47 protein-coding genes and 5 pseudogenes (1 of these 52 running past the window's edge) are annotated in these 57,671 nt (G+C 58.3%); 23 read left to right on the top strand and 29 right to left on the bottom strand.

The genetic code is table 11. The annotated features are described in order from the left end of the window. From A3AS_RS0119980 to A3AS_RS50075, 5 genes and pseudogenes are all read right to left on the bottom strand, one after another. Nucleotides 1-145: the beginning of a hypothetical protein gene (locus tag A3AS_RS0119980; RefSeq protein ID WP_018319338.1), read on the bottom strand. It extends 1,223 nt beyond the left edge of the window; only the first 145 of its 1,368 coding nucleotides appear in the window; the start codon lies at nucleotides 143-145; its stop codon lies off the left edge, out of view. Continuing rightward, nucleotides 142-6,093 (bottom strand): AAA domain-containing protein, encoded by a 5,952-nt coding sequence (locus A3AS_RS0119975; protein ID WP_245283228.1) that lies wholly within the window; start codon nucleotides 6,091-6,093, stop codon nucleotides 142-144. Before A3AS_RS0119975 ends, A3AS_RS0119980 begins: the two co-directional genes overlap by 4 nt. 331 nt (nucleotides 6,094-6,424) lie before the next feature. After that, nucleotides 6,425-7,069 carry a 4Fe-4S single cluster domain-containing protein gene (locus tag A3AS_RS0119970; RefSeq protein WP_245283236.1) on the bottom strand — a complete coding sequence of 215 codons (645 nt, stop codon included), beginning with the start codon at nucleotides 7,067-7,069 and terminating at the stop codon, nucleotides 6,425-6,427. A gap of 2 nt (nucleotides 7,070-7,071) precedes the next feature. Next, entirely contained in the window at nucleotides 7,072-8,901 is a 1,830-nt protein-coding gene (locus A3AS_RS0119965) for an AAA family ATPase (RefSeq protein ID WP_026202163.1), read from the bottom strand. A gap of 508 nt (nucleotides 8,902-9,409) precedes the next feature. After that, a pseudogene (locus A3AS_RS50075) lies at nucleotides 9,410-9,597 on the bottom strand (hypothetical protein); the annotation flags it as partial. An 83-nt stretch (nucleotides 9,598-9,680) separates the two neighbouring features. Between A3AS_RS50075 and A3AS_RS49095 the strand changes: the two are divergent. After that, nucleotides 9,681-9,940: pseudogene (locus A3AS_RS49095) on the top strand (hypothetical protein); the annotation flags it as partial. Between the two features lie 211 nt (nucleotides 9,941-10,151). Here A3AS_RS49095 and A3AS_RS45270 read toward each other — a convergent pair. Next, nucleotides 10,152-10,313, bottom strand: a pseudogene (locus tag A3AS_RS45270) (LrgB family protein); the annotation flags it as partial. Between the two features lie 719 nt (nucleotides 10,314-11,032). On the opposite strand from A3AS_RS45270, the gene A3AS_RS0119950 reads away from it, so the two are divergent. Then, a complete protein-coding gene (locus A3AS_RS0119950; protein WP_157644323.1) occupies nucleotides 11,033-11,314 on the top strand; it encodes a hypothetical protein in 282 nt (93 codons plus the stop codon). 314 nt (nucleotides 11,315-11,628) lie between these two features. Here A3AS_RS0119950 and A3AS_RS0119940 read toward each other — a convergent pair whose 3' ends face one another. Both A3AS_RS0119940 and A3AS_RS49090 read right to left on the bottom strand, forming a co-directional pair. Further along, nucleotides 11,629-12,165 (bottom strand): MarR family winged helix-turn-helix transcriptional regulator, encoded by a 537-nt coding sequence (locus tag A3AS_RS0119940; RefSeq protein ID WP_018319331.1) that lies wholly within the window; start codon nucleotides 12,163-12,165, stop codon nucleotides 11,629-11,631. Between the two features lie 249 nt (nucleotides 12,166-12,414). After that, nucleotides 12,415-12,622, bottom strand: a pseudogene (locus tag A3AS_RS49090) (cold-shock protein). A 447-nt stretch (nucleotides 12,623-13,069) separates the two neighbouring features. On the opposite strand from A3AS_RS49090, the gene A3AS_RS0119935 reads away from it, so the two are divergent. From A3AS_RS0119935 to A3AS_RS0119910, 3 genes are all read left to right on the top strand, one after another. Next, a complete protein-coding gene (locus A3AS_RS0119935) occupies nucleotides 13,070-13,291 on the top strand; it encodes a hypothetical protein (protein ID WP_018319329.1) in 222 nt (73 codons plus the stop codon). A 140-nt stretch (nucleotides 13,292-13,431) separates the two neighbouring features. Continuing rightward, nucleotides 13,432-13,992, top strand: a complete 561-nt coding sequence (locus A3AS_RS0119930) for a hypothetical protein (protein ID WP_018319328.1) — start codon at nucleotides 13,432-13,434, stop codon at nucleotides 13,990-13,992. A 1,750-nt stretch (nucleotides 13,993-15,742) separates the two neighbouring features. Further along, nucleotides 15,743-17,068 (top strand): DUF3422 family protein, encoded by a 1,326-nt coding sequence (locus A3AS_RS0119910; RefSeq protein WP_018319324.1) that lies wholly within the window; start codon nucleotides 15,743-15,745, stop codon nucleotides 17,066-17,068. A gap of 137 nt (nucleotides 17,069-17,205) precedes the next feature. On the opposite strand, the gene A3AS_RS0119905 is transcribed toward A3AS_RS0119910, so the two are convergent. The 5 genes from A3AS_RS0119905 to A3AS_RS0119880 all read right to left on the bottom strand — a co-directional run bounded on the left by A3AS_RS0119905 (nucleotide 17,206) and on the right by A3AS_RS0119880 (nucleotide 19,950). Continuing rightward, nucleotides 17,206-17,532, bottom strand: coding sequence for a DUF736 domain-containing protein (locus tag A3AS_RS0119905; RefSeq protein WP_018319323.1), 327 nt, complete (start codon nucleotides 17,530-17,532; stop codon nucleotides 17,206-17,208). 362 nt (nucleotides 17,533-17,894) lie between these two features. After that, nucleotides 17,895-18,008: an IS66 family insertion sequence element accessory protein TnpB gene (gene tnpB / locus A3AS_RS47420; protein ID WP_157644322.1), complete on the bottom strand. Its 114-nt coding sequence runs from the start codon at nucleotides 18,006-18,008 to the stop codon at nucleotides 17,895-17,897. A gap of 942 nt (nucleotides 18,009-18,950) precedes the next feature. Next, nucleotides 18,951-19,256, bottom strand: a complete 306-nt coding sequence (locus A3AS_RS0119890; RefSeq protein WP_157644321.1) for a hypothetical protein — start codon at nucleotides 19,254-19,256, stop codon at nucleotides 18,951-18,953. Further along, nucleotides 19,243-19,452: a hypothetical protein gene (locus A3AS_RS0119885; RefSeq protein WP_018319320.1), complete on the bottom strand. Its 210-nt coding sequence runs from the start codon at nucleotides 19,450-19,452 to the stop codon at nucleotides 19,243-19,245. Before A3AS_RS0119885 ends, A3AS_RS0119890 begins: the two co-directional genes overlap by 14 nt. Before the next feature lie 213 nt (nucleotides 19,453-19,665). Then, the gene (locus A3AS_RS0119880; RefSeq protein WP_018319319.1) at nucleotides 19,666-19,950 is read right to left on the bottom strand and encodes a hypothetical protein; all 285 of its coding nucleotides are present in this window, start codon (nucleotides 19,948-19,950) and stop codon (nucleotides 19,666-19,668) included. Between the two features lie 972 nt (nucleotides 19,951-20,922). Between A3AS_RS0119880 and A3AS_RS47415 the strand changes: the two genes are divergently transcribed. The 5 genes from A3AS_RS47415 (at nucleotide 20,923) to A3AS_RS0119845 (ending at nucleotide 24,437) form a co-directional block, all read left to right on the top strand. Next, nucleotides 20,923-21,078, top strand: a complete 156-nt coding sequence (locus A3AS_RS47415) for a hypothetical protein (protein ID WP_018319317.1) — start codon at nucleotides 20,923-20,925, stop codon at nucleotides 21,076-21,078. A gap of 14 nt (nucleotides 21,079-21,092) precedes the next feature. Then, the gene (locus tag A3AS_RS0119865; protein ID WP_018319316.1) at nucleotides 21,093-21,533 is read left to right on the top strand and encodes a hypothetical protein; all 441 of its coding nucleotides are present in this window, start codon (nucleotides 21,093-21,095) and stop codon (nucleotides 21,531-21,533) included. An 895-nt stretch (nucleotides 21,534-22,428) separates the two neighbouring features. Continuing rightward, a complete protein-coding gene (locus A3AS_RS0119855; RefSeq protein WP_018319315.1) occupies nucleotides 22,429-23,343 on the top strand; it encodes a DNA-processing protein DprA in 915 nt (304 codons plus the stop codon). After that, complete coding sequence (locus A3AS_RS45260) at nucleotides 23,318-23,962, top strand: hypothetical protein (RefSeq protein ID WP_018319314.1); 645 nt, start codon at nucleotides 23,318-23,320, stop codon at nucleotides 23,960-23,962. The genes A3AS_RS0119855 and A3AS_RS45260 overlap by 26 nt, the downstream gene beginning before the upstream one ends. A 145-nt stretch (nucleotides 23,963-24,107) precedes the next feature. Beyond that, entirely contained in the window at nucleotides 24,108-24,437 is a 330-nt protein-coding gene (locus A3AS_RS0119845) for a hypothetical protein (RefSeq protein WP_157644320.1), read from the top strand. 687 nt (nucleotides 24,438-25,124) lie between these two features. Here the strand turns inward: A3AS_RS0119845 and A3AS_RS47410 are convergent. Beyond that, on the bottom strand, nucleotides 25,125-25,343 hold the full coding sequence (locus A3AS_RS47410) for a hypothetical protein (protein WP_157644319.1): 219 nt from the start codon (nucleotides 25,341-25,343) through the stop codon (nucleotides 25,125-25,127). A gap of 1,565 nt (nucleotides 25,344-26,908) precedes the next feature. Here A3AS_RS47410 and A3AS_RS0119835 point away from each other — a divergent pair. Then, entirely contained in the window at nucleotides 26,909-28,528 is a 1,620-nt protein-coding gene (locus A3AS_RS0119835) for an ATP-dependent Clp protease adaptor ClpS (protein ID WP_157644318.1), read from the top strand. Between the two features lie 360 nt (nucleotides 28,529-28,888). Here the strand turns inward: A3AS_RS0119835 and A3AS_RS49085 are convergent, their stop codons facing one another. Both A3AS_RS49085 and A3AS_RS50070 read right to left on the bottom strand, forming a co-directional pair. Then, nucleotides 28,889-29,134, bottom strand: coding sequence for a hypothetical protein (locus tag A3AS_RS49085; RefSeq protein WP_084674862.1), 246 nt, complete (start codon nucleotides 29,132-29,134; stop codon nucleotides 28,889-28,891). Nucleotides 29,135-29,222: 88 nt separating this feature from the next. After that, entirely contained in the window at nucleotides 29,223-29,327 is a 105-nt protein-coding gene (locus tag A3AS_RS50070; protein WP_157644317.1) for a hypothetical protein, read from the bottom strand. Nucleotides 29,328-29,478: 151 nt separating this feature from the next. Between A3AS_RS50070 and A3AS_RS50065 the strand changes: the two genes are divergently transcribed. Continuing rightward, complete coding sequence (locus A3AS_RS50065) at nucleotides 29,479-30,048, top strand: hypothetical protein (protein WP_157644316.1); 570 nt, start codon at nucleotides 29,479-29,481, stop codon at nucleotides 30,046-30,048. 17 nt (nucleotides 30,049-30,065) lie between these two features. On the opposite strand, the gene A3AS_RS47400 is transcribed toward A3AS_RS50065, so the two are convergent. The 4 genes from A3AS_RS47400 to A3AS_RS0119800 form a co-directional block, all read right to left on the bottom strand. Beyond that, nucleotides 30,066-30,227, bottom strand: a complete 162-nt coding sequence (locus A3AS_RS47400; RefSeq protein ID WP_157644315.1) for a hypothetical protein — start codon at nucleotides 30,225-30,227, stop codon at nucleotides 30,066-30,068. Between the two features lie 179 nt (nucleotides 30,228-30,406). Continuing rightward, nucleotides 30,407-32,689 (bottom strand): di-heme-cytochrome C peroxidase, encoded by a 2,283-nt coding sequence (locus A3AS_RS48385; protein WP_245283226.1) that lies wholly within the window; start codon nucleotides 32,687-32,689, stop codon nucleotides 30,407-30,409. A gap of 46 nt (nucleotides 32,690-32,735) precedes the next feature. Beyond that, nucleotides 32,736-34,109 carry a hypothetical protein gene (locus A3AS_RS0119805; RefSeq protein ID WP_245283225.1) on the bottom strand — a complete coding sequence of 458 codons (1,374 nt, stop codon included), beginning with the start codon at nucleotides 34,107-34,109 and terminating at the stop codon, nucleotides 32,736-32,738. Between the two features lie 105 nt (nucleotides 34,110-34,214). Next, nucleotides 34,215-37,436: a hypothetical protein gene (locus A3AS_RS0119800; protein ID WP_157644314.1), complete on the bottom strand. Its 3,222-nt coding sequence runs from the start codon at nucleotides 37,434-37,436 to the stop codon at nucleotides 34,215-34,217. Between the two features lie 1,012 nt (nucleotides 37,437-38,448). Between A3AS_RS0119800 and A3AS_RS0119795 the strand changes: the two genes are divergently transcribed. Continuing rightward, nucleotides 38,449-41,172 (top strand): hypothetical protein, encoded by a 2,724-nt coding sequence (locus A3AS_RS0119795; protein ID WP_018319304.1) that lies wholly within the window; start codon nucleotides 38,449-38,451, stop codon nucleotides 41,170-41,172. Nucleotides 41,173-41,923: 751 nt separating this feature from the next. On the opposite strand, the gene A3AS_RS0119785 is transcribed toward A3AS_RS0119795, so the two are convergent. The 6 genes from A3AS_RS0119785 to A3AS_RS0119760 form a co-directional block, all read right to left on the bottom strand. After that, entirely contained in the window at nucleotides 41,924-43,354 is a 1,431-nt protein-coding gene (locus A3AS_RS0119785; RefSeq protein ID WP_157644313.1) for a phosphotransferase, read from the bottom strand. Nucleotides 43,355-43,397: 43 nt separating this feature from the next. Then, nucleotides 43,398-43,655 carry a multiubiquitin domain-containing protein gene (locus A3AS_RS0119780; RefSeq protein WP_018319301.1) on the bottom strand — a complete coding sequence of 86 codons (258 nt, stop codon included), beginning with the start codon at nucleotides 43,653-43,655 and terminating at the stop codon, nucleotides 43,398-43,400. Then, nucleotides 43,656-44,093, bottom strand: coding sequence for a DUF6527 family protein (locus tag A3AS_RS50060; RefSeq protein WP_371260690.1), 438 nt, complete (start codon nucleotides 44,091-44,093; stop codon nucleotides 43,656-43,658). Nucleotides 44,094-44,202: 109 nt separating this feature from the next. Beyond that, a complete protein-coding gene (locus tag A3AS_RS0119770) occupies nucleotides 44,203-45,495 on the bottom strand; it encodes a ThiF family adenylyltransferase (RefSeq protein WP_018319299.1) in 1,293 nt (430 codons plus the stop codon). Beyond that, nucleotides 45,492-45,887 carry an E2/UBC family protein gene (locus A3AS_RS0119765; RefSeq protein WP_018319298.1) on the bottom strand — a complete coding sequence of 132 codons (396 nt, stop codon included), beginning with the start codon at nucleotides 45,885-45,887 and terminating at the stop codon, nucleotides 45,492-45,494. The genes A3AS_RS0119770 and A3AS_RS0119765 overlap by 4 nt, the downstream gene beginning before the upstream one ends. Then, a complete protein-coding gene (locus tag A3AS_RS0119760; protein ID WP_018319297.1) occupies nucleotides 45,887-46,408 on the bottom strand; it encodes a hypothetical protein in 522 nt (173 codons plus the stop codon). Before A3AS_RS0119760 ends, A3AS_RS0119765 begins: the two co-directional genes overlap by 1 nt. A gap of 197 nt (nucleotides 46,409-46,605) precedes the next feature. On the opposite strand from A3AS_RS0119760, the gene A3AS_RS0119755 reads away from it, so the two are divergent. From A3AS_RS0119755 to A3AS_RS0119735, 4 genes are all read left to right on the top strand, one after another. Then, on the top strand, nucleotides 46,606-46,899 hold the full coding sequence (locus A3AS_RS0119755; protein WP_157644312.1) for a hypothetical protein: 294 nt from the start codon (nucleotides 46,606-46,608) through the stop codon (nucleotides 46,897-46,899). A gap of 30 nt (nucleotides 46,900-46,929) precedes the next feature. Then, entirely contained in the window at nucleotides 46,930-48,009 is a 1,080-nt protein-coding gene (locus A3AS_RS0119750; RefSeq protein WP_018319295.1) for a HigA family addiction module antitoxin, read from the top strand. Nucleotides 48,010-48,443: 434 nt separating this feature from the next. Next, the gene (locus A3AS_RS0119745; RefSeq protein WP_018319294.1) at nucleotides 48,444-48,647 is read left to right on the top strand and encodes a hypothetical protein; all 204 of its coding nucleotides are present in this window, start codon (nucleotides 48,444-48,446) and stop codon (nucleotides 48,645-48,647) included. A gap of 1,728 nt (nucleotides 48,648-50,375) precedes the next feature. After that, the gene (locus A3AS_RS0119735; protein ID WP_245283224.1) at nucleotides 50,376-51,248 is read left to right on the top strand and encodes a TauD/TfdA family dioxygenase; all 873 of its coding nucleotides are present in this window, start codon (nucleotides 50,376-50,378) and stop codon (nucleotides 51,246-51,248) included. Nucleotides 51,249-51,799: 551 nt separating this feature from the next. Here A3AS_RS0119735 and A3AS_RS50055 read toward each other — a convergent pair. Continuing rightward, entirely contained in the window at nucleotides 51,800-52,006 is a 207-nt protein-coding gene (locus tag A3AS_RS50055) for a transposase (RefSeq protein ID WP_157644311.1), read from the bottom strand. A gap of 56 nt (nucleotides 52,007-52,062) precedes the next feature. On the opposite strand from A3AS_RS50055, the gene A3AS_RS47385 reads away from it, so the two are divergent. The 3 genes and pseudogenes from A3AS_RS47385 (at nucleotide 52,063) to A3AS_RS0119710 (ending at nucleotide 54,127) form a co-directional block, all read left to right on the top strand. Next, nucleotides 52,063-52,215 (top strand): hypothetical protein, encoded by a 153-nt coding sequence (locus A3AS_RS47385; RefSeq protein WP_018319291.1) that lies wholly within the window; start codon nucleotides 52,063-52,065, stop codon nucleotides 52,213-52,215. Nucleotides 52,216-52,746: 531 nt separating this feature from the next. Beyond that, nucleotides 52,747-53,331 carry a hypothetical protein gene (locus tag A3AS_RS43600; protein WP_245283223.1) on the top strand — a complete coding sequence of 195 codons (585 nt, stop codon included), beginning with the start codon at nucleotides 52,747-52,749 and terminating at the stop codon, nucleotides 53,329-53,331. Then, nucleotides 53,267-54,127, top strand: a pseudogene (locus A3AS_RS0119710) (MaoC/PaaZ C-terminal domain-containing protein). Before A3AS_RS43600 ends, A3AS_RS0119710 begins: the two are co-directional and overlap by 65 nt. Before the next feature lie 521 nt (nucleotides 54,128-54,648). Here the strand turns inward: A3AS_RS0119710 and A3AS_RS0119705 are convergent. Beyond that, a complete protein-coding gene (locus tag A3AS_RS0119705) occupies nucleotides 54,649-54,930 on the bottom strand; it encodes a helix-turn-helix domain-containing protein (RefSeq protein WP_018319288.1) in 282 nt (93 codons plus the stop codon). Between the two features lie 612 nt (nucleotides 54,931-55,542). On the opposite strand from A3AS_RS0119705, the gene A3AS_RS0119700 reads away from it, so the two are divergent. The 3 genes from A3AS_RS0119700 to A3AS_RS43595 all read left to right on the top strand — a co-directional run bounded on the left by A3AS_RS0119700 (nucleotide 55,543) and on the right by A3AS_RS43595 (nucleotide 56,761). Then, nucleotides 55,543-55,815 (top strand): DNA -binding domain-containing protein, encoded by a 273-nt coding sequence (locus tag A3AS_RS0119700; RefSeq protein WP_018319287.1) that lies wholly within the window; start codon nucleotides 55,543-55,545, stop codon nucleotides 55,813-55,815. A gap of 165 nt (nucleotides 55,816-55,980) precedes the next feature. Next, a complete protein-coding gene (locus A3AS_RS47380; protein ID WP_157644310.1) occupies nucleotides 55,981-56,175 on the top strand; it encodes a transcriptional regulator domain-containing protein in 195 nt (64 codons plus the stop codon). Between the two features lie 46 nt (nucleotides 56,176-56,221). Continuing rightward, entirely contained in the window at nucleotides 56,222-56,761 is a 540-nt protein-coding gene (locus A3AS_RS43595) for a DUF2285 domain-containing protein (RefSeq protein WP_018319286.1), read from the top strand. A 246-nt stretch (nucleotides 56,762-57,007) separates the two neighbouring features. Here A3AS_RS43595 and A3AS_RS0119690 read toward each other — a convergent pair. Next, nucleotides 57,008-57,671: IS630 family transposase (locus A3AS_RS0119690; RefSeq protein WP_018319285.1), on the bottom strand; the 664-nt coding region annotated here is incomplete at its 5' end.

Here is a 57,671-nt window from a genome sequence, read left to right as displayed (position 1 = left end):
CGATGTCCTTCTGCTCAATGGTCCCGTTGCGTTTGCCGGCGGAGGTCCAGCTTTCGATCGCGGCGTCAAGCCGCGCCAGGTTGCGGTGGCAGATGGCGATGATCTCGGCTCGGGTAACGATCCTGAAGGCTTTGGGTCCGCTCATTGCAATCCTCCCCCACGAAGCGCGTGCTCGACAGCGTTCTTGAGCCGGAGGCGTTCGGCGTCTCCAGCATGAGTCCAAGCATACGACGAAACTCTATGGACATAAGGAACGGCTCTTCCCAGCACATTGGGACGCCAGATCTCGCGAGCCCGCGCTCTTTGTAGTAAATGATGTCGCGGCGCATCGCATTCCACGCCTATGGCGTAGAGGCCGGTCCGGGGATCGGTCACGGCAAAATCAAGGCTGAATGCGCCGCCATCGCGAGCCCGACTGGGCTTATAGCCATTCGCTTCCAGAAAGGCTTCGACGGACTTGGTGAAGCCGTCGTCCTCATGATGTCCAGCTTCGTGGTGGGGACGTGGTTCGGTTACCATCCGGTCCAGGAGCGTCTTTCCGGAGTCTGCAAGACCATCGGATACCGTCCTGGCATATTCGAGGTAGCCTTGCAAATAGTCGCGCGGCACCCTGGGACCACTCCGCCTCGTCAACAGGTCCGATATCTCCGATATCGGCATGGATGTGACGATGACCACCTTTTCTCTCGCACGTGTTACCGCGACATTCAGGCGGCGCTCGCCGCCGGCGTGGCCTAGCGCGCCGAAGCTCTTGCGGAAAACGCTGTGTTCGTTGCGGCCGAATGTCGTGGAGAAGACGATGATGTCACGTTCATCGCCTTGCACGTTCTCCACATTCTTGACGAAAAAGCCCATGTCCTCGCCATGTTCGATACGTTCGCGCTCGCGCATCAATGCCTCTCGGAACGCTGCATCGTTTTCGGCGCGATCTTCCAAAGCATCTTCTATGGCGTCGGCCTGCTTGCGGTTGAATGTGACGACACCGACTGACGGTGGCGATGAATCCTCCCAAAGCTGCGATAGGTATTGTACGACATCGCTGGCTTCCTTTTGGTTCGTCTGGGCCTTGTAAGTGCCGTCCGAGCGCACGACTTCGATCGGCTTGAGCCTGCGGATTGTCTCTACGGGATGGCGAACGGGCACGCTAAGGCCGTTGGCGTAGAACGATGCGTTCGAGAATGATATCAGCTCTCGATATTTCGAACGATAGTGCACCTGCAGAGTACGGGTCCGAAGCACGGAGCGGGCGAGTTGGAGGAGGTCGGGACAATCCTTGATCTCTCTGCGATTCCACGTCTCCGCGAAGGCTTCGCGTTCCTCCTCGCTGGCTCCTTCTTCTGGTTCTTCACCGTCGAATATTGCCGCTTCGTCGTTCTCGACCTTGCTGGCGAAGAAGGAGGTCGGCGGCATCTGCTTTTCGTCGCCGCTGACGACGACGAGCCTGCTGCGGAACAGGGAGGGCAGCGCATACTCAACGGGCATCTGCGAAGCCTCGTCAAAGATGACGGTATCGAAGAGTCCCGCGCGAGGTTGCAGCACGCGGCTTGCGACATCTGGCGTCATCAGCCAGACCGGCCGGAGTGCGAAAAGACCGAGCGGAGCGGCGCGATCGATGAATTCGCGCAATCTTAGCGCTCTTGGGCCACGCAGCCTGGTGATCGCGTCCCACTCGCTGGTCGGACGCACTTTTGCTGCATCGATACCTTGGACGAGAAGATCCCGGTTGTACTGCCGGATCTGTGCGTCGGCTTCCGCGAGCGATTTTACCTTCGCATCTAGCTCGTCGGCGTCGAACAAGACGTCAGAATTCGCACCCTCCATATCGGCCTTCCACGCCAAACGGGCCTCGCGGCCTATAGTGGCGCGAATGCAGGCGTCGAGGTCTTCGGAAGCCAGTTCCGAAAGTTCGGACTCCCTGGACCTGAGTGTTGCGAAGATGGCGCGCTCCTTGTCGTCCAGGCGCGAAGAGCGAAGTCGATATTCCTGGTAGCTGCTCAGCATCGGCAGAGCCTGCGCGATCTGGTCAATGGCGCTCGCATTGGAGCGACCATTCTCGATCGCCGAGCGTCTCGATCCGAGCCACAGTTCGTCGAAATAGGTCCTCAGCCGGTCCAATGCGGCGCGGCTCTCCTCCCGCGTGTCATGCCTTCTGAGCGCGAGTTCAGCCCGCTCAAAGAACCTGCCGAGCTCCGCGGTCGTTCCGGCCGAGAGCGCTCTCTCGAGCTCAAGCCGTTCCGGGCACCGATCGATGAGCGAATTGTGGCCTGCCAGACCATTGAGGAACGAGCCGAGGCGCTCGGCGAAATCGGCTAGCTGACCGGGCGACAGATCCAGATTGGGGGCACGGCCGAACAGGATCGTGAAATATTGCTCGAGTTCGTGCCTTGGCCGGCGTATGGCCAATTCGAGCTCGACCGCATAGTACAACGAGCTGATGGCGTCGTTATCTTGCGGGAGCTGCAATGACGCAAGGAGCTGGCGTACACGGCGCGTTCGCAGCCAATGGAGCGGGTTGAGCCATTGTAGGGCGCTTGCCGGCAAGCGAACTTGGCCCGCGAGTTCCCCGGCAGAGCAGAGCTCTTCCTCATTGAAGGCGATGAGCTTGGAGCAAAAGTTCGGTTTGTAGGACGGGCCGTTGAGCGATGAGAAGATTTCTTTAATCGCTGATAGGCCCTCAAGAATGCGCGCAGCTTCCGATGTGCCATCCTCGACGTTCCGAAACAGCGGCCGCAATCGAGCGAGATTTGCGCAGACCGAATCGCTGATCGAGCGGAGCTCATCCGCTTCGACGCGCCAGGACCGAAATTCCGCCGCATCCGATATCTTCAGACAATTCGCCGTCTCAGCGTCGGTCTGCTCCCGCCGTGCGTCGGCTTGCAAAAATGCCTGTAGGTGCAAGGTCAGCGCGGCCGCGGTTCCTCGATCGGGATTGAACGGCTTGAGGGCGGACAGAGGATTGTCTTCAAATTTCGACGGAAGCCAGAATTTCGCAAGCGGGCCGCAATTCTCCTCGATCCTCGCCACGTCCGCGGGATGTAGATCTGCCACCAAAGGGCGGAGTTCAGGGGCGTCAATAGGTTTCGGGCTGCCTTCTTCGATCTCGAGCAGTTCGCCGAGCAGCGTTCGATAGGACAATCCGGTTCGATCATCCACGGAATGAAGTGCAACCTGGCGACGGTCCAGCTCTGTCTCGAGCGTCTCGATGCGAGCGGCGAGGCGATCGCGCTCTCGCTTCCAGGCCGGAGACCCTCCGGGAGACAGGTTGTGCAAAGCCTGGACCTGCGAACGGATTGCGCCGACGATCGGCTCACGGTCGCGGTGGGCATCGGTGATCATGACGAAGCGATCCGTCAGGCGTTCCTTATCCAAGCGCTTGCGGACCACCTCGAGAGCGGCTTGCTTCTGGCAGATCACGAGGAGCGATTTTCCCGTGCCGATGGCGTCCGCGACCATGTTGACGATGGTCTGGCTCTTGCCGGTTCCGGGAGGTCCTTCGATGACCAGTCCCGGCGCCTGACGTGCTTCGAGGACGGCCGCCTCCTGCGAGGGATCACTATCCGCAGTAAAGTACCGGTCGGCCTCTTTCAGCGGTGGGGATGCCGAAGGCGCCGCCTGCTGTTCGTTCAGGCGCAGCGCGGCCTCGAGTGCGGTGGCCGTCGGCGGCAAGCCGCGGAGGGTCTCGAGATCCTTCATCACCGCCTGGCCCATGAAGGCCAGATGGAACAGCACGGCTGCTGGCACCAGCTGCCGTTCTTGCGCGCCGACTTCGACGTCCTTTCCGGGAAGAGCAGTCAATTCGTTGCCGATAGGCTTGGCCAATCGGCTGAAGGCGTCCATCACCGCCTGGACGGACAAGCTTGCATGCGTCAGGAGCTCGTTGGCCGCTTCCTGCCAACGTCTCGCCTCGGGAATGCCGACCATTCCTTCGAGAGCGGGATTGACGAGAACATGCTCGATCTCGGTATCGGGATTTCTCTCGCGCCCATAACCTAAAGTGACATGACCGCGGTTTCCGACCTCCGGATTGACGCGCACCGGCCACAGCAGGACGGGCGCAATCCGCGGTCTCGCGTTCGGTCGATGATCGCGCATGATCAGGAAAGGAAATCCCATGAACAGGCCATCGATGCCGGTATCGCGCCTGTAGAGCAATGCATGGGAGTGCAAGGAGCGCAACCTTCGCTCAAGCCCGTCGTCATCGGCGAAAGCCGCCGGATCGACATTCACGGTCCGGTTCGTACGACCAAGAAGTTGGTCGAGAATCTCAGCTGCCGGCACTCTGGACGTATCGAGTTCGGTGAGATCGATTCTGGCCGATTTGCCGATCAGCATGCGCGTCAGCGGCCCGCGCAACACGCCGCCTGAAATCCGCTTGGCGAAGAACTCCAAGATCGTCGACACATAGCCTTGCTTCGGGAGCGCTCTCCACGTCTCGGCGGGCACACATAGAAGGGCGAGCGCGCGCCCTAAGGGCATCCGTCTGTCCAGGCGAAACTGGTCCGCCCACTCGTCGACTTCCTTGATGCCGCATCTGGCGAAGTTTTGAATGCGCTCGTCAATCGCCTGGTAGATCTCGCGACGTGGGCGGCTGAGAAGCGCTGTCGTCTCCTCTGCCGAAAAGTTGCCGAGCCCGGCCGTCGATGCTTCCTTTTCTGCTTCTTCGATGACCTCGGCGACCGAGCGGAACTGGTTCGAGGTCGCGCTGAGCAGGATGACGAGGTCTTCTTCTGCCGAAATGCGGCGCTCAGTGAGCGCTGCTACACCGGCATGGTCGGTATCGGGGAAAAGCTTTCGCCGTTCTTCCCAGAGCGCGGCCAGGCGGGCCATAGAGGTCGACAGCAGGTGAACGCGCAGAGCATCCTCATCGACGGCGATTTCGAGTTGGTCCAGCCGCTTACGAACCGTGTCCGAGCGGACCTTCAGGCGCCAGAGCCAATCGTCCGGATCAATCTTCCGCAGCAGGTCGGGTGCAGGACCTGTGATCAGACTATAACCGTCGCTCGGGTGGTCGAGCAGCCAACCCGGTGTGACGATATTGCCTCTGACGATCAGAGGCATCGACGGATTGAGGGTTTTAAGGGAGATGGAGAGCTTCAAATCCTCCTGAAGGTCCTCAGTCCGCAGAATTTGCCGAAGACCTGCCGCGACAGCCGCTTCGAAGCCGGCCTCCGAAGTCCAGCTTGCAACTGCGCCTCTGAGGACAAGCGCCTTGGCTTGGTCCCAGTTCGCAGCTTCCGCCGCTGCCAATGCGAACATGTTTGCAGATCGATATTGTTTGCCGCCCAGCGAAATCGAGCTTCGGCCCTCTGTGTCGCCCGCTGTATCGGCCGCTGGCGCTGATACGCTTTCTCCGCGTAGCCACGCCTGAACTTCCTTCCACTGCCAGCGCTGACGCCTATCACGCGCCAACAGGCCGCGCAGCAACGTGTTGATCCGCTCATCCAGACTTTCGGGGAGGTGTACGCCGTTGGTGAGAATGTGGATCAGAAAGGCCTGCTCATTGATGCCTGCGAAGCACGCGCCTTGGGTGATCTTCTCCAACAAGATCATCCCCATGCTCCACCAGTCGGAAGCCGGGGCGACGCCGCCAGCGATCGCCTCGGGCGCCATATAGCGAGTGGTTTCAAGCGGAGACACGATATCGAGGTCGAATTCGGAGAGCCGTGCCGAGCCGAAGCCCCCGATGACGAGGTCAAGTGGCTCTTTTGACCGCACGAAGACCACGGAAGGGCGCAGATCCCTGTGTCGCAATCCGGCTTCGGTGAGAGCGTGAACGGCCTTGGCGAGCTCGCCGACCAACGTCGCAAGAGACGCCGGATCGGCTGGATCGACGGCAAAATCCGCCAGAGTGCCGCCCTTGAATTCCTCCGCGACCTCGTAGGCGCGGTCTTGCCAGCGACCGGTTGCGAAGAATTCCGGGACGTGATCTCGAGGGAGCTTTAAGAGCACATCGTAGATCGCTTGGTCCGGTTCCGAGCCTATAGCGTAAAGCGTGAGTATTCCTCGCTGTCCGTCTGAGGCGCGCGTGGCGACGAAGCGCTCGCGAACTGTGCTGGACGAGGCGATCCGATCCTGCAGATGCCAACCGTCCACGATCGTTTCGTGGCCGGGCGCTGGCGCGGGCTGTGGCGTCGGAATGGGCTCCGTCGGTGAGGGCGCCTCGTCCCCTTCGATGATCGGCTCGCCGCATAAGCTGCAGATCAGGTCGCCAGGAGAGCCCTGATGACCGTTTCGGCAGGTCGGGGCGCTCGGAGGAGGAATTACAGCTGGATTTGGCCTTGGCCTCGTCGATCCGGCCGGCGTTATATCGACCGCCGACAGGTCCCAGCCGCAGGTTTGGCCGTTCAACGTGCGTTCGCAAAAGATCTCGCTGACGGGGCGTTCGGTATTGCAGTTGGGGCAAAGTCTGATCATCAGCAAAATTCTAAATAGAGGGGAAACGTGTATCTTCCGAAATTCCCAGCGTCGACCCGCCGACTTCGAGCATATTTCGAAGGCGCCGGAAGTCGCCGCGAGCCGGAATGCCCGCAAGCCAGACGTCGCCATTATCGTCGAACATGACGTCGAAGGTGCGGTCTCTTTCGTCGATCGGCCGGTCGAAACTCGCGAACCGAGCGCGACCCAGGGGCGTCATGAGGTGCAGCTCCTGATTGTCGCTGCCACGAAGCGCGAGGGTTTGCTTTTCATCGATATCGAACGGCCCGGAAACGACCGCGTCGATCAGAGATGGCGATGTGGCTAGCGCTTCGCAGACCGCGGTCCACGGGTGGCCGGTAAAGACCAGGATGTCCGCCTTCGTTCGAGCTCTAAGCCGCGCCAGAAGATCGAACAAAGCCTCGCGTTGATCGAAGGGCTCGCCACCCGAAATCGTGATCCCGTCGGCGGTCGAAAGCCATGGCGAGACTGCCTCGACGACGTCCTCTACGGTCGCCGTTCCTCGTCCGTGCGCCCAGGTGTCCATGGAGATGCATCCCGGGCAGCGGATCGAACAGCCTTGAAACCAGATCCCGATCCTTCGGCCAGGCCCCAACGTTGTGACCGGGAAATGGATGCGCGACAGATTGACCATCCTCATGGGGACTGCTCGCTCACGAGATCGATCGTGGTCGATGGTCCAGGTCGAATCTGTTCAATCCTGTATCTGTGTCCGGCTTCCGCTCCGCGATCGAAGAGACTGCGCGACAGCGGGTTGATGAGGTGAGATTCAACCTGATTGCGGATGCCGCGGCCGCCATTTGAAAGATCAGAAAGGCACAGGCCGCGAAGGACCTCGCGGGCAGCTCCGATCAAAGTCACGCCATAGCCGAGCGAGCTGACGTCCCTGAGCAGGTTGTCGACCATCTGATCGAATATCTCGTTTGCAACCTCGGGCCGGATGAAATCGAAGACGATGACGTTCTCTCCGATCCGGTTCAATATCTCGGGCCGGTTCAGGACCTGTTTGAAGTGCTTTTCGATCTCGCTTCGGACCTTTCTCCGCACGGCTTCGAAGGTCTCTTCGGGTGTGACGTTGGCGATTCTCTCACCAGATGGCCCGGGTACGTAGATGCCTAAATTCGAGGTGAAAACAATGAAGGCTTCGGAGAAATAGACACGATCCCCTCGTCCCGAGGTGAGGACGCCGTCGTCAAGGACCTGCAGGAACTTGTCGAGAATCCTCGGATGCGCCTTCTCGATCTCATCGAACAGGACGACGCTGAACGGCTTTTCACGGATCGCGTTCGTGAGCTCGCCTCCGACGTCATACCCGATATAGCCGGGCGGTGCCCCGATCAGCCGCTGGTCCGAATGCTCGGCACTGAACTCCGACATGTCGAAGCGGATATACGCAGATTCATCGCCAAAAAGCAGGCTGGTGATAGTCTTGGCGAGTTCCGTCTTGCCGACGCCGGTCGGCCCGGCAAGAAAGACGACACCCCTTGGCCGGCCGCCGCGCGGCGATTGTCCGATCCCCGTCACAGCGCGCTTGACGATATCGAGCATATGCGTGACTGCGTGGGACTGTCCCTTGACGCGGCGTCTGACGAATTCTTCACCCGAAGTGATCTTGTCGCGACTGATCTTGCGCCAGGGATCCTCAGTCACGCCCACCTTGAAGCGCCGCACGGCATCCCCAATCCGATCGAACTGCACGCCTTCGCTGCGCGCGAGCTGCGCAACCGCGCTGACGTCGAGCAACAGAAGGCCTTCAGTCTCGTCCACGAATCCTTGAGTACACTTTTCGAGCTCAGATTGGTTCGCGTTCTGCGCGCCCGGCAGACTTCGGACAAGGGAGCGGATCATGCTCCTTCTCGCAAGATGATCCGGTCGCCCGATGGGCACGTGTCTGATCTTCGGGTTTCCGATCAGGAACCAATCGGGCAGGTCACCCTCCTTGTCGACGATCCAGACGACCGTATTGAAGAAGGGCAGCCGCTTATCGCCCGCCGGACGCGGCCGCGCCGCATGAGACAGGATCAGCGCGCGGGCGAAAAGCTGGTGCTCTGCAGGTGATAAGGCATCGTTTCGCGCGATCAGTCTTGAGGCAAAGTCGACGATGAGGGCGGAGGGCTGGCCTTCAGCAATGACGTGCCGTTCGAGCGTCATCGACAACAGATCGATCCCGCCCGCCGCTGTGCCAGCAGTCGGCGCTAGACCCAGTTGAGCGAGGTAGCTTCCGTCGGCCGGCTCCACGTCCCGAAATCCGTTCAGAAGATCGAACCATGCGATCCGCCCATAACCAGCTGCCTTTAAAACGTCCGGCAGAACCCTCGATAACGGCGCTGCGGTCAACTCGCCCGGACTGACCTCGTGGATCTGAAGGTCCCGCGTATTGCCGGAGAGCACGAATTGGCTGCGCAGAGGCAAAAAGCGTAGCAAATCGCGGAGCCATCTGGCTCTTTCCACCGAACTGTCGTGCACCGAGAAGCCCCCTTGTACGCGTATCGCGCAACTATAAGCTATCCTACTCGCCGATTTCGAGAGTATTTCACATGAATCCATAGGGAAATGGGATAAGGCGACGAAGGACGAGAAGGGCGGTTCTATCGAGGTCGGAGGGGGCATCCAGCGCATCAGGGACATCATCAATGTTAGCGATCTGCTCGGCCAAACGGTTCAGATCCTGTGCGACGGCAACCGCTATCTCGGGGAGATCGTCTTTCGGCCAGGCGGCGAGTTTTTGAAGGCAATTCGCACCCGTTAAAAGAGAAGCCCACCTTCGGCGCCGTGAGCGATCGGAAGGCAGCTCGAACTCGGGCGTTTAGGATCTTTTGGGCTTCTTCACGCATTTAAGGACACGGTCGTGAAGCGACGCATCCGATGAATAACACAGCTTGCCCAAAAGCCTGGATCTACGGCCGCTGGCGAGGGAGACACACGGACGTGACGAGCGCGCCGCGCGTTCAGAAGCAGGTCGCCTTCGTGTAAGCTCCGCCCAACCGTCGGCCGCCAAGGTTTCGCTGACGAGCTTGGCTTCGCGGCTTTGCGAGATCAAGCTTTGCATTGAAATCCTTGTCAGTACGACCAAACCGAAGCGCAGGTATTCTAGGAAGTCGCTTTTGCCGGAGCTCGCCCGCCGATGATGGCATTGAAGCCGTCGTTGAAGCCGATTGTCACGGCTGTTCGAACATAAGCGGCACACTCGCGTGTGGTGACAAAGGCCATGAGGTCATGGCTTTGCGGCGCGCGGTTATCCGGGCACACTGGCACTCCATCCTCCTATGATCGCCGACGAGCTGCGCCGGCAAGCCGACGTGTTCGCCGATCTTACGGAGCTCCGAGCTAGGATTAGTCGCAATCCGTCGGAACGCCCCCCGCGCCTCGTGAGCGCGAGTCACGCTATCGCCCGCTGCAGGTACCAGAGCGTGACACCATCGCAGGACTAAGGGAAACGATAGCGTGCTCGAGGACTGAGCTGCGAAGCGAAAACCCCTGGTGTGTGATCCAGACGCTAGTATGACTGGGTCGCCGGCGCACGTGCTCATTCCTGCGAGCTGTGCTCTGGAGACGAGTGCAACGAATAAGCCGGGCATTTGCGCCGGGCTGATCGCTAATATAGTTCGGTTCTCAGCAACGGACGAATTAGACAGGAGTCAGTCACGTCCAGTCGGTTCGTGATTCTGACATTGCATGCTTGCCCACGACCTTCAAGTGAAACGTCATGGGCAGACTTAACCCATCAATGCAGTGACAGCGAGCGGAGCAAGAAACGATGTCACGAGCGAATTCAGGCTCATGCCGAGGCCTGAAAACACGCCGGCGATCTCGTCAACCTGGAAGGCTCGGGCCGTGCCGATGCCGTGGGCAGCGATACCTGCAGCGAAGCCGCGCGCAGGCGCTTGCCGGCTTCGATCCACTCGTTGGCATATTTGTGACCCGACAGAGTGATGTTCACAACGACGGCTTCGTGCCTGCCGATCTCGCCTACCGGCCTGATGCCGGCGCCACGGCTGTTGTAGGTTCGCGTGTAGATCGACAAGGTGAATGGACTGTACGCAGCTCCCTCGTCTGGAACGCTCTTCCGGATCGGCAACCTGCGTCCGGCTCTGGGGGGCTGTTCAGATCAGTTGGATTTCCCAAGTTGCCTTCCTTCAAGCAGCTCTCGAAGACGATCGATGCGAGCGATCCGGAAGGCATGGGGCGGCTTTATCATCAACGTTGGGCTCCTTGCGCGAAGTTCGACGATGAAGACGATGCGAGCGCACGACGAGGTTTTGTCAGCGGGATTGACGCCCATTGTACCCATAGATCGACTGCGAGACCTCGCGATAGGCCTAACGCGCTCGGTCAACTGCCCCGGGGACAAAAGAGGCGACGCACGCAACGCTAACCCCAGATGGTTGCTTCGCACTAGCTGCTGCCGCCGCGGAAATCAACTGCGAACCGCCATCGCCGGCGCGCATGCGGAGATCCATCTAAAAAGGCGATCAAGCGTGGAATTTGTGCGTGAGTGCACGGCTGGCCGCATTAATCGATACTGAAATGCCGCTACGGTCGGACCAACGCTCTAAAATCCGATGTGACGCGGAGTTCCTTCGACAAGGAGATCGAAATGTCAACTGACGGCAGTCTCGTGCTGAATAGGGGCGAAGAGGCCTCCCTACTTGAGTATCTGGCAAACTGCCACATGACTATTGCAACGCGCGAAGATGTGAACCCGCAGGGCAACAGATGGGAGGAGAAGGTCATTTGGACAGGCGGGGATGCCTTCAGGATCGAAGTGCGTTCGGATAACTGCGAGGTTTATTTCGACGATGAACTGACTCTGCAAGAACTATTGGAGTACATGCGCAAGACCGCGGCCCCGCCGTTCGTGTGGAAGATCTTGCTTTGACCTATCTTGCCACTGCCAGTCGATACGGCTCTTCAGTATTTTCTTGCCCGAAGGATGTTTATCGAGGCCTCATCGGATCTGTTCAAGGCAATTTCCCGTATCAACATCGAAATGACCTACAGCCGAGCGCTGTTCTTGATCCGCTGCTTGCTGCTCGCGTCTTGCTTTTGAGCACCTGAAGGTAGTCTCGGTCAGCATTGATGCCGCACGCGAGGATGCCGATTGCGCCTGATGAAGACGCTGCCCAGCATTAATGCGCGACGGCCCCCGTAAAAAACAACCGTCAGCCATCGAAAGCGCTTTCCTTCTCTCGACTAAACTCGGGCCCTACCTCGGAGCGTCGCCGCTCCAAGATCAACTGCAGCTTTTAAGCGAGCTCTCTCCAGCCGTTTTCTGAGCGCTGCAAGCCGGCTGGGCAGTGTCGTCATTTTCTCAACGCCAAGCTCACCAAATACAAAATGATCGAGTTCCTCCTGCTGTGTAGCGACGTTCGCGAGACGCTTACAAGCCTTGTCCGTTAGCGACATCTGGACAACCCGAGCATCCGTGACACAGGGTCTGCGACGCATTAATCCGGCTTTCTCGAGCGCCTTCGAATGTGTCGTGATGAATGACGGGTCGACTTTCATCAATTTTGCGACCGCGCTGACCGGCACACCGCTGTCCCTGTCTAAGTCCGTCACGGCCATCAAGATCGCCAATTGTGGCCCGGTAATGCCGAGTGCCTTGGCCCGGACTTGAAGAAAATCGTCCAGACAGACGTTGAGCGCTCTTACCTCCAACGTTAAGCGCCGCAGGAGTTCCTGTATCTCAGCAGAGCCATTTCCAACTTTGATTGCTTGCTTGGGCAATTGCGGCGCCACCGAATATCAGGACCTCTATCCTTGAAGCTTGAGCGCGCTGACAAGGTTCAAGAGCGGGGAAATTCTGTTGGGCCGACCTGCTTAAGCATTCTCCCACTTACAAGTTTACACCATCGAGGCAATGAAATCCGTCAAAAGTCTCGCGATTATTGCTGGATTTCTGCAGGACCGACGTGCTGCAGGCGCGGTTGGCCGCAAATGAAGCGCGCGGAAAGCCGCGAATCGCCGAAGTTGAGCTCATTCCATCCGCAGGTTTTCTGCCGAGACGTTGTCCTGAGCTGCCCATCCTAATGTCGAAACTGATCCTTGCTCCCTTAGCAAGAGCGGAGTAGCCGGCTTTCTCGACTGCTCTTATGTGTATGAAAACGTCGGCTCCGCCATCATCAGGTTTGACAAAGCCATAGCCCTTCGTTGCGTTGAACCACTTTACAATACCAGTTGGCACTGAACTATCTCCGTTCATAACGACCGCGATCTATCTATTCTGCGAGGGATCAAGAACTTTATTGAAGCGTCTGAAGCATCGCTCGAGCTTAAGTGGGTGTATGGACTTTCTATTGTTGCCGAGGGCAGCGCGCGGCTCCTCGGCAAGCTGCCCAGAGAGCGTCGATACCCTACGCCATTCTAGTCCGCTTGTTGGTGGAGGCGCAGATTTGATTGCAATGTGCGATCAGCCGCGCCTCTTGGTGGAGCTGCTCTCGGACTTGCTTTGAAGATGCCACGTCTCCTGTGATCGGTGATATGAATTGATGTGAGGCGAGATGCTTTGTGCTGTTCGGCAAGAAAAGACCCCTTCGACTATTCCCGCGCCTCTCGCCATGTCATTTTCCGGCTTCGAGAGCGAGGAAGCAGCACGCGCATTTTGCTCGGTGAGCTTTGCGGCTCGTACGTAATGTTCGGCACGACGGTGCCGGAAACCTTGATCAATCGAGCCATGCATCGGCAAGATGAGTCTTCGCGCATTCAGGAAACGACTGGCGGTGTGTGGCAAACGCTATGGAGCGTCCGCCTTTCGCTGCTCGCCGTCATCTTGCTGATCGGGTCGGTGCAGATCGCCAGCTATGCCTGGAACCGGTCTGCCCAACATGGCCAACACGGTCTTCAAGGAGCATAAGGCCACTGTTGACCATGAACAGCACGTAGGCTGCGGAGCTGCTCTACGCCAATGCCGAAGAGCTCCCCGCGGTAATCAATATCAGCGTTGCTCGTGCCGTACCCAGAAAGCTGGCTATTCGACGCCGCAGAGCGTGACGAATGTTTCTGACAATGGCATGCTTGTCAGCGGGCGACTTCGAGGGGGCTGCATTGATGTGGTGGGTCAGCGATCGAGCATGGAACGCGGCGATAGGTTATTTTGCAGCTGTTGTGTTCTCTGGCGTCGTAGGTTTTGCGCTCGGCGCTACCTTCTCGACGGGGTGCCCTCTCGACCCCCAAAGCGCGCCATTCGGCTGCGCGCAATTTCTCCTCTCCAGGTATCAGACAATGATTGCTGCCGCCATCGCAGCCATTGCCGTGTTTCCGGTCTTGCGACAGGTGCGTTTGCAAGGAATGCAGACGGATATTCTGAAGAGCGATGCACTCCGCAATCGCATCTCCACGCTGGGCAGAATGCGAGATGATCTTGCAGGTCAGATCGGGACCGTGCGACAGCAGTTACAGTACTACCCAGACCACATCAATAGCTTGAGCTTTTGGGCGCACGAAGCGGCTGGACAAGTTGATCGCTTCCTAGATTTCGTTTCTAACCAAAGGACGCTACGCCTTGATGGGAGGCACGTGTTGCAGCGGCAAGGGCTGATCTCATCGACAAGCTGAACTCGATCTCACGTGATCTTTGGGTAATGAACTGGGATGTGTATCTGAATGGTGAAGACGAGCCCAGCGAAGAGCAGGCAGCGAAGCTGCAGGCGGAGGCAACAGCCGCAGAGGCCGACTTGGAAAGCATAATCGGAGCGACGCTCCGAAGCGTCGTTGCGCTAGACGCAGCGATCTTCGAGGACATCAGCCATGCTCGAACGAAGCTACATTCTCTCAGCGAGAGCCTCGTTGCTTACGATGCGTAGACCACCGCGGATAATTGGCAAAAAAATGTGAAGCCCTGATTGGAATGCGTTTGCAGCGCTCGTTCCTCCGTGCCCCCTATGGGCGCTGGAGTTCGTGCAGCCCGTGCTTTGTGAACGCATCAAGCAATCTCCGGGGTACTGATGAACTGGATGAACGCTCTACCGAGAGCGGTAGACTTCTGGCTCTTAATTGAACCGCCGGCCATCATGAGGCGCAGCCGTCCTTCGGGCAGATCAATCCATCGAAGAGGCCCTTTCGTGCACTCCATCCGAACAGAGCTGACATCAAGGACAACGCGGCGATGCCAAGACCCGCCGAGAAGCCGGCCCAACGTATTCAGTGGTGATTGGCTCTTCGTGCTGCCAGCGCAGATTTCCGCTTCCGGGATCACTGCCTCGGCCCTATGCCCCGCTCACAATTGGCGCCGGCCGTGATCCGCCGCTATTTGGTCGATCGCTCACAACGATCGCCACGTATCTGCCTCCCTGCGACAACCGGTCGAGCCGCAACGCTTGCGCTGCTCTGAGTGACACTTCAAAGGCGAGGAGAGCGCTCCAGCTGCGTGATCCAGTCAACCTCACGCGACGTGACGTTATCAGCCCATCGCCGAGCCTTGCCCGGGGGTCCGGGCGCGGTCACTCGCATGGCTCTGCATCGACAAATCCAACCAGAGCGTGGCCGCTCAAACAATGGCAGCGGCCGGGCGAGCGATCACCTTGCCGAAAACAGCCCTTTCCCTGTGGTCTGTGCCACGTGCGCATACTGTCAGAATACAAGCGTGCTCATGTCTGAAACCCGCCTGCGACGGTCTTCGAAAGCCACATTGCGTAAAAAAGAGGCGAGAGTGCCCCTTCTATAGTGCTGGCCCAAATCCTGCACCGGCTCTTGGGCAGGAAGTTTGGCGCCGGCAACAAGATGGGAGTCGAGTTTGGGCCTCGATCCGTCAATCGACAATGCGCTTGCCGCACCGGAGGTCGTTTATCTGTACCACGCTGGGAGAACGGAAGACGTTCCTGCTTGCCACGGCCTGGCGCGGCATCGGCCGTCCCACCGGAAAACTGCTTTCAGAAGAGGGCCGGCGTATCTTCCCTTGCACGCGGCACCCCTTCGGTGGCGGGCGATGTCGGTGGGATTCGGAGACAAACAACCATGTCCACGTAAATCTAGGCATTCGTCGAACGGTGCCGCGCACCACCGCCAAGGTCGCGGAACGGCTTGCTGGCGCACCGCTACACCTATTGAGTCACAATGCCGGCATTTCGCCATAGACACCGGACCATACGTTGATGGCGTCATTCGAAAGCTGGATGAGGCGGCTCCATCTCAAACTGCCTGGCCTGACCTTCCTCGCGCAAGACCTCTTTCCCGAGTTCAAGGCGGTAGTGATCGTCGACATGACTCGATCAGAAACCTAGCCGCGCGCAACCGTTTCCCTGCACCGCCATTGCCTCCCGCGTCAAGGCTGACGGTCCCTGCTCACCCTGAAGCGAGGCGTCAATACATGATCGATGAACTGGATCTGCGAACCTTCACGCCACATCCGCAACGCGACGCTGTGCTCGGCGAAGTGCACGCGCGCCCCTTCACGCGCCTTGTATCGCCCTTCAGCGTGATCCACTTCGCTTTTCTTGCACAGGGCGAGGCGGCCACAACCGATCGCTGCCGTTTTATCGATTTTTGCCTCGATCGAAATCTTACGCCGCCTAAGCAATCGGCGAAACTTCATCAGATTGTCATCGGGCCCGCTACGCTACGCTGGGAGCAGCATTCGGAATTTACAACATTCACCTGGATCTGGACTAACGGAAATTGTTCTGCCGCAGACCGTTTTGACAAAGTCGATGACACCGTCCGATCGCTGATCCGCGCGTTACGTCAGACCGGACAGTTGCTGGTCGCGATCAGGCTAGAAGTGGAGCGGGACGCCTCGCCGACCAGGCGGGCCGAACAGATTTTTGACAAGAACAGCCTGGCCATGGTTGCCACAAAGAGCGGCGCAGCCGTTGCCGCTTCAGACTTCCGCGTAGACGAAAAAGGCTTCACGAAAATCCTCGTCTGCGACCTCGGGTTGACGTCGCACGATCTCGGAGCGTTGGTGCAACGGCTCCTGGAAATCGAGACCTACCGTCCATTGGCGCTGCTTGGCCTGTCGGCGGCCCTTGAGCTTGCACCATCTGTTGATCGCATCGACCGCCGTCTTGTTGAGGCGCTCGAGAAAATGCAAAGCGGTGAGGGGCTGCAGTTCAACAACCGTCTGCTTGCCGAGCTGACGGCTCTGGCCGCATCCTTCGAAAGAGGCGCGACCGGCAGTCTGTTTCGATTCGGCGCCAGCAGGGCCTATAACGAGCTGGTCCAATCGCGACTATCCATCATTGAAGGCAACGATGTCTCGGGCTATCCCACCTGGTCGTCGTTTCTGGCACGCCGCATGGCGCCGGCGATGCGAACCTGCGCAACTGTGGAGGATCGCCAGGCGACTCTGTCGGTCAAGCTCGCGCGCGCCGCCGATCTGTTGCGAACCCGGGTCGACGTCGAAATCGAACGACAGAATCGTGACCTGTTGCAGGCTATCAACGAGCGCGCGAGACAGCAACTTCGGCTGCAGTGCACGGTCGAAGGATTGTCGGTCGGGGCGATAGGATATTATGTGGTCAGCCTGTTTAGCTATCTTGCCAAGGGCGCGCATGATGTCGGACTGCGAGTAGAGCCCTCCTTCCTGACCGCAGCCTTCGTGCCGATCGCGGTCGGCGTGATCTGGCTGGTGAGTTACAATGTCCGAAAGCGACACCTCAAGCACGACGACGCGCGCTCGGTTACTTGCGACTAAAGCTCCTTGAGGGAACCGGTGCGTCCGTCCTGCGCAGCTCGCATGGTTGGGGTGCGACGCTGCCGCAAGATCGCGGCCGGCTCCTGCGCAAGGTAATGGCCCGCCCGGACCAGCCGGGCGAGGCATTGTGGATCGGGTCAGTCGCCTTTGCGACGGCTGGGACGGGACCAGATCAGGCTGAAGCCCTCACCTTCCTCGTCGGCGAAGAGGTTGGCGAAGATCGGAGCGGTGAAGCTCGGATGGTCGAGCTTCAGACCCAGATAATCGCGGTCCTCGTTGGAGCGCTTGGACCAGACGGGCCCGATCTCCACACGGCCGACATAGACCCGGTGGCTCGGTGCGTTGTCGCCGGAGCGGTTGGTTTCGGGGACAATCCGGACGTTCCTGGCCTGGAGCGAGAGGGTGACGATTTCGTCGGTGAGCTTGTTGCTGCCGGTCTTCTTGTAGGTGCCGATGGTCGCCATGGTAGTTCGCTCTACTTGAAAACCAGAGTCTGCAAGCCGGTGTTGTTTAGGTTGGATGAGCGGCTATCAACACGCGGTACAAGTTATGATGAGCAAGCGTCTAAAGTCTCGGCGCGAAGGCGCGACCAAACCGATGCCGCTGCAATTCCTTGATGATCTGACGCAGTCGCTCTCCCACCACTCGGCAAGCAGCATCGCTTTGCGCGTCTCGGGATCGTCAGGCAGGGCGTCGCTAAATTCAGAGTATATTCGCGGCCATCTGGCGACGCGGCCGAAGCGCCTGATTCACTTCGCCGCAGTGCCGCCAACAACTATCCCGCTTGCGTTGGCGCCGGCGTCTCTCGTCCCTCGCGGAGACGCTGTCAGTCGAGACCTTCGAGCAATGCCGACAATAGCGCCGCCGACAGGCGCATCACGCCATCCTCGATCTTCGGCCAGCGGAAGATCCCATCCTCGAGCCGCTTGATAACAGACACGGGCCCGTTCCGTCCCAGAACACTTGATCCGATCCGCCCGCTTGGCCTGAAAACATCTGTGGACGCCCCGCGAGATGCAAGCGGTTTTTGAGAGAGTTCGGCACGTGGTCGGATGCTGCCATCTGTCCGGCCTCTGATGCAGCGATGGAGCTGCGGGCCCGTATGGGAGTTCGCGGACCGGAACCAAATCATAAATGCGTGCTCCAGGCACAATGAGTTCATCTGGTTCTTCCGGCCCCGTCTCGCCGACTGTTGCGCCATACCCTCCTTCGACCGACTACACCTCTGAGGACCTGGGCAGCGATCAAATGGACGCCAGGCAGACGTGGTGCGTTGTGAAAGCCGCCCAGGTCTTCGAGGTGGCGTGAGATGCGGTCGAGAGACTTCGAATCGATCACATCGAACTTCCGGCTCCTGGCATTCGGCATCAGGCGCTGAGAGCTTGAAATCGCTGCTCACTAAGCGTAGCCCGCGACAAGCTCATTGAGAGCAACAATACCGGGCTCGCAAAGGCTCGCATCATATCGAGAGTTTCCGAGATCGGGCGATGAATGTGCTGGCCTGCGGCTATTGCATGGATGCCGGTGCGCGCATTGCAGTGAGCCGCGAAATTCAAGTCGATCTTCGTGTCGTTTGACACGGTGACTCGCCGGCTGGCGGACTTTGGTTCGCCGCCCCGTATCGCATTGGTGCTTTCCGGCGAAACGATACGCAATTAGGACGGAAAACGGCACGCTTTCTATGCAATCCTTCACGTCGATCCCTCCGGGATCAAGCGGCTGCGAGGTCCGGCTGGGTTAGCCTCCGTTGCCGGGCCTCGCTTCCGGCCGCGGGCACCATCAAGATCGCAGGCGAAGCCTGCGCAGAAGCCTCGCCGACCAGGGCACGTGAAGAGCTCTTCGCATTGCAGCCAGTCCGCGAGCTTCGATCTGCAGCCGCCGTTTACGCTTTCCTGAGCTCTGTTGGCGTATCCAATAGCCACTGCATAGCAACGAAGCCGGCCGGGATCCAGAGCATACCGATGGCAGTGGCCGCGGTCGCGACTACTGCCAAGATTTTCCAATGCAGGCCGTCGCCGAGCAGGGTGAAGATAAGCGGTGCTGCCAGGATCAAAACCGCGACAATCACGGCAATCCCGACCATGACGTACAAATGCATAATGAAACTGGATGCTCTGCAAGAGTTCCCTAAGCTCATCGGCGATTTCTGTCCGCCGGTCGGCAAGTCTGGCAAGTCAATCGGTGACACGGAATTTCTTCGCATTCTCCGCGGCAACAGCCAAGGCACGAGAGAGTTTGAGCGCCTGATCCGCCGAGACCTGAAAGTGAACGCCTACAACGCTCGCAATAACCGCGGTGATCTCGTCGTCGGCCTGCTCAACTATGATCGCTGCCGACTCGTTGAGTTCGATCTCATCGATCCGGGCCGAAAACATCTCGTTCATTCGCCATTGCTGCGCTCTCTTGCTGTGATCACCGATGAAAGCCCACCATGTAGCGGATTGCGATGAATGTTCCGACGATCACGGCGGCCGTGATCGCGATTGAAAACGCTACTCGCGCCAAGAACTGGCCAGGGCTAAGTCCGTCCCATGAACTCATTTTCTTGCTTTGCGTTGCAACTCGGGTTTTGCACCTTAGCCCTGGAAGTCCTTCAGTCAGATGCACGCGTTGATCCAGTCCCAGACCTTTTGGGACAACCAGCCTTGATGCTGACCATTCACCAGTTTCGTGACCATCAGCCTGTCGTTGTTATCCATGTATCGCCGGATGTCAGAATCCAGCGTTTCGGCTGTGGAGGCGGACTGGATGAACCATACCGAGTCGAGACCCTCATCTTTAATATGTGGGCAGCGCGACATGTGATCGACGAGATTCTGTCGCGCCTCCGCATAGTTCGGCTTGTATTTGTTTAGATCCCAAGTGACCAAATAGACGCCCATTACTGATTTCCTTAAAGTAAAAGGGTAGAGCGCCCTACCACAGGTGCGCCGCGAGTCGCCGGCGGAATCCAAACTACACACGCCTAAAATCATCGCGCGTGTTGATGCACGCGCCGGAATTGAGCGGCATTGAGGTTTTCGGCTAGCAGCGCGTTCCGGCAGCGTCGTCGCCACACGGTTGGTTCAGCGCAAATCAGTACCAAGCCATCGTGGCCTGGCCGCTCAAAGCCAGAATGGCTCGGTAATCCTACTAGCAGGATCCCAGTTTGACCGGGAGTCGTACAGGCGGGTGGGCGCCGCACGCAATGATCTGATGTGCAATTGGTTGCGCCTGCGGTGGCCCCTTACAGCAGGGTAAGAAGGGGCTCACCGCAGTGCGACCGTCGCCTTTGAAGCCGTGATCGAGGTCTACCGCGAACCCAGTCACGCTCGCCTGGGAATCCAAGTCTTCGAGCCAGTCCGCATTTCATTCAGAGGTCGAGCGGCTGCGGAAACCGAATAGATTTTTTAATTGCGGAATACAAGCGTGTCGGTCTGCCGAAGTCGGGCAGCGTCATGTTCGTCAACAAGTGCACGCGCATTTCCGAGACCCTCGGCAGGCTTGGCCGCGGCAAAATTGGGTCGCGGAACTACGCTCTGCGGCCAAAAGCGGTGATCAACTTTTGGTAGATCGTCCATTGCATTGATTCTGTAGGCCGCTATGCGATGTTCCCAAGGAAAAACACAGTGGCGCGGGGGCGACATTCTGCGGGGCAATCAGCGATTTATCCTTTTTTGATCTTGCGATGGCGCCTCATCCTTCAAACGAGCAAAGCTCACAGTGCTAAAGTCGATACCGCCAGGGCGGATGCCGGCGAAGCCTTGTTCGTGAAGTCTGCAGAGGTAACACTTCGTCAGGCTCTGCCGGACGTCTCCGACACTCTGAGCGACGAACTGATCTCGAAGATCAAAGACTTCGTTGGATAGAAAACCATGTGGCAGATCCTCGTCCCTTTGCAGTATCTGATGATAGCTCACCCCGAGAAGTGGAAGTTCGACTTCGGCTTATCGATTGTTCTCGCGGCGATCTTCGCTCTGCCTCTCGTCTCATCCGAATTCGTGAAGGATGCTCTGGGCCCGCTGGGCTGAGCAACTTCCTTGGCGTGTTAACAGGGTTTTTCATCGCTGCACTTGCCGCGGTCGCGACTTTCGGCAAGCAGGAGATGGATGACCCTATGCCCGGGGAACCACCTGTTCGGCTCGAGCACAAGGTCAACACGGAAACGTATTTCGAGAACCTGAGCCGCCGGCGCTTTCTGTCGTTCCTTTTCGGCTACATGGCCTTCCTAACGCTCGCGCTCTACATCGTTGGCTACGTTTTCTCGTTACCGACAAATATTGGTTGGCTGAGGCCGCGCCGAATTGGCGGCCGACCATCTTCCGGCTTTTCTGGTGCGCTTACGTGGTTCGCCTTGGCGAACCTGCTATCGAACACCCTTCTCGGTCTTTTCTACCTGACGGATCGGATTCATCGGCTTAATCGCGTCGCCCGATGGGGCGTTCTGACGATAGCTCCGAGGGCTGAATGGGGCGGTGCCGACTAGGGAACGGATGCGACTTCCTTCATGAGCCGCGCGAAGCTGTCTTCGAGATAGTGGCCGTACTGAGCGCAAAGATGCCGCGGCATCGCCACTCCACCGATCCGGCCACCGCAATCGCGAAGACTCTCGAATACGAAGGGAAATCGCGACGAAATTTGCCGTCGCAGTTCGTCGTGGGCCTCCAGCACGTTTGATTTCACTACTGCGTCCGGAGAACTCAGTGATGGCCTCGCGGAGCTCGCTTATGCGGACAATCGCGTGACGTGGATGCTGTCGTGACTGCTTATCGCAGACTGTGAACAACGTGTGCCATGCGGATTTTCCGCATGGGACGGTGGCGATTTTCCCGTATGTTGATTGTCAACGTCCGCAAGAGGAAGGGGGCGCGGTCCCCCGCAAAGCGCACCGCCCCAACCGACCCTCTACGGATCGTTCGCTTTGGAAGCCGCCGCACCCTAACGGGTCGGGGGCGACCATAGGCAGAGCCGCGCGGACCGCTGCCTAGCCAACACTCGTCGACCGGGGCGCTGCGAGCGAACGGCGCCAACTCATCAACACCTTTTCCCTTCTGGTGGAGGGCAGCTGTTTTTAGTGGCGGCTGGCCGATCGGGTGCCCATGGAGGCCGCGATTCGTACGCCGCTATCGCGTGGGGGCTGAGGCGGCCGACCGATAGAGTCCCGGCCGGGCCCGATGAACGGGCGCGCCAAGTGCAATCAAGAAAATATTAACCGTTTAACCCGATGTTTTGTAACGATATATCGCCATGTTCTTGATTTGTTCTTATAACGTGATACGCTCTCCTGACGCTTTGGCCCCCGAAAAGCGTTGGCTCTTCAAAGTAGGGGACTTCGATTCTGCGGATTCGACGCCGCGGCAGAGCCTAGCTAGGGTTGGACGATGAACCTTCTCGCACGAATGAATGATGGGCCGGCCGTACGGTCAATCTCGCCGCGCAGGGAGTTGGGTGCGTACGAAGCGCTGTGGCTCGAGAAGGGGGCTACGTTCAAAACGATCGCAGATAAATTCGCGTCAGATCCGACTGCCGTGCCCTCCGACTTCGTCTCAGGGATGGTGGCCGACGCTCGCGCATCCGAAGTTTTAGCCGCGCTCAAGAGGGCAGGCGTGTCTAGGTTCGGCACTCGGCTGAATCTCACCGGCAACTATCCTGCGAAGCTCCGAGATGCGAGGCATCCGGTCGAGATGCTCTATTTTCAAGGCGCTTGGGAGCTCGTTGAGACCCGATGTGTTGCCGTTGTGGGCAGCCGCAATCCAAGTGAAGACGGGAAGTTGCGTGCGGGAAAGTTGTCACGTGCGTTGGTTGAGCGCGGCTTCACCGTCGTCTCGGGACTCGCGACCGGTATCGACACAGCAGCTCATACGGCCGCGCTTGAGGCGAAGGGCCATACGGTCGCTGTGATCGGCACACCGATCGGGACCTATTACCCGAAGGAAAATCAGGCGCTCCAGCGCAGGATCGCGGAGGACAATCTGCTTATTTCTCAGGTGCCAGTTCTCCGGTACGCCAGCCAGCACGTCCCCCAGAACAAGTTGTTTTTCCCTGAGCGCAATGTCACCATGAGCGCTCTCACCGAGGGAACGATCATCGTCGAGGCCAGCGACACAAGCGGGACGCTCACGCAAGCCCGCGCCGCCCTTCAGCAGGGCCGCAAGCTGTTCATTCTCGATTCTTGCTTCAAGCGGGACGACATCACCTGGCCGGCGAACTTCGAGAAGCGGGGCGCGATCCGTGTTCGCGACCTCGGCGATATCTGGGGTGCGTTGGGTAATGGCACTCCTCCTTCAGCAAATTGACGAGACCAACCGCCGGGACCACTGGTACCTCGATGAGGGTGACGATTGTCATTTCCTCTACGAATACACGGCCGGTAAGGGTTGGCAGGGTGGCGACACCAATCAGCTGATTCACAATCTTCAGAAGAAGCGTAACGATGGTGGCTACCACTACAAAGCTCCGGCCGTTGCCAGATGCGCTCGCGACCTGTCTGCGGTCTTGAACGCCGAATGGTTAGCCAAGGCCACGATCGTTCCGATACCGCCATCGAAGGTGAAGACCGATCCTGCCTACGATGATCGGATGGTGCAGGTTTGCAGAGGAATCCGTGCGCCGGCGCCGCCAGACGTCCGGGAACTAATTGAGCAGATCGCCTCTACCGACACGTTCAAGGGCGGCAACCGGAAGGCACCGGCCGAACTCAAGCAGAACTACAGGATCGCGGAAAACCACCTGCAAAACCTGCGTGGTATTGTCGGCATCTTCGACGACGTTCTCACGACAGGCTCCCATTTCAAGGCCATCAAGGAGATGATTTTGGAGCGCGCGCCACAGACGCGCGTGATCGGTCTTTTCGTCGCCAGGCGCGCGATTCCAACTCCGTTTGGCGAGGTTTCGATCGATGAGTTGCTGAAATAGAGATCTTCGCCGGGGGGCGTGGCGATGGCGTCTAAGCTGATCGTCGTCAGCCCGACCTAACCCATTACAACAAATGCCCGCCGACACCCCCATCGCGTCAAGGGTGGACCTTATAGCGCCGCGGGGTACTGAGGAGGCTGGGCTCATGACGGGTCAGCGCGCACAACACGAACTGATAGGCTGCAACGACTGCGGCAGCGGTGTCTCGTTTTCGGCCTTGGCTTGCCGGCACTGCGGCTCGCGTGAGCCAGCCGGGCCCTATGTGGAGAGCTCCAAAGAGCGACGCCTGCACCGGATCGAAGAAAAAAACGATCAGACCTTGATTGGCATGATGGTCTTGTGCCCCGGAATAGGCTTCTTCTACGGCGTGGTGATGGTCGGCGCGTTTGCCGCCTTTGGCTACGGCTTGCTCGGCGCCATCATCGGCGCGCCCGCTGGCTTCATCATCAATGTCAGCCGGCGGCTTCTTGGCTGACGCGGCCGACGTTGCGAGAGGTCACGCACGATCTCCGCCATTTCCTTCCCCGGGAACAGAGGAAAGCCTGTTTGTTACCCACCAGAACAGAGGTTCTAAAAGGTGGGTAACTGAGGGGTATTTTCGTGAGCGATTTCAATCGCTGTTTGGAAGCTTGGCGAGCCGCGGCAATCCATTCCTGGATGATGGGAATGTAGGGGTCGAGCATCGATGGCCGACGTGGCACAGGCTTGCGCCGCACATAGCGGCGCCGATGAATGCCCCGCTGCTCACCCTATTCCCAACCATTGCCGAACTCTCGGTCAAAGGGCACCAAGTCGCTTCGCAACGGCGGCACCGTTCTCGCTGGCTTTCCAGCCTGCTGATCAACGCGTGCCCAGCTGATTTGAGCGTCCAGCATCAGCAATGCCACCGGATCAAGCGTGCGCCCGCAGCCAACCTTTATGCCTCATTGAGCCCGGGTGGACCAATGCTCTTTCGTACGGCGTAGCGGGAGGAAGATAGCCCTTGATCCCTTGGTGGCTTCGCATGCTTCTCCTTCAGCTTAAAGGAGGGCTGGAAGAAATTGATGTGCAGCCGTGCAGCCGCAAACAGGCGAGCTAATGAGCGAGCGGCATCAATGCCTTAAAGCCGCCCGTAACTCACTAGGCGGCGAACGATAGCTCCGTTCTCTTGTTCAACGAATGCCTAATCTTCTCCTGGTAGGCCCTGGAACGTGACTTCGGCAAGGTGAGAACGGCACCACGACACGATCGCGTCGTTCATGAAGGCGCAGTCGTTGTCAAAATCGAGCCCACGAATTGGCCAGGGAATAGGTTCTGCGCGCGCTCGAGCCTCGACCACAAGAGCTGCTTCACGCACGACGAGCGGAAAGCGTTCGGTCCACCCCGTTGCAATATCCGCCATGTTAACGTCTGAATGAACGCGCCGGATACGGACATGCCGCCGTGCGCAACCAGATCCGCTTCGCAATACCCGGCGGAGGTGATTCCCAGTCATTGAATGTGCGCACCGGGACTTGCGCCGTACGGCACTGGAAAGGCCCGCGCCGCCGTCGGCGTCCCCCGGCTGCTGCGATCTTTACGTCGCTCAGCAGGCGATCGATCGTCGCCGCGCTCACTTTCAAAACCTCCCGCCGCTCATCGGCAGAATGCTTCAACTTGCCGTGCCGTCCGAGACCCGGAAGCAAGAACGGGATCATCGCGATGAGCCGCCTACGGCAGAGCCGGTCAGAGGCGTCCCATAGCACAATAAGTGCAACGCGAATGGAAGCTCCGTAGGTCCGGCCCGTCGCCGCGGCACCGCCGAATCCCCACAGTGCTCGGAACGCGTGCTGACGATGCCGTCCGTAACGGCGCACAGTTCGTCCAAAATCCGTTCCTTCTCGAGCTGCCCGCTCGTCCGATAACGTTCCGCCAGCGCTAATGTGATCTCGCGCTTTGCGCTTGTGCTGATCTTCCCTGCCATAGCCGCCACCGAATTGTCGTCAGTTCCGCCCCAGACCCGACAGGGAAGTTGTCCGGTAACATTAGTGCGCAATGGGGCCTTAAATCCGGATTGACGACTCTCGTCCTACCGGCGCAAGCACTCTCGCATGCCGCCCGAACGCGTCGAGGGTGGCCGGGCCTCTTCAGCGCACTCCCGAATGCCGCCGATGTTCAGCACAACGTACCAAAACGCCGCAGCTGTCGGTGCATTATTCGGCAACGCGTCGCCGTTACTGCTAGTCCATGCCCCCTATTATCCACCACATCAGCAGTGATGAGGCGCAGCCCAAGTCAGCGGACATCCCGGTCATCGGCGGCGCGGTTGTTAGCGCCAGTTCAGTCGTATCCTGGCGCGGCGGGGCCTATCGCTAGCGCTTGTCCAAAAGGGGGGATGTCGGTTGCGAACAGGCCGGCCGGAGTGTGGCTAGCGCCGTCGGCAGAACCGCGATGCGCGTGAATTTCCGCTCGCTAATCTGACAACTCGCGAGCTTCAAGAAGCGAAGCTCATGCTCCTGGGCAGGTACCGATTCTCCTGCAAAGAACAGTTTGAGAGTCGCTTTCCCGACCGGCATGCAATTTGCTGAAAGATCCGGAAACGAGAGAGGCTGGATGACAAGCAGTGACATCATTCGCCCTTTACACCAACACGGGCGCGTAAGGACTGTAGGAGACAGCACAATTGTGAGGATACTGACAAAGCCCAAACATGCCGTCGCCCAGGTCCACGACGCGATTGTGCGTTTGGTCCGCTGGGGCCTGCGTGTCCTTACTCGGCTATCCCAGTCGATTGCGCCATTCGGCCCAATCGACGCCGACCTTGATGAAGCTCACCGTGAGCCGCCAATGAGTTCTCCCCACTCCATGCGGCTAAATGGCGCCTGGACGGCAAAGCGCAAGTTCATCGAAACAACCGTACGAGGAACGGAGCGCATCAAGCGAAGTAAGGCCAACGACAAACCGTTTCACTCATACTAAGAGCTTCAAATGAGTCATCAAGTTTGCACTGTGCCCGAGTCTGTACAGCTGGTTTTTCAAGATGGCGGTAAGACGCCGCGCGGTTTCGTGGTGGATCTATTCCGAAAGGTGTTCGGCAGACATCAGCGCGATGCCTACGCCCTTTCCATGTTGATCGAACGGCAGGACAAGGCCGCGTGCGGCCCCTTCCCACCGTCAGTTGCAAAGGCGCTCTTCGATGCGGCGCAGGAACGAATCGGAGCTGAAGGACATACGTTGCAAATCACCTCCGAGCCTGCTGACGAAACCGAGGCGCCAGATCCGTCCGAAATCCAGTTCGAATGGGCCCGTGACGCGATTGCCTGGCATTTCGCCGATATCCCGCCGAACAGCCTCGTGACTATGGTGCGGCAATTTCCCGGCCACATGCGCGCGGACATCCAGATCGCAATCGACAAGCTGTTCGCTTCGCCGGTCCGCTTCTTTGGCCTGCAGCAGCGATGGACTTTGGAGAAGCTGTCATTCGCGCAGCTCCGGCGCGCCGGACACGATCCCGTCTGGCTGGCGTCGCCACAATACCACGAGATCGACATCGGCGAGGCTACGCCAGTCAAATGCCTGCACAATGGGCTGTGGCTATCCGAGGCGAACGAGTTTCGTTACGCTGTCGTGCTGTTCTATTACCGCGAGCCAGCGCAACAATGCGGGACAGACCCAGAGGAGATGATGCACATCGAGGTCGCGGTGCCCGCCGGCGGGGCCGGCGAGTCTTTCGCGCAGCACTGCTTCGTTGAACTGGAGAGAGCGGTACAATCCGCCGGTTCGTACCGTGGCAAGATCCTGTCCCTCGAGAGCGATCCGAATTACAGCGGCCGTTCGCGCGGCGTTACGGTGCATCGTTGGCCCCGGGTAGACCACGCGGACGTGATCCTGCCCGAAAAGGTGCTCAAACTGCTCGATGGAAATGTATTGAGCTTTGTCGGAATGCGCGATGCGCTGCGCCGGCTCGGCCAATCGACACGCAAGGGCATCTTGCTTTATGGCCCGCCCGGCACCGGCAAGACCCACACGATCCGATACCTCGCAACTAACCTGGCTGATCAGACCACCCTAATAATGGCAGCCGAGGAGGTCGGTGCGCTCGGTGTATATATGAACCTCGCCCGGCTGTTGCAGCCGGTATTAGTGGTGATCGAGGACGTCGATCTGATCGCGCGCGACCGCAATGAGATGCGAGAAACGCGCGAAGAAGTGCTGCTCAACAAGCTGCTCAATGAGATGGATGGGCTGAAGGAGGACGCCGACATCCTGTTCTTACTTACCACCAACCGACTGGAAGAGCTCGAGGGCGCGCTCGCGGCGCGGCCTGGCCGGATCGACCAGGTCATCGAGGTGCCTTTACCTGATGCTCATGGCCGCGACAAGCTGGTGCGGCTCTATGGCAAACGCCTGCCACTCACTGAGGCTGTTGTCAATGAAGCCGTGCGACAGAGCGAGGGCCTCAGCGCCGCCTTCATCAAGGAGTTCGTGCGGCGCATCGCGCAATCGTCCATCGCGCGCGATGGCGGCAAAACGGTCATCTGCAATGATATCGATCAGGCGCTGGATGATATGCTGCCGATGAGGGGGCACGGATCGCGGGCCGAGTAAGCTGGACCGTGAGCCGCGACAAGGGGCAAGAGCGACCACAAAGTGTGCGCGCAGCTGTCCGAAATCCGTCAGTTGGCCGACGTTCAGATCGGCGGCGAGCTGACCGGCGAAGTTGGGACCCCGCAGCCGCGCTCGTGCGTCGGCGCATGCAGACGGACCATGAGCCGGCATGCTTTTCGGTGAACCCATACGGGTCTCGCTCCGCCGCGCAGAAACCAGGATGAAAGCTGACGTCGCTGCTACGTGGATGGTCGCGGGAACGTTTCGATGGTGCGCCTCTGAGCTCGCTAGCCGTTCAAAACTGAATCGAGGCGCGTGAGCAGCTCAGAGCATCTAGCCTGCACAAATCGTTGGCTGGTTTCACATGTACTGCAGACGATCACTGAAGTAGGTCATTTCGACATGGTTGCCGATCGTCTTCGACAGTTCCTTGCAGTAGATTTCATTCACCAGCACGCGCGGCAACGTGTCGCTGTTGAGCTCGACATGCCAACCGCCTCTGGTCTTGGCCCCACATGTACATCCGGTGCGATATTGCGTCCGCGATGTGCCGAACTTCAAAGCCCGCTGCGGATCGAGTCTGCGGATCTTGCTGATCATGTCCATGATGTCGTCATCACCGACACCGCACAGTTGCGTGCATAAACTAAATGTTACATTTGGCAAGCAGCTCGAGAGTCCACCAGCGCTTGCATCAGGGGTCGTGCCGGTTGAGTTCACGAAGCTGGATCACCAGACACTCACTCAGAGTCCGCGCGAGGACGTTAGGCAGGTCGAACTTCTGCAGCTCTTTGAGCACCGCCGAACATCCCCCGCGAAGCGCCGAGGCGCTCGGCAGCCTCTCAGAGATCCGGCGCTAGATAGCCGGCATCGTCGATCAGGTTGACCAGATGCTGCCCCGATAATGCGTCGCGCCGAGACGCTGAGCGCCAGCCAAGCGCGGCATCGTCGTGATCGGCGAGTACGTCTTTCCGGAGCAGGTGATCTGGTCGCGCAAGGAGCTGAAGTCGCTTAAGGACCTCCAGGGCCAGAAAATCAGGGTGATCTCGTCCAATAAAGCCGAGTTCATCAAGCGAACGGGCGGATCGCCGGTGACGCTGGGCACTGCGGAAGTGCCCGCTGCGCTCGATCGCAGCGTCGTCGACGCCGCAGTCACGGCAAGCTCGGGATATGGCTATGTTTGGCGCGATCTCTCCAAATACACTAACCGGGCTCAACGTCGGCGATGTCAGCTCGCTGTTGCTCGTGAACAAGCGTGCCTGGGACCTGTTGTCGCCGTCCGTGCAGGCCACGGTCAAGGACACGGTCCGCGGGATCTCAGACAAAACGACGAAAGCAATGGCCGCCGAGGACCAGGACCTCACTTCAACCTCGCTTTGCAAATGACAGAGATCATGCCTCCGAAGCTGACGTCGAGGACGCCGAACAGAGATCAAGCCCTAATACGACGACTGGGCAAAAACCGAGGGACCCGAGGGATCGAACTCTTGGACAAGGTTCGAAAGGCTCTGAGGCGCTGACGGACATGGTGTCGTTCTCAAAAACCCCGATGCTCGACACTTCCGGACACCTCGCCGCGCGCGGTCATTTCGCAGCCGGCGGAGGGGTGCGTCGAGCGGCTTTGCCGCCGGCTTTGCGAGCTCGCCATCCTCTCCGTGATCGTGATGGTCGCAAGCGAGGTCTTCCTGAGAAACGTCATCGGCCTCTCGCTGGAACCTGCGGACGAACTCGGCGGCTGTCTCCTTGTCGGCGACTCGTTAGCGTCGGCGGGGCATGAATGATTCTGCCGAATGGCACGCGTGCTGACGATCCGCGTGCGAACTCAACGGGAAGGTCCAACGTAAAGCGCCGACATATAGTTCGGTGGCGACGAATCGCTCATAGAGTCTTGAGATACTCGACAAGGGCTCGCCGCTCGGCGTCGGTCAATTCTGGTCCGATGACGCCAGGCGGCAGCTTCGCTAGGTCGGTTTCCTTGCCTTCGAAGGAATGTCCGCGAGCGCTGTTCCCAAGCAGCGACACATCGAAGTTCGTCAGGCCGGCCGCACAGCTATCTGTCGCCTTTGCTTTCGTAACAAGCCCGACCTTGATCGGATCGAACGCACGACTGCCGACGCAAAACGACGTTGGCCGTTGGGCTTGCGGCACCAACATGTCTCTCAGTGTCGGAACGGACCCGTTGTGCAGATAAGGAGCCGTTGCCCAAACACCGTCCAACGGGCGCGCCCGGTACTGAGGCTCAAGGGCGAGAACTACTTCGTCCTTGCCGTTGCGGCTCGCACGCGCCCCGACATAGACTCGCTGGTTTTGGCAGTTCTTCCTCGGCCCCCACATCTGCCGCTTGGTTTCTTCAGAAGTGCCGTTCGCAATGACCCATTGGTCGATCGTTTTGCCGACCACGTCCATGAGCGCGAGTACAAACAGAGGATCTGCGCCTTTATCTGCCTGAAGGCCGCAGCCTCCGGCTTTGTTGAGGTCATCTGCAGGATTTAATCCGAGTGACTCGGGTAGGTGAACGCGTCGCGTCATGAGGACGTTAGATTGTTGGCGGTCGGTGCCGATCGCCGAGACGGGCATCTGGACGACGTTAAAATAATGATGTCCGCCAATCTCTACCCAATTCTTCTCGTTCTTGGCTGAGCGATCGGGGTTCTCTGCGCTCCAGAACGAGTCTTCCGGCCACTTTTTGTCGAAGCCAGCATCGTTCACCGGGCCTCGGTGGCATTCAAAGCAGTGAGCACGATAAAGATCGCGACCTTGTTCAACGAGCTTTTCATCGATCGTCCAGGCTGGGTCACCGCGGAAGTTCTCCTGCGCGTCCTTCCATCGGGGTGCGACGAGTCCGGTGAATTTTCTGCCTCCTGCATCTTCGGACGAAAAGGGATCGGTGCCGCGCAGCAGCTCTTCGAACCGCGCGATTTCGGATAGATGTATGGATGAGGCAAAAAGCGGCCGTCCGGGCGCGGCCGCTGTCATATTGATTTTTGCGCTGACGCCGAGCGCTTCGCCTGAATTGCGAACCAGTTCGTTGAGAACAGAGGCGTCATACTGTGCCCAAAGGAAATACGGCGTGTCCCAGATCGGCGGAAAGCTCACGGGCGCATCATGGCGCGCAAAGTTGCCCTTGAGGAGTGGCTCGGAGAGTTCGCCGGTCAAGGGATCGAGTAGGTTGGTATAAAAAACCTGGTTCCCGATCCGGTTCAGCGCATCAAGTCGGCCGAAGCCTTCATCGAGATCCGCCACTCCCTGTCCCGCCAAAAGTCTGTCGGTCTCTGCCTTTTGGTTCTTGATCTTCTGAAGTGCTAGCTCAAGATCGCTTCGCAGCTGCTTTCGATCGACGCTCTGCCCTTTGATCTGCTCCAGCTTGCTGGCGAAACGCTCGAAACGCCACGGCAAGATCAGCGTGTAGCCGATCGACAGCCCAACCGCTCTTTCTACCTCGCCCAGATTGACCATCGCCGGCCCGCCGTCGAACCGTATGCTGACGTTCTTGTATTCGAGATGACCCGTATGACAGGCGGCGCAGGTTAGCCCGATTTGATCTTCATACGGGACGCCAGTCGCCGGATCGACACCGCCCTTGAGGATGGCAAAGCCGACCGGCAAAGCACTCGGGTTCTCGGGCGCGCTTGGAGTCCACCCGGGGTTGGTTGTGTTTCCACTCGGCGCATCGTCGTGATAACCATATGCGGGCGCATTACCGGCGAAGTCCTTTGAGCTAGGACTCGGAATGAAGCCGAGGCGGCGCAGGTAGTTCTCGTCTGTCAAGCTCGTGTAAGAGAAGGACAGCTCCGGGCGTTCCAGGGCCAAAAACCACTGATAAGGGACAGGGATGGTCGCTGTCCCCTGCGATGTGTGGTGAAACCAGTAACGCTGGCGAGAGCTCCAATTTTGCGGCAACCAATAAGCGCTTTCGATTTTTGATGGCTCGGGCAGGGTCGCAGGCAGTAATTGAGCGACCAGATTGGCATCGTTCTTGATCTTAAGGGCTGCCTCGCGAACCTTCTCCGGGGCGAAATACACCAGGCCGGCCGCCACGATCACGACAACGACGATTGCCAATAACAGGCTGGTGATATGAGGCCAGCGCATCAACCAGGCATAAAGACGAGAGCCAAAAGAAGGTCTGCCCATAGCAAGGACTCCATCCATCTTTTTCATGCGTCCAGCCGGCCCGGCAGGCTACCGGGAACGGCGACGGCGTCTGTTACTTGTTCAGCAATTGGCTATTGATGAAGGCGACCACGTCGGACGTCTCGGCTGCCGCGCGCCTGGTTATCGTCGCCGTTGCCGGGCCGCCGTGCAAAAAGGATGGGAACCAACCGAAGTTGCGAACATTCCAGTCTTCTTTCGGCCAGACCGCGCGGTTCACGCCAAGCGCTGCGAAATTTGGAATTTTCCTGGCGAGTGGCTGTGCCGTCTCGGTGTGACAGCTCACGCAATCGGTATTGAAGAAGTGGCTCTTCTTCGTATCGGCAATGGTCTTGACGATCTCGATGATGCGGCTGTTGGGCACGTTACCATCGATGAACTCGGAGGTCGAAACACCCTTACGATCATCTTGGGGCAAGGGCGGATTTTGCAATGCCGCGTGTCGACACGTGATCGGATTTTGATTATTCGTGCCCGGTTGCGGGACCACGTGCTTTTCGCCGATGGCGCTGAACATCTGTGCCGCGTGCATGCCATCAAGCGTCGGGCCGGGCACCGGTATTATGCCTGCTTGCGGCACCCGTAACATCGACACGAAAATCCAGGGTTCGGGCGGTGCGATGCCCATCACGGCCATGGTGTTGAGGCGCTGCGGCGAGAGATGCTTCTCAATCAAGGTCTTGAGTGCATCGCGAAACGCCTTTGCCGATGCCCCTACAAGACCCGGATGCACATTCAGATCACCGGCAGTCGAGACCTTGGCATTGCCAAACTGTCCGGCCCCAAGCTGATCGCGCAAGGTCGCGACGTCACGAACGATCGCCTTGAAGGCTTCGTCGTCCGGTTTGAATCGCGGGAACGGCGCGCAACCGTCCAGAGGCCGGTCGGGGTCGAGGGTAAAGCTGAAGATAAGGTGGCCTGCAGTGTCATGAACCTTGAAGCCGTCCGGCCCATTGGTCACCGGCTGAATGATGAGCCGGATTTGTGGTTGGCGGCCGAACTGGGCGATGATCTCCGGCGACAATCCCGGCGCGCCCGGATCGATCCGGATGCCGGCCACAAACCAGGCCTCGATCTTTTTCACGGCATCGGGAAACTGAATGTGCCGTGCACCCGAACCCGGCACGCCCGGATGCTCCGGATTTTCGGCGTTAGCGATGAAGCGCGCGAAGTCCGCGTCGGAAAACAACCGCTGCGGCGAGCCCGAAGGGCCCGCAAGATCGGACACGGCGATCAGATTGGCGAGGTCGCCCGCCGACTTCGGCGGGGGAAAGAGAATGGACACATCATTGGGCGCAAGTGGCTTTGAGGCCGCTTGCGCCGGAGCCGTTCCTAGCTCCAAAGCTGCGGCGAACATCACCCCCGCCGCTAACAAGCTTGCAAGCCGTCGCGGAAACAGAGATCGGTTCGTTTGGCCGCTCGCGATCATTGGAAATCCCTCTGTAAGACCAAAACTGTAAACATCAACTGTCGAACAACGACATCTCGGCGCTACGCGCCTCGCCAAGGCAATGCGGGCGACCGGATCAAACTCTCATTCCTCACCGTAGAATTGGCTTTGCAAGGTCTTGAGTTTCGTCGGATGCAACGCCTCCCCGATACAGCCGAGGAACATCTCACTGCGTGCATTGACCCGCGCGTGGTCGGCTGGATGCGCCATATCCGTTTGCAACGCGCGCACCGCTGTCCAGTCGTTCGCACGATCCTTGAGCAATTCGAACAGCGTTCGGCGGCTGTTCGGCGGAGATAACCGGTCGTCCTTATACCGGTGCAATCGGAAGTGAGCGAAAGTAACCTTGGCCGAGATCTTCGCATCCCATAGCGCGTCGGGAAGCGTTAGCAGATCAAGTCCTTGCAGCTCGCCCAGCTGCTGCATTTGTTCCTGCGCTTCCTGATACTGCTCACGGCCGACCAATTGATACATTCCTCGCGGGCGAAACAGCCAGCCGTCGTCCGTTTCGGGCTGGTTGCCAAAGTCGTTGTCATCGTAAGCGAGCACGAAATTGGCTAGTTCCTTGGGATGATTAAGCAAAGAGTTCACGTCGACCGCGGGCTTGTTTGCGGCCAGAAGCCTTGAGTTATTCTTGTCAATGCGATCGCGCCATTTCTGCGGGAGTTGAGAAACCGCGCTGTAGGAAAAGTTCTCGCTGCTGCGAGTAAAATCGGCACTGTCGTAAGAGACGGATCCCAGAATATAGGCGAGGATACGGGGATCCGTTTCCTCGACGCGATCCCATTCCTGCAACAAGGCTTTGACCTGCTCTGCCTGATAGTAGGCCATATAGCTCTTGCGATATGGCGGAACGGGTGGAGGGGCCGGCGAATGATCTTTGCGCGATTTACTCAGCTGGTGCTCGTAGGCGGCGACTTTTTCCTGATATTCCTCATAACCGCGCTGTTGCAACCAATTGCTCTCATAACAAGCAAGCAATGGCTGCGGCTTGATCTTTGGAGTCGGTTGATATTCCTTCGCTAGCTCGTCGGCGTAGGCAGCCCGTGCAAGTTTGGCATCCTTCAGCGTTTCAAATGCGGTCGCGACCGATCCATTCAGAAGATGGAACAACTTCACCTGCAGGCAATCTGCATTGCTCTGCCTTTCGCGGGACTGATCGAAGTCGTCCTTCGGCACGCAGTCCCAAAAGCGGCCGCTGCTCAATGAGATGATATCCTCGGTCTTCTGGGACAACGTCCAGCCGAGTGGAAGGCTATAAAACAAACCTGTGATGTCCGTGCGGCCGAACGTTGGAAAGCGCTGAACACTGGGCGTCACTTCGGCCTCGGGCCGACGGTCGATGCTGGTTGCATGATTAAGGGCGACATAGGTTCGGGAGGTTCGCGTGCTCAGAAGCGCGCGTACCGGTTCCATGAGCTCACCGAACATGAATGAACCATGATCGCCGAACTGCCCGCTGACGAGGGACAGCAGGTAAATCCTGAATTTCGGCGCATCGGAGGTGCCCTTGATGGCGTTAAGCTTCTCAATCAGGTCGAGCGCGGTCTCAATCCCAGAGTTCTCCACATATCCGCCGTCCACCAGGCGCGCCTGCGGATGAGAGGTTATGCAGTCATTTTTGACTGAGACGGTCGCCGCCGGCGTCACCCACGGAAAACGTGCGCTCGTGAAAGCGGCCGTGCTGAGCGGAATACGCAGCGACTGGCTCTTGACCGTTTGGTCCGTCCCAGTGCCTGTACGTTCAAGCGCTGCAAGAACACACAGGTCCGTGTCTTTGGGGTGCAGCGGATCAAAATCAAAGGGAGAGATGACGGCCCGTTTGCCGCTGCCGGCATCCGTCGTGTTGAACAACAGGGCCGGCATGTTGCTGCCGGGCGCCCAATGGGACTGAAAGTCAGCCCTTAGCAGATTGGATTGACTGCCGCTGCCCTTGTTGCTGCCGAGGATTCTGTCACCGGCGTTCTCCAAAGTGTATTCGAGGAAGCGCGCGCGATCGAAGGCCGGGATCCCGAACGGTGAAAACATCTGAGTGAAGTCAGTAAACAGAAAGCCGGCAACCAAAGGCGACAGAAAATCGGTTGCCAGGACGCTCGCAACGCGCTGCTCGACCGGCCCAGGAGCATCAATATCTTGGACCCGTCCAACCCCTGCCAGGAAATCCGCGATTTTGGGGCATGTCTTTCCGTCGCCGGCATTCGAATCAAGGGAAGCATTTTCGGCGTGGAGCGCAGCGGCGAAGATTGCCGAACCGACGCTGCCCCCGGACACACCGCTTATCGCAAACAGATGTTGGCGAAATGCCGGACAGAGATCCTGCATCCGCGCAAGAAACCGCGCCGCATTATTGGCGGCATAGATCCCTCCGCCTTGAGCCGCCACAATGAAGACGGGATATTCGCCGAGCCTCTTGGCTTCCTCCACCCGCGGCTTTTGTAAAAGCCACTCGCGGAATGCGGCGGCTGCGGACATGCGGGCTTTTTCCGGCGGGCTGTTTGCTTCAGAGACGGTACGCAGTTCGTGGTCGTCACCTCCCAACAAGGAGGCAAGCAGAAACAAGCCGCCAAAGACAACCGGAATAAACGGAAACGCAAATCTGATCGTCAAGAGTGCGAAATGGACCGTGACACCAATGACGCAAACCGCAAAGAGAGCGATCACGCCGAACGATCCGAGAAATTGTGCGAGCCTATCGGGCAGCAGGAGGAATGCTGCTGTCAACAGCACGATGCCGCCGATCGAGAGCGCGAGAAACCTGTAGCGGATGAAGTAAGCGTTGTTGGCGCGACTCGCCAGATCAATCGAGCGTTCTCTTGATCCTATCCGCCAAGTAAATGCCACGAAACAGACGAGCATGATCAGCATGGCGATTGCGAGGATGAACAGCATGTTCCGCTCAAACGCGAGCGCCTGGTCCTGAATGCGGAAGATACTGCCGACTTCCTCGACCTCACCAATCTTTCGCGCCGGCCGTGATGCGAATTGGCCTCCTGTGGCGGCGATGATCGGCAGTGCTCCAAGCAGGACGGGAGCAAGTCTTATATAGAAGGCAAGGCGCCCCGTAGGGTGCGGGATTTGCGGCAGGGATGCAGTTGTCAGCTGAAGCGCGCTTGTCCAGATCGTTATTCCAATCACGCCCAAGGCCGCGAACTCCTTGAACGTCACCCAACCAAGGTCGTCTGCGGCTATCCGGTAGAGCTCCTGAATCTGATCTGGCAGGTAGAGCAATACTGAGATAGCGACCGACAGAACAATTATCCATCGAAGATTTCGCAATAGGGCAAACAGCTGCTCGCGCACAGTCATTGCGTCATCTCCTCACATATTTAGGGAGGTCGCTGGCAAGCCACTGAAATAGGCTCGGGTACCAGGCATTCGCGTCAGCTCACATTAAAAGCATGGAGCCCCAAGCATACGGGCGACTCGAAACAGATTGAATTACGGACACGCTCTTAGGTAGCGCGTTAAATATTGTGCACCTCCCTACAGGAGTGTTCCGGGTTTGTCGATATGTTCTGCGCGGCGACCGCAGAGTTTTCCTCCGAATGGCCTCCGACTTCTTGGATCGCCCTGCAAATAGCTCGCCGACGTATGTCCCGTTGGGACGGCTGACAACGCCTGATCGCGAACGCTCAATACGAACCGCACCATTGCCTCGTAGCCATAACACGCGCTTGCCGGGCACAGGGCACGAGATAGTCCGCGACGAATCTGCGATCGAGCGGCCTTCGATTGCGACGTCTTGCGGCTTGAAAACGAGAGCTCGCGCTCTTGTTCATCGCGAGTCCCGGCTGAAACGCTAAAAACCGGCGCCGCCGCTGCTTTAGCCTATGGGGATACGGAGTTTGGTCAGCGCAGTGTGTTGCGCTCCTGCGCCGATCGCCTAGCCGAGAGTTGTTGCGAGCGATGCTCGCTAAAAATCGATGTGAAATGGCGGGTGCTAGTGCAAACCAGCAGCGCCGCTGCTTTAGATCGATAGAGCCGCAGCCGACCATGATGAACTATCTCAGGCGAACGGCTGAGTGCTGATTCCTCTGAGATTTCCAAACGTGATGCGGTTAGAGGGCCGGTGCCGAAGCTGGTCGAGGCTTTATCTGCGCTCTGACAAATACAGTTCAACCGAATTCCGAGCGTCGCCGCAGCGCAGCATCAAGCTGAGGTTTTTTGTATGCCCGTCGCTTCCCGGTAGGCATTCCATATGTTGTACTTTTCCGATGTTGCTAGCTATGAAATATTCGTTCGGGGTCGCGCAGCACGATTCGTTTAGTTCCTGCTGTGGGGCGCTGCACCGCCACCGGATCTGAAGTTTTACTCAAACATGTCGCAAGCCAAAGAGCTTTTTATCAACAGCGTCCGCCAAGTCAGGGTTCAGGCGAATTCGGTCATCCCCACTGTAGTTCTCTACAAAGATAAAAAGTCTTGGGTCGGGTTTGACGCGCTTGAGAACAGCGACCAAGCCAGCGAATTGAGAGAAGACTTCAAGATTCAGATTGGTAACGATGATCCTGTTAAGCTCGCGCAGCTAAAGGGCGGTCGATCGACGCTTGGCATCGCAAAAGACTTTATGGACGCGGTAGTCGCCCAGGCACTTGCTACGATTGGTCGACAGGGCTACGAGGCTCCTTCAAGGATACTGGTGGCAGAACCGCTATCGCTCGTCGGCGGTTCCGACCGGATCACCCATGACGATTGGCTAAAGAATTACCGAGGCAGTATTCGACGAATTCTCGCCGGAAAATTTGCCGAAATCGACTTCATGCCGGAGCCGTTTGCGGTTTTTCAGTACTACCGCTATGGCGTTAAGCATCCTCTCGTAGCTCAGCGAACAAAGCATATCGCGCTCGTGTTTGATTTTGGCGGTGGAACGTTTGACGCCTCCATCATTGAGACCACTATCGCAGGCGACATTAGCCAAAGCGGCCGAAATTCGAAGCCTCTCGCTGCGCGCTCGGTTCCCGTCGGTGGTTTCGTCATTAACAGTGCGATAGCTCGCGAGCTACTGTTTCGTGGAGTGGATCGCTCTGTCGATAAATCCGCGGTGACGCGCGCGCTTGAGGCCTTCCCTCAGCTAAAGAATGCTGACGAAGAAAGTCTCGCGTTGGTCCGCAGCGATCACGCAGCCTTTGTGCGAAACTACAGACGTGTTCTGCGTTCGGTGGAGCAGGCTAAGCTGACCGTTTCCTCGGGCGTAACCTCGTGGAAGTTGGATGCTAACCTATCGGCGTCACCGGCCTGCGTCGTCGACATCCCCCAGAAGCCCTTTCAAGACTCGACGCCCTGGGTTCCAATACGCTTCGAGCCTGCGGAGTTTCGCACGATATTCTCGGATCGCATCTGGAAGCAGAAGTTGCTGCCGGAGATCCTGCCTATTCTCAAGCGCGCAGAGCAGGAGCTCGGTGGCCGCCCAATTTCGATTGTCCTCCTGTCAGGTGGCTCTTCGAATATCGGTTGGCTTAAGCCGCTAATCGAACGAGACTTAGCTAACCAGCTTGGGCAGGCCGAGATACTCGAACTTAGCGAGAACTTCCAAGAGATCGTTTCGAAGGGCCTGGCCGTCGAATGCGCGCGGAGATATTACACGGAGGGGCACGGGGACTTTCGCGCGGTCACATACAATCGCCTGTGTCTCGGGTTGAACCCGAACAACCATGGCGTCGAGTTCAAGAAGTTCGCGCCCGATAGCCCCGAACTCGAGGGTATTGATAGCGATCTGGGGGTGCTGCTTCCGTCATCCACGAGCCTGCGAAGTCTGGTCAATCGACCGCTTCGGTGGAAGGTCCGCCTTAGTAAGGCGCCGACACAGTCGCTTGAATACTACTTCATGCGTTCGTCGTTCGATCCAGAAGAGGCGGGCGCACGGCACAATCTCGATTCGCGCGTTAGTACTCCGAAGGATGCCGTGTTCGGCAGTGGCATCGGTGTGGAGCTTCTCGTACGAGACGACGGTACGGCGGAGCCCACCTTCATCTATGGACGCGGCACTCAAGGCCAACAATCGGTCGTGAAGGGACGCCCCTTTTACGTCGACATGACGTTCGCGGCCGAGGAGGCCGGCGAGGAGACCTATCTCGGGTTCGACTTTGGCACTAGCACCTCGTCGCTCTGTTACGTAAACGCTGGGGACATCAAGACGTACGCCGATCGCGCCATGGATCGGACTTGGATGGGCCTAAGCGACCTCATCGACGTTCTTCCCTACCCGGCGGCATACCCGCTCGCCAGGTTCCTTTCAGAGACGGCCTTGGAGCAAATGGATCGGTGGGGCAGGGAAGCCCTCGAGGGCGCTCTAGGTCTTGCTTCCTACATCGCCTATGCTGAGCACTGCACATTAGGAGGCCCGCAGGGCACACTTCTTAAAAGCTTTCGAAAGCGCTCGGCCGGTCCGCTCTGGGATATGTTGAAGCGATGCGCTTCGCTTAGCGGGGCAAAATGGGAGTTTGCCAAGGAGTTGTTGGTTCTCACTCAAGAGCCATACCTCGCCGAACTCAATCACGCCGTGTCGCAGCTCGCGCAAACCAAGCACGGGAAACGCGCCGATGGCCTCGACTATGCGAGAGTTCTTGAAAGAATCGGAAATGTCCTTGCGAAGACCCTCAACGGCAAGCTGTTCGGCTACTTCGAAGATGCGCGCCGCAAGCCGTTCAGCATGAACATGTTTCAAGGCATCTTTCGGAACGCCCGCGGCGTCGCTCCTCCGTTTATCGATGTCTATGAGTATGAGGGCCTGGAATACTTCCCGCAGGAATTCGTCTTTCTCCTCGATGTCGAGCGCGGGGCCGGACTTCCGCTCTTTCCGCTTCTGGTGCGGGGCATAGACCAGGCTCGCTCGCACCACGAGGAGCCCGACTTCTTCGTCTACGACATTGTCCGGCAGGACGGGAAAGAGATTGCGTTCAAGGCAGTGCAGGAGAAAAACGAGGTCGTTTTAAGACCCAACGGCGCGCTTGGTGAACTCTTCCGTGCCACCGATGCGTTGCTTCAGCAGGATCCACGTTTGTCTGTAGTGACCGGAATCAAAGTTCGGATGAGAACATTCGAATAGCGAAACTCCGCTACATGTGGATGTTTACTTGTCGGGGTGATCGCCTGGCAAATGGGTCCTTCCACTTTCTGCCAATGGATCTACGTCCATCCTCTCCGTCTGCCCGCCTTGGTTAGTGATAGCTCTACTGGTGTAGCTGCATTCGATAGGCAAGCCGATGTCGGGCGAAGAAGCCTGGGCGCTAGTCAGGCTAGAAGCAATGCTCCGCGATACCGCTGCGCTAGTAGACCGAAGAACGAGCACGAAGTACAGAAGGTGATGCATGACTATCTCAATGCGGCGTTCGCGGACTTCAGGTCCAGTCCGCAGATCGCTGGAACGTTGAAGAACTTCAAGCCTGACTGCGGGATTGGCGATATTGGAACTGCAGTGGAGTTCAAGTTTGTCCGCAGCAGGAGGAGGCGAAGACCGCGGCCAGTGGCATCTTCGAGGACACGTCGGGTGATCGCGGGTCGAGGGATTGGGTTCGCATCTATTCGGTGATCTACCAGGTACAGCCGATCATGTTAGAAAGCCATTTGAGTCACGATTTGAAGCGGCTGGGTGCAGCGACATGGACACCGATCGTGGTGAACGGATCGAGGGATCGGACTTCGGGCAAGAACCGACAAGAGTCCCGCAAAGGCGACATGTCCAAGGAGCCGGCGGAGCCGCCCAAAGCGTTAGCAGGTTCGTTCAACAATCTGCGTGGCTTGTACAGCGACCAAAATGAGGAATAGCTCTAGGCGGGAGTAGCAGAGGTGGACTTTAACTAGGCTACGTTATGCTCGACCTGCGGCGTCATTCGTCGAGCAATGTGCTTGATAATCCCATCGGCCAGTTGGTACGCGAAGCGGCGCCGTCGATCCTGCTCTTCGCCCGTCCCTCCGTAGGATGCCTTGCGCAGAAGCTGCAACGCGACGACGCAAGGATACTCGTATGGTGTGAGCTGAACGCTGAATGCCATTTGACGGATATATTGAATGGCATCGAGCAAATTGGCACAGGGATCTTCTGGCCGCGGCGGAATAGCCGGTGCCATCAAAGCCTCCACCCTATAGGCTTCCTCGGCGACCTTGATCCAATCGTCATCATTGGCGATCCGAGTGTCGATCATCAGGGAGACATCCAGAGCTGCCGGGTCGACGGTGAGCGGGCCGTCTGCAATAGAGGCAAAATCGAGCATGATTGCCTCGTGGCCGGCGACCCGGACGTTTTGCCCGTGTAAGTCACCATGGGTCAAGCCAAGCCGATGCTTTATCGGCGGCAGGGCGGCCAGGAGCGATTCGAGTTCGCTGTACTCCGCACAGTTCGGACCATTTTGAGCGCGTCGCTTGCGGAGCCGGGCCTTTCGAAACGGTGAGTATATGCTTGGCCGCGACAGGCGCATCGTCTGCAGGATGTTAGCATCGAAAACATAGTGCGACGCGTAGAATGCCTGACGTCGCCAACCTCGAAGAGCTCCCTCGAACAACGAATGTAGCGGCGCTCGGCCAGCTCCGCGGTCGACGACCTCCTGGAGAGATTCTGATTGTTCGATAAAGTTTCCGGCGATAACCCCGGTCGTGGGCCCGACGAGGCAGCGATCGTGATCGAGGTTTGGCCGTTGGTTAAACGGCACGTGCAAAGTGGTGCATTCGCGATAGTTTGTTAGCTCACGAATAATCTTTGGAGCTTTGTCGAACTTGACAAAGAAGGGCAGAGGGACGGGCCCCACGCGTGAATTCAACAAGCTCGCGAATGCGCAATAGACCTTCGCGGAGCCAGTCGTTTGTTTCACCAGTTTGACAGAAGAGCAGTCGCCGAATGCGCGCTTGAGGAGAATGAGCTCTTCATCGAACAGCAAGTCAGCGCCCGTGATGGCGAGTGTTTCGCTCTCCGGTGGCTCGTGCTTGATTCGCGCGATCGTCTCGATGATGGGGCCTTCTTGCCCCCGCAGTTTAACGTCGACGATATCGTGCATACGCCAAGCTTTGAGAACCTCCGCGACGTTTGGTGCTTCCGAATATGAGCAGGTGATATAGCCCTTGATGCCGTGGCACGCCGCATCATTCAGCAGGACACGCAGTTCATCGTTTAGTCGTGCTTCGGCCGTGCCGTCATCGAGCGCTATGATGACCGCTCGCCCTTGCGTCCGATGAACGCTCGAAAGCGGCGCATCGAGAATATCAAGTGTGAGTTCTCTGCTGGCGCATTCTGCCACGCAGAGAGACCCGGGTTCCCCACCGATCCAGAGCAGCCGGCTTCTACGAGCAGGAATCATCGATCAGGCTGCCAAACGCTGTCGGTGGTTTCGCGAATACGTGCCTGATAGGGCCGGAGAGATCGAGCACTTCGGTGTCGGTCAACACGCGGTCCGGGTCATTTCCCCGTCCCTCTGCGATGAGTTCGTAGCCGGCCGGAATTGCTCCGAGAAGACGAAGCTGGATACCGGTCACCTTCGCCGATGGCACCTCGAGCTTTTGGCCGTTGAGAACCACGGCATGTTTATCGTCGTTGCTCACCTAGGCTCTCCTATCGACGATCGAAGACTTCGTCGGCGGCGCATCGGGAGCCAAGCCGAAGCGAGAGCCCTTGACCGATGAACTCGCTATCCCGTCCGCAACAAGCGAATTGCAGGCCCAAAGGACCTCCCAAGGAATACAATCGATTTGGACTGCCAGCTCTTCGAAATGCTTATGCGCAGCGCCTCTCGGAGGAAGAATACTCCTTACCCGTCGCTTCAGCTCATCATCCTTCCAGCGCGGAGAGTCGAGCCCGTCGCACCAAATGATATCGTCCCTCCAAAGAATGAAGTGAGCCTCGCAGCCGGTCTCGCGCCAGACAGATGGATAGAGGGTTACGGCGCCAGCCCGTTCGAAAAGCCGCCAAGCCGCGCCCGTTCGGGGATCGAGATTGACGCTGATGACCTCGCCGCACCCGTCGGGACACCTGATCGCCATCGACCTCAGGCCCCCTCTATAGACGATCGCAGCGTCGCCGGCGTTCGGGATAAGGTCGACGGCGTCGGAATGCCGCTCGGCCCTTCCGCGCATTGTTATTGTCTTGGCTCTAGCCATTGCGTCTCACAGGCAGGGGTTGCGCGTCACCGGCGCCGGCAGCGGAATCCGGACCGCAAAATACGCAGTTCGGGTCCTTTTGGGCGATTACAGAGGCCAGACGTTGGCGATTGCCGTCGTAGACTAAGTAACGCGCAGGGGCGTCCAGGCCAGTGACAATCGATAGGAACATGGTCACCGCGGCCGATGCCACCGTCGAATTGATGCTTATCACCGCAGGCTGCACTACGCCTGGGCGACCCAGGAAATAGGGGTCGGCTTTTTCTTGCTCCGGGGTCATCATTTCTTCGCGGACCTGTCGGGCGTCCAGCTGTCCTAGACACCACAAGCATGGCTCCTCAGCGCTCAGGGCCTTCACGTGCCCAGCGAAACGCACAGCAGATCCGGTGGTATCGATCGCAACGCCCATATCGATCGCGGGAATGCTGTATTGGTAGCTCACCTGGTTTATCAAGTGACGGCTCGCGTGCGAATCCGTGCAGCAGAAAATGAAATCGACGGAGGTCAACTCTTTGGCGGCCGCTTCGTCCACGACGTCGGCAAGCAGGCTTCGCACTGCGGCGTCGGGCCGCAATGAATGTATGAGCCGCTCCGCCACCGCGACCTTGGCGTTGCCGATATCGTTCGGAGTGGCCCCCACGGTTCGGTTTAGGTTTGTGCGCTCCACGGTATCGGGATCGATCAGAAGGAAGTTTCTTACACCGAGATAAGCGAGCTGTTGGGTGACGACTGAACCAGTGCCGCCCGTGCCCACCACCGCAATGCGAAGACGCTCCAGTTTGGCCTGCCCGTCCGAGCCGAAGGCCCGGATCTGCCTGTCGTAGTCGGTGCGAGCGTCGTCTTTACCCACGGTTACCATCTCCTGCGATCCCAATACGCGGGCGGCGTGCGATTCCTTTGCGAACAGCAATGCGCAATGGGGCGCCGACGGGCTGCGTCTATTCGCGTACTCCGCCAAAGCTACCTCAGCATTGTCGTCGATCGGCGAGAAGGCCGCAGACCCAGTCTGATGCGGATGTGTGTGGCAGTATACCAGCGACCAGCCGTGCAGGCTGGCCTTCTTCTCGATCGGGAGGCCGAACGTCGGGCTCAGCCGAACTGCGACCGCCGTCCTCACCTCGTACTGGTCGTCCGGGACGACGTGCATCTCGCGCACGGCCAAATGCCAGTCACCGTTCCGATTTTCAGGCTCGCAGAGGAGAATCGCTGCCGATTCCAGGGTCGAGTGCCAGATGTCATGACGCAAGCGCTCGAAGTCGCCCTGGCCGAAGACCAATCGGATCATTGAGGCCGCCTAAAACGGTCCAAGACGATTGACACGTAAGTCATCAGGTCGTCCCGGTTGGGATTCCAGTTGTTCTGGGCTTCGACGACGTGCCAGGAGAACCAGCGGCCAATCATCGAAGTCTCCGGAATACTGGTCACGTTACTTGCCTGAGGCGGAACCCCTGAGGCGAGCAGCAATCCCTGATCCGCCCAGAAGCAATCGGGAGTGGGGCCGGGGTAGCCCACCGGCACCAAGAAGTGGATCGCGGTGCGCGCCGCCGACCAGCCGGCGGGGAGCGGCACGTCCGGAATGCTCAATAGTCCCGCGCCCGACGGTAGAGGTTGCAAGGATGCCGAGGGATAGCGCTCGCGGACGCGTTCAAACTGACGTTGCGTGACCTGCGAGAGCATTAGCCGGCTCCGAACGTCGTCGGCGGCTTCGAAAAGAAGTGCTTCGCGGGATGCGTCGCATCGACTTCCAATGACACGGTCTGGTTGTCGTTGATGGCCTGGTCCTCGTGGCCGCCCTGACCCTCTTCGATCAGGACATGGGTGAGATCGAACGACGGATCGACCGCCTTGATCATTGCCTTGATCTCGGCGCCGGTAGCGCTCGCCGTCGGCGAGACGATCTTATGCTTCATATAGTAGAAGAAATGCCGCTCCCGCTCCAGCTCGAACTTGATATGGCCGGCGTCGCCGGCGACGGAGCCGATCGTCACGCCGGGATCAACCAGCGGCACACGCCCGTGGAAGAGAACAAAGGTGAGCAGCTGCCCCTTGTCGTCCACCCCTTCCGTCAGGCTGAAGGCCACGAGCACCCTGGTCTTCAGGGCGCCAACCGTTTCATTCCGGTCCGCAGCGTGGTCTTCCAACTTGTCTCCGGTCGGCGGGTAAACGACCGAGATGTTGATCTTAGTGCCGTGGCTCATCAGCCTGGTCTCCTGTGTTTGGCGCGGTTCGGCGGCCCGTGACGGGGAACATGGCAGGATTTCCGACGAAGTCAAACGAATCCGTTACCTATTAGGTAACGCTTTTAATTTCAAATGGTTGTGGCCGGCGCGCCGCCCCCGATTGCGCCCCTCTAAAAAAAGTGTTTCCTATTGCTAAACGAATCATTGGGCGTATCTTGTTGATATTGTTTGGAAGCGCTGCCGAGCAGCGTCTCTTCTCTACCGCCGAGCTGCTCGATCGGCGCTTCGGGCCTAATCTTTCAAAAAAGATCAAGTCGCGGCTGCTTCTACTCAGGGCCGCGCCGAACCTGGCATTGGTCCCGACATGCCAGCCCTACCGCCTGAACAAGATTTCTCGCGGCGAATACACGTTGGATCTGCTGCCCCCTAAAGTGCTTCGCTTCGCAGCCGAGGGCGGTCGGACCCAGCAATCCATGCTCAAAGCCGTGAAAATCCTTGCCGTCGAATGATGCACGGGGGCAAGCAAACGGAGAAGAACGATGCCGCAGGAGCAGCACATATTCGAGCCGGACTACGCACTCAGTCCAGGTACATTTCTTGAGGAAAGTCTCGACGCGATGGGAATCTCGGCGAGAGAACTCGCTCGCCGTTGCGGGCGCTCCGCTAAGCTGATCGTCGAAATACTTTCGGGCAAGGCGCCCGTTGAACCAGAGACGGCCTTGCAGCTTGAAAAGGTGACGCATGTGAATGCGACGATCTGGCTCAATCTTGAGTCCGAGTATCGCCTCCATCTCGCCAGGCAGCTCGAAGAGATCAAACTATCCGATAGTTTTTCTTGGGCGCGTGAATTTCCTGTGCGCGAATTGCAGGAAAGAGGGATCATAGCTCAACCAAAGGACAACGCGGATTGCGTACGCAAGCTGCTTCAGTTCTTCGGTGTCGCAAGTATAGATGCGTGCGAAGCATCATTTGCTTCGTACTCGATTGCATATCGTCACTCACCTTCCTTCCAAACTGACAAGAAGTCCTTGTTCGCTTGGCTTCGTCTTGGCGAGGTTGAAGCTGACGTCATCGATTGCAAAGATTTCGATCGCGCGACTTTCTTGAAATCGCTTACGCGGCTCAAAGGATTGACGGTCGAGAGCGTTGACCAAGTTCTTCCTCAAATCGTGAGCATTTGCTCCCGCGCGGGAGTCGCATTTGTGCTTACGCGCCCACTTGGAAAGATGGCTCTAAGCGGGATCTCTCGTTGGTTGACGCCGCGGAAAGCTTTAATTCAACAAACCATGAGACATAAGACTAATGACCACTTCTGGTTCACGTTCTTCCATGAAGCGGCGCATCTCCTCCTTCATAGCCGAAAAACTGTCTTCGTCGTCGATCCCGGCGCCAATACGACTGAGGAAGAGGAAGCTAATCGATGGGCTGCCGAGTTCTTGATTCCCGCAGCAGAGCTTGCCCGTTTTGTCCGGTCAGGAGACTTTTCTGAAGATGCAGTCATCGAGTTTGCAAGCGAGCAGGGCATTGCTCCTGGAATCGTGGTGGGGCAATTGCAGAAAAGAGAGCATCTGACGTACAGGCAGTTGAACAATCTTAAGCAGCGGTTTGCTTGGGAATAGTGACGGCTGCTACGCCGGCTGAAAAAGCGAATCGCTCGGCCATTCCGTCTAGCTTGAACAGCTAAACCGACTTTGACGTCGGCTGACCGCCTCCTGGGATTCCGGCGGGAATGGCAGGCGGATCGAAGCGCGAGCTTATGTCGGCTTTCGCGGCGCTCGATCAGCCGTTGGCCGGGCGCACGGTGCTTCCATGGAGCGCGATCGACCCCGGATTTGCGGCACCCGGGTTTGCCACCGCTTTCGATTTGCGAGCGGGAAAGGCGTTTTCAACCCGAGGGAAATGACCGGCCTCCTCTCCGTGAGAACGGTCACGTCCCGAAGGGGCCGAAGGACTGGTATCGAGACCAGCAAGACGGTCGTAGTGCCTTGTACGCGGGCGATACGACCCTCCGCTACAGCTTCAGAGGCGAGGACCCTCCGTCCGCCGACGACTGATGCTCAAGGATGCCGTGGAGAAGCAACATCCGATCATCTACTTCGTCGCCATGTCACCGGCCGTCTACGTACCCCTCTACCCCGCCTTCGTGGTGAATTGGTATCCGGAGAGGCTCGAAGTCGACCTGACATTCGCTCCATCGGCTGCGACGACCAAAGTGGTCACTTTCGGGCGACGTCGATCGAGCGCCGCTACAGGCTAACCGAGGTCAAGCAACGTGTTCATCAGGCTGAGTTCAGGGACGCGGAAGCGGGAGCAGCGGAAACGGAGAGGCGTCGCCTCACTCCGAGCCGATTGGCATCTCTCAGACGACGTTGTGCATTTTAATGTAACCGATTGGATGGATTGGAGTCCGATAGGATCGGTTTTACAGCTAAGCTCTTGAGCTGCTTCCAAAACCGCTAGCTTCACAACCTGGGACTCCGCAACTGCTTTTCATAGGCCGGCGGTTGGTGAGCTGGTGCTTGAGGATAAGCATCGGTCAGGTGGTCACGCTGCGGCTCCCGCCGTAGCGGCCGCGCGCGGGTCAACCGCATATTCGAGACACCGCGTGGGGCCGTATCGCACCGAGCTATCCCACCTATGACGACGAGCCAGTCGGCATGGTGGAACGCGACAAAGCCGCCGCAAAGTGCCACTACTTCAATTGGGCGAAGCGCCTTGCGGCCCGGTCCAATTGCAGGACACCCCGCGCTGGCATTGACCAACGGCTCTGGTGAAAGTCCAAGGGAGATTGCGAAAGTGCCCGGATGGGCAAGCGTAAACATTTGCCAAGACAGTCCCGACCATTTTACCAATGTTGGCTGTTCTAAGGTACCTGGACGATTCAACAATCGCGGCTGAAGCTCTCCATATTTAAGCGCGCCGGGCTGTCACACACTGCCGCGAAACGGGGAGTGGTTTGCGATGGACAATGTGATTGGTGAGATTGCCGAACGGACGCTGAAGACCTTCGGACAGCGGAAGCAAGCGCCGTGTGCGCGCTTTCGTGAGCGAGGTGCTCGAGGATTCTCGGCTTCGTCACCAGCGAATGCAGCAGCGCGAGCGAGCTGCAAGCTATACTCACCGCCGATCTGCCGGACCTGATCCTGCTCGGCCTCGTCGCCGACCCCACCGAGCCTGGCCAATCTCGCGGAAGACGTCGAAAGCGGGGCCGATCTGGAGGCCGTGAGCGAGGCCGACTTCGACCTCGTCCAGAGGTATCTGTTCGGCAAGCCGATGCCGCTGAAGGCGTCGAGAAAATCGAGGGATTAAGTCCGTTGTTAAGCTGCATCGGAAGTTGCAGCCTCGTTATTTTGCGCTTCTCCCGCTAGTGCATGACAGCAGGTGGTCAGCTGATGAAACAAGTCGCGCATTGAACAACTCCAAGTCGCGAAAATATGATTGAGAGCCCGTTGAAGTAGTGAATGGATTATTATACGTCTTAAGGTAGATTTTTCTTCAAGGCGGCGGATCCTATCCGCTTCGCGAGTGCATGCCGCGAACCCGTTCCAATCTTCGTCGTGCGCATGAGGCCGTGCAGGATGGAGGCACGACGCAGTCGTTGTTCGAGGATTTTCCAAGCATGAGTTCTGAGACGAGGCGAACGTCACGCAAGCTCGAAAAGAAAGCTGGTTTCGTTTCATGGACTGGACATGTGTTGCGTCTATGATCTGCACTGTTGATCAGGCTGCAAATCGATCTGCTGGCCTCATATGCGAGTGTCCATCGATGAGAACGGCACTAGCCGTGTCGACACGCAGAGGGAGTCGGATTCTAAGATGCTGGTGGTGTGTATCAAAATTGGTCGCCATTGAGCGGCGTGGTGACCGACCCTCAGACAATTCGGGTGTGTATCATCAAGATTGTTTTGCCGCGTTTGTCGCCAGACACGACCACCGCGGAGCTTGTTTAGACATCCACAGAGAAAGGCGCCGTCATGAGTGAAACAATGGCTGTTGATAACGTCATTCCGCGAGCAGACATCGTCAAGCACGCGGACCGGCTTGGTGCCGAAATCAAGAACATTACGCTGTCGGACGATTTGCCTGACGATGTCATCGTAGCGTTCAACCGGCTGCTGCTAGAGCATAAGGTCATCTTCTTCCGTGATCAGGGACATCTCGATGATGCCCAGCAACAGCGTTTTGTGCTCCGGCTCGGCTCGCTGATACCGAATCCCACAATGGCGGACACAATGGGCGGTTTAACGATCCGGCAGGAGCTGCCTGATCGCGCCTGCAGTCATCTCAACCAGATGAACGATGAGCGCGTCCGTACAGCCATTTCGGTGCTGCGGCGCGCAGCGATCCCGCCTTTTGGCGGCGACATTGCTTGGTCGAGCAGGGCGGCCGCTTATCTTGATCTTCCCGATCCCCTGCGGATGCTCGCAGATAACCTCTGGGCTGTAAGCTTCGTCGCATCCGATCTCACTGCGACAGAGGGGGCCACCGAAGCCAACAAGAGGCCTTGGTGCGGCTTATCCACCGGAACGATCTACGAAACGACACATCCGATTGTTCGTGTTCATCCCGAGACCGGCGAACGCATGCTCTCGCTCGGTCGTTCCGTGCAGAACTTTGTCGGCCTGCAGCGCTATCCCAGCCAAAGACTGTTCGAACTGCTGCAATCCTATGTCACCGCCCCGCAGAACACCCTGTGTTGGAACTGGGAATCAGGCGACGTGGCAATCTGGGACAATCGCGCGACTGAGCCGTACCCCGTCAGCAAAATCGGCAGTCCTCATTGGGCCACGGACCAGCTTGCGATTGACGCCGTACCGCACATCAAGAGGCTGAAATCACGGGGCGCTGAGGCTGCCTAGCAGTGTCCGCACGTCCGGTTTTCGTAAGACATTCGCGGTCCAAGACTAAGTTGCGCCCTGCAATGTCGAGCGGAGCCGGGCCTTCGAGCTTATCCCGCCAGGACCAGCTAACCAGCGCGGGCAATCTGCTTCTTTTTCTCGTCCATAAGACTTTCTGAAAGGGCGCGAGCAGGCGGTGCCATTCTCGTGTGAGAGCCGGGTACAATGCGAGCCGGCTCTGCTATCGGTGCTGGGCATTGAAAAGCTGGAGCGGATCGAGCTTGGCGATGGTCGAGGCGCTATTCACCTAAAGCGGCCTCGCACACTGAAATAACTCATGAATGTGGGCCCAGGTACACCAGGTCCTGATTCCGATGAGGGCCGTTCAAGGGTGTCCTTCGCAATTGGGATGGCGCTCACCTCGATTTTGAGGAGGCGGCGGTCGCGTGTTTGTACGGACAGAATGGCGTGGGCGCGCTTGTCGCACATCTTAGGCATGCTGCGCGGTTCGCTGGAGCCTGTCGCGAGCAAAGTGATTGTATCCGCAATGACGGACGTAGTTGGCACATTCTTCAGAAGTGAACATGTTCAGGGTGCGTCCGATGAGATCCCAGGGGGCATCGACGGTCCTGGCTTGGGCTTGCCGCAGCAGTTCTTCGAGTATGGCGAATGCCAATCTCAATCGTATTGAGATCGGGGCTGTAGGGCGGCAGGAATAGTAGGCGCGCGCCGGCGCCTGCGATGAGGCACGCGGCCTCTTCGTTCTTCTGGCTCGACACATTGTGAGGATCACCGTCTCGCCCTGGCGCAGCACGGGGAGGAGGATTTGCTCGACATGGGCCAGGAAGCACTCGGCGTTGATCGGCCCGTCGAGCACGAAATGTGCAATGACCCCTCGCAGGTGAGGCCCGCAAGGAACGTCGTCGTCTTCCCATGGCCGTTCGGCGCATCGCCGATGGCGCGTGCGCTGACATCGGCCCAGGCGTAACGACGCGCCATCACGGTTGTCGTCAAGTCTCATCAAAGAAAATCAAGGGCGACCAAAGTCCTTCACGCCGCCACGCTTCCCGGCGCTCAGCGACTTCGGGGCGATCCTGTTCGCTGGCCTGCACGGTTTTAGTTGAAGCTGATCTCCTCGGCAGGCGAAAAACCGCGACAGCGTCGACTTGTCGGCTTACGTTGCGCGCGAAGCAGACGCTCGGCGATCGCATCGAGCGTCAGATCGTCCAGGAGCCAATCCCAGTGCCGCTTCAACGCGGAACGTCGCTCCGCGCCCGGTCGGCAAAACTGCTGTGGGGCGCGTTTTCTCGAACCCCTCACCCAATGGATCGCGCTCGCGACCCCGACTCCGAAAATCTCGGCGCGCCGCCGTCTGGCGAGTACCAGTGCGCCTTTCTCAACTCTCGGGTCCGATAGTCCTCACCACAATAGGTAGGTATCGATCCACTGTTGATGCTGTATGTAGACGTGGAAGATCGCATTGAATCAAACGCGCTGATAAGGGCAGACGAGGCGCGCAATGGAAATCACAGCTAATCCGCTGGATTGCAGAGCACACGTGTTGAAGTTCATTGAAGAAACTCGCGTCGTTAGCGAGAGTGAACTGCGCGTCAACAACATCACGCCTTATCATGTTACAAAGTTCTATCGCGAACAGATCACCAAAAGTGCTTACTACGAACAGCTGAAGTACATTGTAGAGCCCTCAGTCCAGGAGTTCGAGAGCCCTGGCACCTTGGATACGAGTGGCGAGCACGACAACACGGTCGTGCCGGGACTGCAGCACAAGTACAAGATCCTTGACCACCTGCTGCCTATCAATCATTTGAGTTCGATTAGATTTGGCACAAAGATGCTGGCCTATCAACCAAGGCGGTTTGAAGATTCCGCTTTACCGGCACTATTTGAGCGAATTCTCAAGTCGGGTAAGACCCCAATCATCGTCACGCATTTCGATCACGTAGGTGAGATCTCATGCGACGCGGAGCACAAAGTTCGCGCTTTGCGAGCACAGGGCGTGCAATTCCTTAATCAGTCCGATGCCGATCGACTATCCCGCTGCACTGAACTTAAGGACCTCTGGAGCTCGCTATTCCTGGACTGACAAGGAGGTAATGCTCTATGCGCTTGGAGTGGGCATGGGCTCAGATCCTTTGAAGGAGGAGGAGCTACAATTTGTCAACGAAGCATTTGCAACTTCGAAGCCATTATAGGTGATCTCGACGTTTGCTTCCGTCTGCGTTTGGGGCGCACGCCCCGGAGTCATTGACCTCAATCGCGTCATGGTTGTTGACGGCGAACGCGACATTACGTTTCACAAGCCAATGCCCGTCGCAGCGAACGTGACGGCGGACGCGCGTGTGAGGGGAATTTATGACAAGGGTAAGGAGAAAGGTGCGATCATTCAGAACGAGGTGGTGGTCAGAGAGGGGGGCGGCGACAAGATCGTCACAATCGTTTCGTCGACCTACGCGAGGGGTGACGGCGGCTTTGGCGGGCCATCGGACGGGATGCCCGAGCCGCACCAAGTGCCCCGCCGAGCACCAGATAGATCAATCGATATCCCGACCCGACCTGACCAAGCCCTGATCTATCATCTTTCTGGTGACCGAAACCCTTTGCACAGTGATCCGGAGTTCGCCAATCGAGCCGGTTTTCCAAGACCCATTCTGCACGGAATGTGCACGTATGGGCTGACCTGCAGAGCCGTCCTGCAGAGCTATGCCGACTACGATCCGTCTGCTTTTCATCGTCATCGCGCCCGCTTTTCCGCGCCGGTGTTCCCGGGAGAAATTGTTACGGTCAATCTTTGGAGGGACGGTAATTCGATCTCATTCGAAGCTTGCGTACGAGAGCGTCGGGTTACGGTCGTCAAGAATGGGCAGACGGTGTTACACTAAGCAGGTTCGGACCGTTCCTTGTACCTCTTCGGCTGGCAGGTTGGCGCGCTCTTTCAGCGGTTCTCACCAACATGCATGAAAGGTCCGCGGCAACGTCCGCATAGATGGGCCGCGCGGCGCTGATTCGAACGAACCTGAGATGTATGGACCACTTCAATTGCGGCCTTCAAGGGCGGGCCATCTCGGCTGATCGCGCGCGCTTGGACCTCAACGGGGAGGGCGGTGCGCCAGGTGGCAGAAGTCATGATTAACGCGTTCGATCAATATGCGGCGGATGGGTTCAAGTTCCGGCGATTGTTCCGAGCAGGCTCAAAGATTTTGTGGAGCTCGTCGTTCCTGAATTGCGCCGACGCGGCAAGTTTAGGTCGGGAAGCTCCGGACAGACTCTTCGAGAAAACCTCGGGCTCTAACATCGGCTGGAACAGGAGATCGGAATCGGCCGCCGCAGATTCGAAGGGAGCAAGTGAGCCAATCCGGCTCGTTTGCTCCCGTCATTAGCTATAAAATGGCTCTCTCGATAATTACGTCCTGTTCCGATAGGGGCGTGCCGGCTTGCGTCCTCTGGACATCGGCTTGGGGGGCATCGCACCCTTGGCCGGCTCAGCGAACAATTCGGACAAGTGAATACCCAAGGTCGCGGCGATACGGTCCAGGAGATCAATGGTCGGGTTCTCTTTCTGCTGCTCAATGCGCCCCATATATGAGCGGTCGATCCCGGCATCATAGGCCAATTGCTCTTGCGGAATGCCGCGATCTACACGGATCCGGCGCACATTCCAGGCCACTAGCGCACGAGCGTTCATGCGCAAAGGCAGCCATTCCGATGATTATGAAACCACTGGTTATAGCCAGAGTATTACGATAAGCTCGTACCCAAGCAGTTGGCTGTCCTCGCCCAATTGCTTCAAGGAAGCAGGTCACGGTCAGATGCAAACGCCGTAACGTTTGTCGTCCTCGAATGTGGTCGACCATCACAAGCGTTCTCGCGGGGCGATAGCCCGCCACTGGCGGGAGAGCAGTAATGGCCGCGCAGAGGTACTGCGGCGTTTTCCGGGCACCGCGACCAGATAGGACAACCGTTCAACTGGAGCTCGAAAAGGGAAACGAATTTTCTCCCTTGGCTGGGTCTGGCCACGGCCTTTCACCAGTGCGCGCTGGCCGGTCAGCACGGGCCTTCCGGCAGGAAAGAGCAAGAAAAGCCTAGTTACACGGCAAATCTGCGATCAGTGTACTGTGATGAAGGAGGAAATGAGCAGGATGGAGCCACCAGGTCATGTGAGCCGATATGCGATCGCGGTCTTGGCGCGAAAAGGAGCTTAGCGCTGCGACGATTGGGGCGGTATCAAAATGGCCCCAAGTTAGTTATCGATGCTCCGATTTCGATAGATTTTTCAGCTTGGTAGGAGTTTCAGGCAGTGCCGGCCGATCCGAAGATCGCAGATTTGGCGCCCAGCGCGCACGAGCTCACGTCATATGACAAGAAGCACGCTATCACCTACATGCGACTTCTCGATGCCGACGCTGACAAGGCAGATTGGCACGAAATCGCGCGCATTGTGCTTGGGCTTGACACGTCCCTTGAACCGGATCGTGCGCGACGCACCTTCGAAAGTCATCTCGCTCGGGCCAAGTGGCTAGCGGGCCACGGCTATCGTGATCTGCTGCGCGGCGGTTGGCCAAAGGACTGAACTCAGCCGCTCTCAGGATCGGCGGAATTCCTCGCAATCGTAAAACATGATCATTGCATCGATTCAGTACATGCAAGGCGAGTGCGCGGCACCACGCAACCATAAAGCGCCACAATCATCGGCTGCAGTTCACCGCGTGTGAAGATCATGCGGGGAAATGGTTCGATGCCGGACACTGACTGGAGATCTCAGGAAGCCTACAGCGGCCTCAAGAAGGCAGAAGCTGCCGACCTGGCCTGGGAATGGCTGCGCCGGGATCGCGACTACCAAGAGGATTATAGGCGGTTATCTCGCCGCGAACGTTCAAGCGCAGCAGCGGGCCAGTTCCGACGGAAGTGGGGGCTCTCGTTTTCCAGCTGATCCGCAAAAAACTTTCGACAAGCAAGCAGTCTTCTGGGCGCCCGAGGTGCTGTCGACCATACTGGCTGCGCGGGCGGCCAACTGCATGGCGCCCAAAAGCTACAAGCTCGATCTCGCCAATCTGCCGGGCATCGAGCTTCGTCGCGCGCCGGATGGATGGCATGCGATCGTGCCGCTCGGAGGCGCGAAGCATCGCCTTTGGCTGAGCAAGCTTCCGGCGAGCGGGTCTGCTGTCGTCCTCGATCTGCCGCTCGATGCGAATTTCGAGCTTCGCTTGGGGGCCGCACGTCGATTTTGGCTCGCGCTTGAGCATCGGCCGCTCGGAACGCCCCCTCTTGCTTTGCCGGCTTTGAAGCAGCGTCGGCTGATCCTCGCGCTGCGCGCACTGGACGGATGGCAGGAAGGAAATAGCTATCGCCAAATCGCCCAAGGCCTGTTTGGAAGCCATCGTATTGCCGAGCGGGGCTGGAAAACAGACGATTTGCGCAGCCGAACCATTCGACTTGTTAAGCTGGGGCGGCGCCTCATGCGCCTTCGCTGCCGCGCGTTGCTCCACAAGGGCAGACGCAGGAAGGACAGTTCATGAGCTCTTGGGCGATCAATGGCGTACCTCCGTTCTGTGCAGCCAATTCTTCTGCTGGCATGGCACGATCGCGGATAGGATGAAATCTTTGCGTTCGATCGTTTGGCGTCGGGATTGCTGCAACAGAGAGGCGCTATCTTTGTAAGGGTTTGACGACTCTGCTCGCATGGTTTTCTCAAGTTGAGTGCCCTCGACTTGAATAGCGGGCAATGCATCGATCTCCCGCTGTACCGGATTGAGGGGCGCCTGCTAGTGTCCTGAACCAGAAGTTCGCAACATCGGGTCTTGTTTTTCCGGGGCACTGTAACGACAGAAGCGCTCGATGGAAGCAAGGATGTCGTCGGCGGATTTGGTCCATCGAAACGGTTTGGGATCGGCGTTGTGTCGTTCGATGAACGAGGCGATGTCTGCCCTGAGGGCGGCTACGCTGCGATAGACGCCGCGCCTGATCTTCTTATCGGTGAGGAGCGCGAAGAAGCGCTCCACCTGGTTGAGCCATGACGAACTGGTCGGGGTTAGGTGGACGTGCCAGCGCGGCCGTTTGACCAGCCATCTTCGGATCAACGGCGTCTTGTGCGTGGCGTAATTGTCCATGACCAGGTGAACGTCGAGCTCAGACGGCACGCTTGCTTCGATCTCGTCGAGGAACTTGCGGAACTCGGCGGCGCGGTGGCGTCCGTAGCACTTGCCAATGACCCGTCCGGTCGCAATATCGAGGGCGGCGNACAGAGATGTGGTGCCNTGCCTTTTGTAGTCATGGCTCCTTCGGGCCGCTCGGCCGGGGCGCATCGGCAGCATCGGCTGGCTGCGGTCCAGCGCTTGGATTTGCGACTTCTCGTCCACGCAGAGAACGATGGCGTGCTCCGGCGGCGAGACATAAAGTCCCACGACATCGCGCACCTTGGCCACGAAG

This window comes from Bradyrhizobium sp. WSM2793 (assembly GCF_000379585.1).
In the GTDB taxonomy this organism is placed as follows: Bacteria; Pseudomonadota; Alphaproteobacteria; order Rhizobiales; family Xanthobacteraceae; genus Bradyrhizobium.
Note: the sequence above shows the minus strand (reverse complement) of the source record. Positions and strands in the feature narration are given on the sequence as shown.

Bases quoted from the DNA above. Each gene is read 5' to 3' on its own strand.
- A3AS_RS0119905 (WP_018319323.1), bottom strand. From the start codon at position 17,532: ATGGCGACCATCGGCACCTACAAGAAGACCGGCAGCAACAAGCTCACC.
- A3AS_RS0119795 (WP_018319304.1), top strand. From the start codon at position 38,449: ATGTCGCAAGCCAAAGAGCTTTTTATCAACAGCGTCCGCCAAGTCAGG.
- A3AS_RS0119950 (WP_157644323.1), top strand. From the start codon at position 11,033: ATGTCAACTGACGGCAGTCTCGTGCTGAATAGGGGCGAAGAGGCCTCC.
- A3AS_RS50060 (WP_371260690.1), bottom strand. From the start codon at position 44,093: ATGGCGATCAGGTGTCCCGACGGGTGCGGCGAGGTCATCAGCGTCAAT.
- A3AS_RS0119930 (WP_018319328.1), top strand. From the start codon at position 13,432: ATGTTTCTGACAATGGCATGCTTGTCAGCGGGCGACTTCGAGGGGGCT.
- A3AS_RS0119885 (WP_018319320.1), bottom strand. From the start codon at position 19,452: ATGAACGAGATGTTTTCGGCCCGGATCGATGAGATCGAACTCAACGAG.
- A3AS_RS47380 (WP_157644310.1), top strand. From the start codon at position 55,981: ATGCCGGACACTGACTGGAGATCTCAGGAAGCCTACAGCGGCCTCAAG.
- A3AS_RS0119935 (WP_018319329.1), top strand. From the start codon at position 13,070: ATGTTCGGCACGACGGTGCCGGAAACCTTGATCAATCGAGCCATGCAT.
- A3AS_RS0119705 (WP_018319288.1), bottom strand. From the start codon at position 54,930: ATGAACGCTCGTGCGCTAGTGGCCTGGAATGTGCGCCGGATCCGTGTA.
- A3AS_RS0119770 (WP_018319299.1), bottom strand. From the start codon at position 45,495: ATGATCCGATTGGTCTTCGGCCAGGGCGACTTCGAGCGCTTGCGTCAT.
- A3AS_RS47410 (WP_157644319.1), bottom strand. From the start codon at position 25,343: ATGGCGGATATTGCAACGGGGTGGACCGAACGCTTTCCGCTCGTCGTG.
- A3AS_RS0119750 (WP_018319295.1), top strand. From the start codon at position 46,930: ATGCCGCAGGAGCAGCACATATTCGAGCCGGACTACGCACTCAGTCCA.
- A3AS_RS0119910 (WP_018319324.1), top strand. From the start codon at position 15,743: ATGATCGATGAACTGGATCTGCGAACCTTCACGCCACATCCGCAACGC.
- A3AS_RS0119760 (WP_018319297.1), bottom strand. From the start codon at position 46,408: ATGAGCCACGGCACTAAGATCAACATCTCGGTCGTTTACCCGCCGACC.
- A3AS_RS43600 (WP_245283223.1), top strand. From the start codon at position 52,747: ATGGAAATCACAGCTAATCCGCTGGATTGCAGAGCACACGTGTTGAAG.
- A3AS_RS0119800 (WP_157644314.1), bottom strand. From the start codon at position 37,436: ATGACTGTGCGCGAGCAGCTGTTTGCCCTATTGCGAAATCTTCGATGG.
- A3AS_RS0119805 (WP_245283225.1), bottom strand. From the start codon at position 34,109: ATGATCGCGAGCGGCCAAACGAACCGATCTCTGTTTCCGCGACGGCTT.
- A3AS_RS0119970 (WP_245283236.1), bottom strand. From the start codon at position 7,069: ATGGTCAATCTGTCGCGCATCCATTTCCCGGTCACAACGTTGGGGCCT.
- A3AS_RS0119745 (WP_018319294.1), top strand. From the start codon at position 48,444: ATGCTCAAGGATGCCGTGGAGAAGCAACATCCGATCATCTACTTCGTC.
- A3AS_RS48385 (WP_245283226.1), bottom strand. From the start codon at position 32,689: ATGAAAAAGATGGATGGAGTCCTTGCTATGGGCAGACCTTCTTTTGGC.
- A3AS_RS0119855 (WP_018319315.1), top strand. From the start codon at position 22,429: ATGAACCTTCTCGCACGAATGAATGATGGGCCGGCCGTACGGTCAATC.
- A3AS_RS0119845 (WP_157644320.1), top strand. From the start codon at position 24,108: ATGACGGGTCAGCGCGCACAACACGAACTGATAGGCTGCAACGACTGC.
- A3AS_RS0119880 (WP_018319319.1), bottom strand. From the start codon at position 19,950: ATGGGCGTCTATTTGGTCACTTGGGATCTAAACAAATACAAGCCGAAC.
- A3AS_RS47385 (WP_018319291.1), top strand. From the start codon at position 52,063: ATGGGCCAGGAAGCACTCGGCGTTGATCGGCCCGTCGAGCACGAAATG.
- A3AS_RS0119835 (WP_157644318.1), top strand. From the start codon at position 26,909: ATGAGTCATCAAGTTTGCACTGTGCCCGAGTCTGTACAGCTGGTTTTT.
- A3AS_RS0119735 (WP_245283224.1), top strand. From the start codon at position 50,376: ATGGCTGTTGATAACGTCATTCCGCGAGCAGACATCGTCAAGCACGCG.
- A3AS_RS0119765 (WP_018319298.1), bottom strand. From the start codon at position 45,887: ATGCTCTCGCAGGTCACGCAACGTCAGTTTGAACGCGTCCGCGAGCGC.
- A3AS_RS47415 (WP_018319317.1), top strand. From the start codon at position 20,923: ATGTGGCAGATCCTCGTCCCTTTGCAGTATCTGATGATAGCTCACCCC.
- A3AS_RS47400 (WP_157644315.1), bottom strand. From the start codon at position 30,227: ATGACGTTTCTCAGGAAGACCTCGCTTGCGACCATCACGATCACGGAG.
- A3AS_RS49085 (WP_084674862.1), bottom strand. From the start codon at position 29,134: ATGGACATGATCAGCAAGATCCGCAGACTCGATCCGCAGCGGGCTTTG.
- A3AS_RS45260 (WP_018319314.1), top strand. From the start codon at position 23,318: ATGGCACTCCTCCTTCAGCAAATTGACGAGACCAACCGCCGGGACCAC.